At 40.2% G+C, this 57,671-nt stretch carries 47 protein-coding genes and 1 pseudogene (1 of these 48 running past the window's edge); 30 read left to right on the top strand and 18 right to left on the bottom strand.

Annotated features, from left to right (window positions below):
- The 4 genes from ACFFIP_RS09000 to rfbB form a co-directional block, all read left to right on the top strand.
- Positions 1–111 carry the end of an aldose epimerase family protein gene (locus ACFFIP_RS09000; RefSeq protein WP_382387271.1) on the top strand. It extends 939 nt beyond the left edge of the window, so only the last 111 of its 1,050 coding nucleotides appear in the window; its start codon lies off the left edge, out of view; the stop codon is at positions 109–111.
- 265 nt (positions 112–376) lie between these two features.
- Positions 377–1,537 carry a glycosyltransferase family 4 protein gene (locus ACFFIP_RS08995; protein WP_382387270.1) on the top strand — a complete coding sequence of 387 codons (1,161 nt, stop codon included), beginning with the start codon at positions 377–379 and terminating at the stop codon, positions 1,535–1,537.
- 56 nt (positions 1,538–1,593) lie between these two features.
- Positions 1,594–2,646: an NAD-dependent epimerase gene (locus ACFFIP_RS08990; RefSeq protein ID WP_382387269.1), complete on the top strand. Its 1,053-nt coding sequence runs from the start codon at positions 1,594–1,596 to the stop codon at positions 2,644–2,646.
- 44 nt (positions 2,647–2,690) lie between these two features.
- Positions 2,691–3,743 carry a dTDP-glucose 4,6-dehydratase gene (gene rfbB, locus ACFFIP_RS08985; RefSeq protein ID WP_382387268.1) on the top strand — a complete coding sequence of 351 codons (1,053 nt, stop codon included), beginning with the start codon at positions 2,691–2,693 and terminating at the stop codon, positions 3,741–3,743.
- Positions 3,744–3,796: 53 nt separating this feature from the next.
- Here rfbB and pyrE read toward each other — a convergent pair whose 3' ends face one another.
- Positions 3,797–4,447, bottom strand: a complete 651-nt coding sequence (gene pyrE, locus ACFFIP_RS08980) for an orotate phosphoribosyltransferase (protein WP_382387267.1) — start codon at positions 4,445–4,447, stop codon at positions 3,797–3,799.
- A 104-nt stretch (positions 4,448–4,551) separates the two neighbouring features.
- Between pyrE and ACFFIP_RS08975 the strand changes: the two are divergent.
- A pseudogene (locus tag ACFFIP_RS08975) lies at positions 4,552–5,237 on the top strand (NUDIX hydrolase).
- On the opposite strand, the gene coaD reads toward ACFFIP_RS08975, so the two are convergent.
- From coaD to ACFFIP_RS08955, 4 genes are read right to left on the bottom strand one after another with little or no spacing between them, the layout of a single operon-like run.
- Complete coding sequence (gene coaD, locus ACFFIP_RS08970) at positions 5,225–5,680, bottom strand: pantetheine-phosphate adenylyltransferase (RefSeq protein ID WP_382387266.1); 456 nt, start codon at positions 5,678–5,680, stop codon at positions 5,225–5,227. The pseudogene ACFFIP_RS08975 and the gene coaD sit on opposite strands and share 13 nt — an antisense overlap.
- A gap of 9 nt (positions 5,681–5,689) precedes the next feature.
- The gene (locus ACFFIP_RS08965; RefSeq protein WP_382387265.1) at positions 5,690–6,499 is read right to left on the bottom strand and encodes a DUF3822 family protein; all 810 of its coding nucleotides are present in this window, start codon (positions 6,497–6,499) and stop codon (positions 5,690–5,692) included.
- Between the two features lie 26 nt (positions 6,500–6,525).
- Complete coding sequence (locus ACFFIP_RS08960) at positions 6,526–7,107, bottom strand: hypothetical protein (protein ID WP_382387264.1); 582 nt, start codon at positions 7,105–7,107, stop codon at positions 6,526–6,528.
- A 51-nt stretch (positions 7,108–7,158) separates the two neighbouring features.
- Entirely contained in the window at positions 7,159–7,662 is a 504-nt protein-coding gene (locus ACFFIP_RS08955) for an NUDIX domain-containing protein (RefSeq protein ID WP_382387263.1), read from the bottom strand.
- A gap of 23 nt (positions 7,663–7,685) precedes the next feature.
- Here ACFFIP_RS08955 and ACFFIP_RS08950 point away from each other — a divergent pair, with 23 nt between their 5' ends.
- Both ACFFIP_RS08950 and ACFFIP_RS08945 read left to right on the top strand, forming a co-directional pair.
- The gene (locus ACFFIP_RS08950) at positions 7,686–9,125 is read left to right on the top strand and encodes an ATP-dependent DNA helicase (RefSeq protein WP_382387262.1); all 1,440 of its coding nucleotides are present in this window, start codon (positions 7,686–7,688) and stop codon (positions 9,123–9,125) included.
- A 29-nt stretch (positions 9,126–9,154) separates the two neighbouring features.
- The gene (locus tag ACFFIP_RS08945; protein WP_382387261.1) at positions 9,155–9,550 is read left to right on the top strand and encodes a DUF1573 domain-containing protein; all 396 of its coding nucleotides are present in this window, start codon (positions 9,155–9,157) and stop codon (positions 9,548–9,550) included.
- A gap of 336 nt (positions 9,551–9,886) precedes the next feature.
- On the opposite strand, the gene ACFFIP_RS08940 is transcribed toward ACFFIP_RS08945, so the two are convergent.
- Together ACFFIP_RS08940 and ACFFIP_RS08935 are read right to left on the bottom strand one after the other, a co-directional pair.
- Positions 9,887–10,510 (bottom strand): SGNH/GDSL hydrolase family protein, encoded by a 624-nt coding sequence (locus tag ACFFIP_RS08940; protein ID WP_382387260.1) that lies wholly within the window; start codon positions 10,508–10,510, stop codon positions 9,887–9,889.
- Between the two features lie 91 nt (positions 10,511–10,601).
- Positions 10,602–11,642, bottom strand: coding sequence for a S66 peptidase family protein (locus tag ACFFIP_RS08935; protein ID WP_382387259.1), 1,041 nt, complete (start codon positions 11,640–11,642; stop codon positions 10,602–10,604).
- Between the two features lie 261 nt (positions 11,643–11,903).
- On the opposite strand from ACFFIP_RS08935, the gene priA reads away from it, so the two are divergent.
- From priA to ACFFIP_RS08895, 8 genes are all read left to right on the top strand, one after another.
- Positions 11,904–14,423, top strand: a complete 2,520-nt coding sequence (gene priA / locus ACFFIP_RS08930; protein ID WP_382387258.1) for a replication restart helicase PriA — start codon at positions 11,904–11,906, stop codon at positions 14,421–14,423.
- A 431-nt stretch (positions 14,424–14,854) separates the two neighbouring features.
- The gene (hisG, locus tag ACFFIP_RS08925; RefSeq protein ID WP_382387257.1) at positions 14,855–15,715 is read left to right on the top strand and encodes an ATP phosphoribosyltransferase; all 861 of its coding nucleotides are present in this window, start codon (positions 14,855–14,857) and stop codon (positions 15,713–15,715) included.
- Positions 15,716–15,886: 171 nt separating this feature from the next.
- The gene (gene hisD / locus ACFFIP_RS08920) at positions 15,887–17,179 is read left to right on the top strand and encodes a histidinol dehydrogenase (protein WP_382387256.1); all 1,293 of its coding nucleotides are present in this window, start codon (positions 15,887–15,889) and stop codon (positions 17,177–17,179) included.
- Positions 17,179–18,246 (top strand): histidinol-phosphate transaminase, encoded by a 1,068-nt coding sequence (gene hisC, locus ACFFIP_RS08915; RefSeq protein WP_382387255.1) that lies wholly within the window; start codon positions 17,179–17,181, stop codon positions 18,244–18,246. Before hisD ends, hisC begins: the two co-directional genes overlap by 1 nt.
- Before the next feature lie 3 nt (positions 18,247–18,249).
- Complete coding sequence (hisB, locus tag ACFFIP_RS08910) at positions 18,250–19,344, top strand: bifunctional histidinol-phosphatase/imidazoleglycerol-phosphate dehydratase HisB (protein ID WP_382387254.1); 1,095 nt, start codon at positions 18,250–18,252, stop codon at positions 19,342–19,344.
- A 241-nt stretch (positions 19,345–19,585) separates the two neighbouring features.
- Positions 19,586–20,371 (top strand): tetratricopeptide repeat protein, encoded by a 786-nt coding sequence (locus tag ACFFIP_RS08905; protein WP_382387253.1) that lies wholly within the window; start codon positions 19,586–19,588, stop codon positions 20,369–20,371.
- A 141-nt stretch (positions 20,372–20,512) separates the two neighbouring features.
- A complete protein-coding gene (locus tag ACFFIP_RS08900; RefSeq protein ID WP_382387252.1) occupies positions 20,513–21,043 on the top strand; it encodes a GNAT family N-acetyltransferase in 531 nt (176 codons plus the stop codon).
- 155 nt (positions 21,044–21,198) lie between these two features.
- Positions 21,199–22,149 carry an alpha/beta hydrolase gene (locus ACFFIP_RS08895; RefSeq protein WP_382387251.1) on the top strand — a complete coding sequence of 317 codons (951 nt, stop codon included), beginning with the start codon at positions 21,199–21,201 and terminating at the stop codon, positions 22,147–22,149.
- A gap of 198 nt (positions 22,150–22,347) precedes the next feature.
- Here ACFFIP_RS08895 and ACFFIP_RS08890 read toward each other — a convergent pair whose 3' ends face one another.
- The gene (locus ACFFIP_RS08890; protein WP_382387250.1) at positions 22,348–23,235 is read right to left on the bottom strand and encodes an ATP-grasp domain-containing protein; all 888 of its coding nucleotides are present in this window, start codon (positions 23,233–23,235) and stop codon (positions 22,348–22,350) included.
- A gap of 102 nt (positions 23,236–23,337) precedes the next feature.
- Between ACFFIP_RS08890 and ACFFIP_RS08885 the strand changes: the two genes are divergently transcribed.
- Positions 23,338–24,084: a polyprenol monophosphomannose synthase gene (locus ACFFIP_RS08885; RefSeq protein ID WP_382387249.1), complete on the top strand. Its 747-nt coding sequence runs from the start codon at positions 23,338–23,340 to the stop codon at positions 24,082–24,084.
- On the opposite strand, the gene ACFFIP_RS08880 is transcribed toward ACFFIP_RS08885, so the two are convergent.
- A complete protein-coding gene (locus tag ACFFIP_RS08880) occupies positions 24,068–25,285 on the bottom strand; it encodes an ABC transporter permease (RefSeq protein ID WP_382387277.1) in 1,218 nt (405 codons plus the stop codon). The two genes, ACFFIP_RS08885 and ACFFIP_RS08880, sit on opposite strands and share 17 nt — an antisense overlap.
- A gap of 40 nt (positions 25,286–25,325) precedes the next feature.
- Here ACFFIP_RS08880 and ACFFIP_RS08875 point away from each other — a divergent pair, with 40 nt between their 5' ends.
- A complete protein-coding gene (locus ACFFIP_RS08875) occupies positions 25,326–26,525 on the top strand; it encodes an exo-beta-N-acetylmuramidase NamZ family protein (protein ID WP_382387248.1) in 1,200 nt (399 codons plus the stop codon).
- A gap of 92 nt (positions 26,526–26,617) precedes the next feature.
- Here the strand turns inward: ACFFIP_RS08875 and ACFFIP_RS08870 are convergent, their stop codons facing one another.
- The gene (locus ACFFIP_RS08870) at positions 26,618–27,640 is read right to left on the bottom strand and encodes an alkaline phosphatase D family protein (RefSeq protein WP_382387247.1); all 1,023 of its coding nucleotides are present in this window, start codon (positions 27,638–27,640) and stop codon (positions 26,618–26,620) included.
- Positions 27,641–27,901: 261 nt separating this feature from the next.
- Here ACFFIP_RS08870 and ACFFIP_RS08865 point away from each other — a divergent pair, with 261 nt between their 5' ends.
- Complete coding sequence (locus tag ACFFIP_RS08865; RefSeq protein WP_382387246.1) at positions 27,902–29,650, top strand: SulP family inorganic anion transporter; 1,749 nt, start codon at positions 27,902–27,904, stop codon at positions 29,648–29,650.
- 4 nt (positions 29,651–29,654) lie between these two features.
- A complete protein-coding gene (locus ACFFIP_RS08860) occupies positions 29,655–30,278 on the top strand; it encodes a carbonic anhydrase (RefSeq protein WP_382387245.1) in 624 nt (207 codons plus the stop codon).
- Between the two features lie 170 nt (positions 30,279–30,448).
- Here the strand turns inward: ACFFIP_RS08860 and ACFFIP_RS08855 are convergent, their stop codons facing one another.
- Both ACFFIP_RS08855 and ACFFIP_RS08850 read right to left on the bottom strand, forming a co-directional pair.
- Positions 30,449–31,105: a Crp/Fnr family transcriptional regulator gene (locus ACFFIP_RS08855; protein WP_382387244.1), complete on the bottom strand. Its 657-nt coding sequence runs from the start codon at positions 31,103–31,105 to the stop codon at positions 30,449–30,451.
- Between the two features lie 114 nt (positions 31,106–31,219).
- Positions 31,220–31,984, bottom strand: a complete 765-nt coding sequence (locus tag ACFFIP_RS08850) for an SDR family NAD(P)-dependent oxidoreductase (RefSeq protein WP_382387243.1) — start codon at positions 31,982–31,984, stop codon at positions 31,220–31,222.
- 153 nt (positions 31,985–32,137) lie between these two features.
- On the opposite strand from ACFFIP_RS08850, the gene ACFFIP_RS08845 reads away from it, so the two are divergent.
- The gene (locus tag ACFFIP_RS08845; protein ID WP_382387242.1) at positions 32,138–32,965 is read left to right on the top strand and encodes a universal stress protein; all 828 of its coding nucleotides are present in this window, start codon (positions 32,138–32,140) and stop codon (positions 32,963–32,965) included.
- 65 nt (positions 32,966–33,030) lie between these two features.
- On the opposite strand, the gene ACFFIP_RS08840 is transcribed toward ACFFIP_RS08845, so the two are convergent.
- The 3 genes from ACFFIP_RS08840 to ACFFIP_RS08830 form a co-directional block, all read right to left on the bottom strand.
- Complete coding sequence (locus ACFFIP_RS08840; protein ID WP_382387241.1) at positions 33,031–34,680, bottom strand: Na/Pi cotransporter family protein; 1,650 nt, start codon at positions 34,678–34,680, stop codon at positions 33,031–33,033.
- Positions 34,681–34,740: 60 nt separating this feature from the next.
- Positions 34,741–35,304: a PepSY-associated TM helix domain-containing protein gene (locus ACFFIP_RS08835; RefSeq protein ID WP_382387240.1), complete on the bottom strand. Its 564-nt coding sequence runs from the start codon at positions 35,302–35,304 to the stop codon at positions 34,741–34,743.
- An 81-nt stretch (positions 35,305–35,385) separates the two neighbouring features.
- Positions 35,386–36,234 carry a hydroxymethylglutaryl-CoA lyase gene (locus tag ACFFIP_RS08830; protein ID WP_382387239.1) on the bottom strand — a complete coding sequence of 283 codons (849 nt, stop codon included), beginning with the start codon at positions 36,232–36,234 and terminating at the stop codon, positions 35,386–35,388.
- Between the two features lie 259 nt (positions 36,235–36,493).
- On the opposite strand from ACFFIP_RS08830, the gene ACFFIP_RS08825 reads away from it, so the two are divergent.
- The 3 genes from ACFFIP_RS08825 (at position 36,494) to ACFFIP_RS08815 (ending at position 40,066) form a co-directional block, all read left to right on the top strand.
- Positions 36,494–37,837: a hypothetical protein gene (locus tag ACFFIP_RS08825; RefSeq protein ID WP_382387238.1), complete on the top strand. Its 1,344-nt coding sequence runs from the start codon at positions 36,494–36,496 to the stop codon at positions 37,835–37,837.
- Complete coding sequence (locus tag ACFFIP_RS08820) at positions 37,827–38,465, top strand: CPBP family intramembrane glutamic endopeptidase (RefSeq protein ID WP_382387237.1); 639 nt, start codon at positions 37,827–37,829, stop codon at positions 38,463–38,465. Before ACFFIP_RS08825 ends, ACFFIP_RS08820 begins: the two co-directional genes overlap by 11 nt.
- Positions 38,466–38,533: 68 nt before the next feature.
- Positions 38,534–40,066 (top strand): Ppx/GppA phosphatase family protein, encoded by a 1,533-nt coding sequence (locus tag ACFFIP_RS08815; RefSeq protein WP_382387236.1) that lies wholly within the window; start codon positions 38,534–38,536, stop codon positions 40,064–40,066.
- Between the two features lie 15 nt (positions 40,067–40,081).
- Here ACFFIP_RS08815 and ACFFIP_RS08810 read toward each other — a convergent pair whose 3' ends face one another.
- On the bottom strand, positions 40,082–42,367 hold the full coding sequence (locus tag ACFFIP_RS08810) for an acyl-CoA dehydrogenase family protein (RefSeq protein WP_382387235.1): 2,286 nt from the start codon (positions 42,365–42,367) through the stop codon (positions 40,082–40,084).
- Between the two features lie 184 nt (positions 42,368–42,551).
- Between ACFFIP_RS08810 and ACFFIP_RS08805 the strand changes: the two genes are divergently transcribed.
- On the top strand, positions 42,552–43,544 hold the full coding sequence (locus ACFFIP_RS08805) for a Gfo/Idh/MocA family protein (protein WP_382387234.1): 993 nt from the start codon (positions 42,552–42,554) through the stop codon (positions 43,542–43,544).
- Between the two features lie 9 nt (positions 43,545–43,553).
- On the opposite strand, the gene ACFFIP_RS08800 is transcribed toward ACFFIP_RS08805, so the two are convergent.
- Entirely contained in the window at positions 43,554–44,816 is a 1,263-nt protein-coding gene (locus ACFFIP_RS08800) for a DUF819 family protein (RefSeq protein ID WP_382387233.1), read from the bottom strand.
- Between the two features lie 255 nt (positions 44,817–45,071).
- Between ACFFIP_RS08800 and ACFFIP_RS08795 the strand changes: the two genes are divergently transcribed.
- The 6 genes from ACFFIP_RS08795 to ACFFIP_RS08770 all read left to right on the top strand — a co-directional run bounded on the left by ACFFIP_RS08795 (position 45,072) and on the right by ACFFIP_RS08770 (position 56,375).
- Positions 45,072–47,291, top strand: coding sequence for a sodium-translocating pyrophosphatase (locus ACFFIP_RS08795; protein WP_382387232.1), 2,220 nt, complete (start codon positions 45,072–45,074; stop codon positions 47,289–47,291).
- A gap of 384 nt (positions 47,292–47,675) precedes the next feature.
- Positions 47,676–50,879, top strand: coding sequence for a SusC/RagA family TonB-linked outer membrane protein (locus tag ACFFIP_RS08790; RefSeq protein WP_382387231.1), 3,204 nt, complete (start codon positions 47,676–47,678; stop codon positions 50,877–50,879).
- 17 nt (positions 50,880–50,896) lie between these two features.
- Positions 50,897–52,342 carry a SusD/RagB family nutrient-binding outer membrane lipoprotein gene (locus tag ACFFIP_RS08785; RefSeq protein ID WP_382387230.1) on the top strand — a complete coding sequence of 482 codons (1,446 nt, stop codon included), beginning with the start codon at positions 50,897–50,899 and terminating at the stop codon, positions 52,340–52,342.
- A 30-nt stretch (positions 52,343–52,372) separates the two neighbouring features.
- Positions 52,373–52,789: a hypothetical protein gene (locus ACFFIP_RS08780; RefSeq protein WP_382387229.1), complete on the top strand. Its 417-nt coding sequence runs from the start codon at positions 52,373–52,375 to the stop codon at positions 52,787–52,789.
- A 212-nt stretch (positions 52,790–53,001) separates the two neighbouring features.
- Positions 53,002–55,092 (top strand): S9 family peptidase, encoded by a 2,091-nt coding sequence (locus ACFFIP_RS08775; protein WP_382387228.1) that lies wholly within the window; start codon positions 53,002–53,004, stop codon positions 55,090–55,092.
- Complete coding sequence (locus ACFFIP_RS08770) at positions 55,092–56,375, top strand: D-alanyl-D-alanine carboxypeptidase (RefSeq protein WP_382387227.1); 1,284 nt, start codon at positions 55,092–55,094, stop codon at positions 56,373–56,375. The genes ACFFIP_RS08775 and ACFFIP_RS08770 overlap by 1 nt, the downstream gene beginning before the upstream one ends.
- Here the strand turns inward: ACFFIP_RS08770 and ACFFIP_RS08765 are convergent.
- Positions 56,369–57,481 carry a DUF6920 family protein gene (locus tag ACFFIP_RS08765; protein ID WP_382387226.1) on the bottom strand — a complete coding sequence of 371 codons (1,113 nt, stop codon included), beginning with the start codon at positions 57,479–57,481 and terminating at the stop codon, positions 56,369–56,371. The two genes, ACFFIP_RS08770 and ACFFIP_RS08765, sit on opposite strands and share 7 nt — an antisense overlap.
- Between the last annotated feature and the right edge of the window lie 190 nt (positions 57,482–57,671).

Below are 57,671 nucleotides of genomic sequence, written 5' to 3'. Positions count from 1 at the left end.
CCTCAGTATTTCCCTGATTCTCCCAATAATCCCCAATTCCCTTCAGCAAGATTAGATCCTGGACAGACATATGAACACAGAATCGTATATGAGTTTGAGGTGGTGAAATGAGTCATTTTATAACCAGATAATTATAATGTGATTTTGCGAAAATTGATTGAATTCACTAATATTTTGTGAATGAATTGCTTTTCTTTTTGGGTTTAAATCCTTAATTGGGGCATCATAAAGGGGAAATGATGTGTTTGGAATAAAAGGTTTCCGATCTATGATTTCTAATAAGTTTTGAGTTATACCTCCTTTCATTTTTTCAATTTTCTTCCACTCAGAAAGCAATAAAACAGTATCTTTGTCATTTTAAAATGTAAAAAGCTGTATGCCAAAACTAATACGTATTACCACTGTTCCACTTTCCCTAAAACTTTTATTGGCAGGACAGATGAAGTTTATGAAAGAGGCTGGATGGGAGGTTTTGATGGTCAGTGCGGACGGTAGAGAAGTGAATGAAGTGACTAAAAGAGAAGGTGTTCTGCATGAAATCATTCCCTTTACCAGAAAAATCACACCTTTCAAAGATTTATATTGTCTTTGGTTGCTTTATAGGCTTTTTAAGAGAGAGAAACCCGATATCGTCCATTCCCATACCCCAAAAGCAGGACTCTTGTCCATGTTGGCCGCAAAGTTAGCAGGAGTGAAAATCAGGATTCATACCGTTGCAGGGATGCCCTATATGGTAGCTGAAAAGAACAAGAAAAAATTGCTTATAGCCATGGAAAAGCTGACCTACAGGTTTGCGACAGAGGTATGGCCAAATTCTCATTCTCTGAAAGAATTTATGCTTAAAGAAGGCTTGCTGGAACCTACCAAAGTTAAGATAATCGGTGAAGGGTCTTCCAATGGTGTTGATCTAGAGAAATTTAACCGAGGCGCATTGGCAGAAAACCACCTGATTGCCGCGACAATGCGGATAACCCCATCGGAAAATGATTTTTTGATTTTGGCAGTTGGAAGACTGGTAAAGGATAAGGGGATCGAGGAGTTGGTAGAGGCATTCTTGGCTTCCAAGGTTGTCAAATATGGCAAACTGGTTCTTTTAGGTTCTTTTGAGCAAGAGCTTAATCCTATCAAGGATGAAATTGTCAGGAAAATTCAGGATCATCCAAGAATAGTTCAGATAGAGTGGACGGATCATGTTCCCCATTATTTGGCTTTGGCGGATATCTTGGTCCATCCTTCCCATAGGGAAGGCTTTCCCAATGTTTTGTTAGAAGCCGGTGCAATGCAGGTTCCTGTCATTTGTTCTGACATTATCGGTAATGTTGATGTCATCACCAATAAAAAAACGGGTCTGGTTTTTCCTGTGAAAAAAACAGAAATTTTAAAAGAGGCCTTGGAATTTGCCTTTGTCAAGAGGGACTATATGCAATCCTTGGCAGACAATCTATATGCAGATATCCTTCAAAAATATCAAAGGGTAAATATCCATCAATTGATTTTGGAAAATTACCAAAGACTTTTGGCCGAGGAAAAAGGATGATTTCTTGAAATTTTAAACATATTTACACGGTTTTAAAAAGTTAAGCTGAATAATAAATGAAATATTTAATTACCGGAACTGCAGGCTTTATTGGATTCCATTTGGCCAAGAAACTTTTGGATAGGGGAGATGAAGTAATCGGGATTGATAACATCAATGATTACTATGATATCAATCTTAAATATGCCAGGCTAGAAAATACAGGTATTGATAAATATAAGATTAAGGCCAACCATCCAATTCAATCCACTATATATCCATCCTACAAGTTTATTAAGATGGATCTGAGTGAGAAAGAGGCATTGATGGAAATTTTTAAGCAGGAGGGTATTGATGTAGTAGTCAATTTGGCAGCTCAAGCAGGTGTGCGATATTCCTTGATCAACCCGGATGCTTATATCGAAGCCAATATCACCGGATTTTTGAATATTCTGGAAGCTTGCAGGGCCTATCCTGTCAAGCATTTGGTATATGCTTCTTCCAGTTCAGTCTATGGAGCCAATACCCAGATGCCATTTTCCACTTCTGACAATGTGGACCATCCTTTGAGTTTGTATGCAGCATCCAAAAAATCCAATGAATTGATGGCTCATACTTACAGCCATTTGTTTAAGATACCAACCACAGGATTGAGGTTCTTTACAGTCTATGGACCTTGGGGAAGACCGGATATGGCCTTATTCCTTTTTATTGAGGCCATATCCAAAGGTGAACCCATTCAGGTATTCAATCACGGGAAAATGAAAAGGGATTTTACCTATGTGGGAGATATTGTCGAAGGAATTGTGCGTGTTTCCGACAGACCTCCGGTTGGTAATAAGGAGTGGGATGGAAATAACCCAGATCCCGGCAGTTCATATGCTCCATATAAAGTGTACAATATCGGTAATTCCAGTCCTGTTGAACTGATGGATTATATTGGTGCTCTGGAAAAAGCATTAGGGAAAACAGCCGTAAAAGAAATGTTGCCACTCCAGCCTGGAGATGTGCCTGCGACCTATGCGGATGTCACTGATCTTATGCGCGATACTGGCTACAAGCCGAGTACCCCAGTAGAACAAGGTGTTGCCAATTTTGTGAGCTGGTACAATGAGTATTACGGGAAATGATACCAATACATGTTTGATGTTTAAATCGGGAATGAAGTAATAAGATGAAAAAGAATATATTGATCACAGGTGGAGCCGGGTTTATTGGCTCTCATGTTGTAAAACTTTTTGTTAAGAAATACCCAGAATACCATATTGTCAATTTGGATTGCCTGACTTATGCGGGAAACCTGGAAAATTTGAAAGAAATAGAAAATGCCCCAAATTACTCCTTTGAAAAAGTCAATATTTTAGATGAGGCTGGCTTAGTCAAGGTGTTCGAAAACCACCGGATTACCGATGTGATCCATTTAGCAGCGGAATCCCATGTGGATAGGTCGATCACTGATCCGTTGGCTTTTGTGAAGACCAATGTGATAGGGACTGTGAATCTATTGAACACAGCCAAATCTTATTGGAAAGACTATTCAAATCATCTTTTTTACCATGTATCAACAGATGAGGTGTATGGGTCTTTAGATGACGGTGGCTTTTTTCTAGAAACAACTCCATACGATCCACAGTCTCCCTATTCCGCATCAAAGGCTTCATCAGACCATTTTGTCAGGGCTTATGCCAACACTTATAAATTGAGAACGGTCATTACCAATTGTTCCAATAATTATGGTCCGAATCAGTTTCCGGAAAAACTCATCCCACTTTGTATCCATAATATCCGCAATAACAAACCATTGCCGGTATATGGAAAAGGAGAGAACATCAGGGATTGGCTGTATGTCGAAGACCATGCAAGAGGAATAGATGTAGTTTTCCATCAGGGCAAAAGTGGGGAAACCTATAACATTGGTGGTTTCAATGAGTGGAAAAACATAGATATTGTCCGCTTATTGTGTCAAAAGATGGATGAGAAACTCGGAAGACTGTCAGGAACTTCTGAAAAGCTTATCACTTTTGTCAAAGACAGGGCAGGGCATGACCTGAGGTATGCCATTGATGCTACCAAGATTCAAAGAGAATTAGGTTGGGAGCCAAGTCTGCAATTTGAGGAAGGGATATCTAAAACCATAGACTGGTATCTCGACCATCAGGATTGGCTTGATAATGTGACCTCCGGTAACTACCAGAAGTATTACGAAGATCATTACGGATCTAGGTAAAAAAGAAGTCAAAAGGCAGCAAATTCAAGAGATTAGCTGCCTTTTTTTTGTTATTATTCCACACCTCTCCAAGCAGCTGGATTTTCTCTCCATTCTACTAATGAGGTTAAGGCAAAATCATCGATGTAATTTTTTTCCAATGCCTGGGGTAACATAGCTGCATAGTCACTCAAGCAAATCAATTTAACGCCGGCTTCTTCAAAGTTTTGAGCAGCAATATCAAAGCCATAGGTGAAGATGGCCACCATACCCAATACCTCAAAACCTGCGTGCTTAAGGTCCTGGACAGCCTTGAGAGAACTGCCACCTGTGGATACCAGATCTTCTACCACTACAACCTTTTGACCTGGAGTGACTTTTCCTTCAATCATATTTTCCATACCATGTCCTTTTGGTTTTGATCTGACATATAGAAAGGGCAATTCCATTTCGTCAGCGATTAAGGCGCCTTGTGGAATGCCTGCCGTCGCTACTCCAGCGATGGCTTCTACTTTAGGGAAGTTGGCTTTGATGGCTTCTGTCAGACTTTCCTTGATGAAATTTCTGACTTTTGGGTATGAAAGGGAAAGTCTATTGTCACAATAAATTGGTGACTTCCATCCTGATGCCCAGGTAAACGGCTTTTCGGGTTGAAGTCTGATTGCTTCAATTTTCAGCAATTGGGAAGCAACCTGAGAGGCAATTTGTTTGTCGTAAAGTTCCATGTTTCAAAATTAAAGGATAAAAAATAAGGGGCTATTGTGAGGCATAAAAATTTTTATGCATTTTTGGTCCTTATTGATTTAAATCTGGCCAAACCAGCCCAGCTATGAAAATTTTTATCAACGACAAACCATTGGACATTGCTTCAGCAGATGAATTGCCTAAGGATAAGACTTTCGAATGTGTCTATGACCATCCTGTTGATATTCCTGCGACCTGTAATTTCCAGGAAGATGTTTTGATTATTGAGCCTACCAAGGATGTGATCATCAAGCTTTTATATTTGCTCAGAACTAGGAAGTTGAAGAATCTGGACAGTGTAACCATTTTGACCAAAAATAAAAAAGAGATTAAGGCTTTTATCAAAAGCAGATTTACAGTCATAAAGGCTGCAGGTGGTGTAGTGACAAAAAGTAAGCATGTGCTTTTTATTTATAGATTGGGAAAATGGGACCTTCCTAAAGGAAAGTTTGATAAAGGAGAAACCCCCGAAGAGTGTGCTGTCAGGGAGGTAGAAGAAGAATGTGGGATTAAAGTTAAGTTAGGTCCTGAAATTTGTAAAACCTGGCATACTTACACCCATAATAGGAAAAGCATACTGAAAAAACATACTGGTATGCGATGGAGAATATGGATGACTTAGGAATGAAGCCACAGAAAGAAGAAGGAATAGAAGACATCAGGTGGTTAACCCACCATGAGGCTAAAGTGGCCCTGGTAAATTCCTATCCTTCCATGCGCCATCTCTATAAGCAATTTTTGAAGTTGGTTCCTAAGGTTCAGACCTCATAAGGAAGGAATTCGCTGATGTCGCCGCCATAGCGGTGAACTTCCCTGATAATGGTAGAACTTACTGCGGCAAATTGTGGGGAAGTGATTAAAAACACTGTTTCCAAGTCAGGATTTAATTTTTTGTTCATTTGACTTATACCGTTTTCATATTCGAAATCAGTAGTGTTTCTTAGACCTCTTATCAGGAAATTTGCGCCATGTTTTTTTGCCAATGTTGAGGTAAGTTCATTATAGACAATCACACTCACTCTTGGATCACTTTTGTAGATTCCGGAGATTTTTTCGACCATCAGGTCAATATCAAAATACCTGTTTTTTTTGGCGGAATTATAGCCTATACCGATAATTACTTCGTCAAAAATATTGAGACTCCTTAAAACGATGTCATGATGTCCTTGGGTAAATGGGTCAAAAGAACCAGGGAATATGGCAATTTTTTTCATGTGTTGAATCTAAATAAGTTCCCAATGGGATTCGAAATGGCCTGTATTTATAAAGGCTTCAGTCCCTTGTTGGTAATGTTGATTGATCTCAGGTTCTTTCAAAAGGAAGTTTTTAAAATATTCTTTACCCCAATCCTGCGTTATTCCGTAATTCTTGATTTCCCCAAATACAGTAAAACGACAGTGTTTTCTATCTAGTTTCAGTTGTTGGGTTATTCCAGAAACATAGTTTAATAAACTTTCTTTGTTTGAAATTTCAAACCTGTTGAACAAAACCAGTTCTTGCTTATTAAAAGCAGCTATATAAAAAGCTTTGTCAAATAAATAAATGAAGATTTCCTGAGGAAGCAGGTTTTGTTTTTCGTTCAGACAGTAGGCAAGAAAAGAACTTGCGCCATGATGAAACTGAATATCGGTCTTTCCTTCACTTAAAAGTTGATAGAGTCTGCTATCCAACCCACCTATTAATTGGTAATTGTTGGTTTCAAGGCTTGTTGCAAAAGACTGGAAATCTGTTTCTGTCCCCCCCGCAAAGGAAAGATAGGTATTCATAAAATCTTGGTTGTATAGAACCCCAGGAACCAGTGAAAACAATTGATTGTGAACATAAACCTTAGTGGGCACATCCATTTGGTAAAGGGCATCTTTCCATACATTGGATATTGGGTTTTCCGCAGAAGCCAATAAATTCCATGTGTGTACTGCAACCACCTTTTGGTTGACATCCTTTGCTAGAAGGATCCTGATGTGACCATATAAGAAAAGCGATAAATACGAAACCAAGTTGGAATCATATTTATCGCAATAGAGTTTTTTCAAAATATTTTCAGTGGATTTGATCAATATTATTCCCAGTTACCCGAAGTAGAGGAATCAGTTCTAGATCCTACCCTAAGAGCTTTTTCTTTATTGTTTTCTCTTCTTTTAGGATTGATTGGATCCGGGTCTCTGATTTCGAATACACCAATTTCTCTTTGGCTTCTTTCGATTTTGTCAGCGAAGAATTCGAATTGCTTTCCTCCTGAACCTGGTACGATGTGAAGGTTTTCCAAGTTAAAGTTTGGATATCTTCTTTCATTGAACAAAGAGTCCATCACAGTTACAGAACCAAGGGTATCGAAAGTCACAGTGGTTTCTTCTTTACCATACTCCAACAATTTGGTAGTTTCTTTTCTTTCCACGAGCCAGATATCACCTTCTTCAATGAATTTTTTTAGGTCTTGCCAATTGCTTGCATATTCACCGTTAGCAGCGATGTAAGCTATCTGAGCATCTCTTAGCATCTGTAGTTTTTCAATGATTCTGGATTCGATGGCTGCAATTTCTTTTTCTTTTTGCACTACATCGTCTACGCTTTTGTAAAGCATGTAGCCCAATCCAAGAGCGCCCAATAAGAAGACAACGGATAAAATTTTGGATAACGTCATTTTTGAGATGATTTAATCTTTTATAAAGGTTGATGGTATTTTTACAAGGTGCTATTTTATAGAATTATTTTCAAAATTAAAATATCCATTCCATTTTCCCACATCATTTAGTGATTTTATTCCCCAAAAGATGGGGTGTTTCTCAACATTTTTGATCAAGCTTAGTTTTTCGAGGTTTAAATAGTCAATTTCGGTGATTAATTGCTCCCCTAATTCCAACTCTGGATCAAGTCCCATTTTGAGTTGCCCTCCAACTTGCTCTACTGTAAAAAACAATTCGATGGCATGTAGCGGTGGCTCCAGAAATTCATGGGCACAGACAAAATCATTGATTTGTATTTCAAGTCCTGTTTCTTCTTTAAATTCACGTATGAGGTTTTCGGAAACAGATGAGCCGAATTTCATCCCCCCACCGGGTACATTCCAGAAGAACCGGTCTTCAGACATTTTATGTTTGATCATCAGGATATGATTGTCTCGGATCAGAATACCATTGACTCGGGTTCTAAGTCTGCCGCCGAATTTATCTACCAATTCTTTTTCCAAATTTCCCATATAAGGCTTAGCTTCGTCATCAGATGAATGGTAAAGATAAGGAAGGAGGGCTGAAGCCTTCATTTTTATTGGCTAAAAATTTTCCTTTTGAACCAACTCAAGGCCAAAAGGACTTTTTTCAAAAAATGGACAGCTTTCTCCTTCAGGAAAATGCTGAAGGTGGCGCTTTCATTTTGAGAGGATATGCAGGAACAGGTAAAACCTCCCTCATTTCTGCTCTTGTAAAAATCCTTCCGAGGTTAAAGATCAAATCTATGCTCTTGGCTCCAACAGGAAGGGCAGCCAAAGTAATGGGCAATTATAGTCAGAAATCAGCCTTTACCATCCATAAAATCATCTATAGGCCAAAAGACCAGGGTGGTGATCTTGGGGGAGGATTTGAATTGGTGAAGAATTATTATAAAGACACCCTCTTTATTGTAGATGAGGCATCCATGCTGGCAGATGAAGTGCTCAACGGACGAAGCCTTCTGAGGGATTTGATTCATTATGTATATCAGGAATCCTCGAACATGCTCATGTTGGTAGGGGATACGGCACAGTTGCCACCTGTGGGTAGTAACCTAAGCCCTGCTTTGGAAAGAGATTATTTGGTCCGACATTTCAGGTTAAAGGTCGATGCCATTGAGCTGACTGAGGTGATGCGGCAGCAACTGGAATCCGGGATCTTGTATAATGCCACTTTTCTTCGCAATCAGCTTTTTTCCAAAACACCTGAAATAAGTTTTACAGTCTCGGGGTTTAAGGATTTTTACAAAATGACAGGCGAAAGGTTGGAAGATGGATTGAGATATGCTTACAATAAATTTGGCTTGGAGAATACAGTAATCATTACCAGGTCAAACAAGAATGCAGTTCAGTATAATCAATATATTAGACGAACCATACACTTTTATGATGATGAAATCAGTGCCGGGGACCTGCTGATGATCGTCAAAAACAACTATACTTATATGGCAGAATCAGACAAGGTCAATTTTATTGCCAATGGGGATTTTGTGGAAGTAGTGAAAATAAGATCCTTTGAAGAAATGTATGGCCTGAGATTTGCGACGTTGGAATTGAGGTTGCTGGATTATCCGGATGAACCTTATTTCGAAGCCAAAGTGATCATGGATACGCTGTATAGTCCTCATCCATCCCTTAGTCCTGAGCAATACAAAGAATTGTACAGGCAGGTTTCCGAGGATTACCAAGATGTGGCCAATAAAGCAGAAAGAATGGAATTGATCAAAAAGGATCCTTATCTTTCAGCCTTGCAGGTGAAATTTGCGTATGCATTGACGTGCCATAAATCACAGGGTGGACAGTGGGATGCTGTATTTGTGGATCAGGGTTACCTGACAGATGAAATGGTGAACGTTGAATATATCAGATGGCTGTACACGGCTGTGACCAGAGCAAAGAAAGAGTTGTTTATGGTAAACTTTCATCCAAAGTTTTATATTAGCAACCTGGAATAAGTAAAAAACGAAAACTAAATACAATAACCATGAAAAAGCTGTTTTTATTAACGGTGATGGCCTTGGCAATATTTGCTGCACAGGCTCAAACAGAAAGAAAAGGAGCTGTTTTACAGTTTAATGAAAAATCCATTGATTTTGGTGACATCACACAAGGTGATAGGGTAGAACATACTTTCGTTTTCACCAACACAGGGGATACGCCTTTGGTAATTTCTAATGTTGCCGTAACCTGCGGATGTACTGCTCCAAATTGGCCAAAGGAACCTGTAGCGCCGGGTGCTAAAGGTGAATTGAAGGTTGTCTTCAACTCTGCCGGAAAAATGGGGAAACAAAACTCCGTGGTAAGAATTTATTCTAATGCCTCAGAGCCCATTGAAAAAGTATCTTTGATTTCTAATGTACTGCCCAAAGGACAGAAATAATCCATAAAAGTTAACAAAAAAGGGAGGCCGATAAGCTTCCCTTTTTTATTTTATGCCTTTGATCCTGTTTTAGTAGAATGAATATGAGAGTCTTGGTTTAAATTTAAGTTGTTTTCCTGTGCTGTTGACGGTAAACCCCACTTAATATTTCCCACCTTCTATCACATTTGAAAATAATCTCAGGACATCATAGCAAGTAATAAGATCATCATTCCTATAGCAACCAAAGCTTTCATTTTTTTAGCAGTTTTATTTATGTGTAATACAACAATTCTACTGCCATAGTTTGCTGAAAATCAAAAATATTTTAAAAATCAGCAACAAACGGAAAATGGCCTATTTAAAAGCCATTTTTTCTTCAATAATTTTGGCGAGGAGGCTTGCCCATTCCTGATACACTAGAGCACTTGGGTGCAGTTTATCTTCCACCACCATTTCCGGTAGGGCACCTATTTCTCTGTACCGCTCGGTGATGTCTATATGATGGGTTCCCATTTCCTGGGCGATTTCTTTTTTAGCCTGATTATAGATATTGATCTCTCTTGCTACCTTTTCCTGATCTGTATTTCTTTCTGTAGCAAATGGGGTCACTCCCCAATCAGGAATGGAAAGGACAACCACATGGTCTGCTTTTCCTTTTGCAAAATTGATGGCATCCTGAAGCAGCAATCGGAATTCTGATTTATAGTTTTCCACATCTCTTCCTCTATATTGGTTGTTTACCCCAATAAGTAAAGTAACTAAGTCGTAAGTATTGCCTTCAATTCCTGCTGATTCAATTCCCTTTTCCAATTCATCAGTTGTCCAGCCAGTTTTGGCGATGATCTGGCTCAAATTCATGTCGATTCCTTTTCCCTGTAATAAATTTACAGTTTGGTTAGGATATCGGCCTGCTTCTTCCACTCCTTCTCCGATGGTGTAAGAATCTCCCAAGGCAAGGTAAGTGTATGTTTTTTTCATGTTTTTATCTGAGTATCCGGTAGTTTTAATTGCACAGGCTGAAAGGCCCAAAATTAGCATGAGGCTTAGCAGTATTGTTTTCATAGTTAAATTATGCTTTAAATATGGGATGAAGCATGCGGAAAGTACCATTGTCCGCATCCATTTCTACCTCTGCACCGACCGGAACGATAAATTGCTTGGGAACATGTCCGATCATAGCACCCTTGTAGGCTGGTATGCCCAAAGGTAAAATATAATCATCCAAAATATCATCCAGCGTCAAACTTCCATAACCTCCAGAGGGGCTGCAATCAGAACATTGCCCAAAGATAAAACCATTGATTTTGTCCAATGTCCCATTAAGTTTGAGGGTGCTCATCATCCTGTCGATTTTGTAAGGATCTTCCCCGATATCTTCAATGAAAAGGATGGCATTTTTGAAATCAGGTAAATATGTTGTTCCTGAAAGTGCTGTTAGCACGGTAAGGTTTCCGCCTAATATTTTCCCTTTTGCTTTCCCGGAACTGATGGTTTGAATCCTGTTTTGTTTGATAATCAGGTCATCACCTTTTACTGCTTCATTTTCAAATGTGACTAATTGTTGGTTGAAAAACATGTTTTCAAACTGCTTTACATTAAAGCTGTTCCAGCTTCCGGTTCCATTTGGCCCATGGAAGGTGATCAGGCCGGTTTTGGCATGTATGGCATTGTGAAGTGCCGTAATGTCTGAATATCCCATCAAGGGTTTTGGATTCCTTTTGACGGTTTTATAGTCAATCAAGGGTAAAATCCTCGATGCACCCGAACCTCCTCTGATGCAAATAATAGCTTTGATATCCTGGTCTGCAAACATTTCATTCAGGTCATTGGCTCTTTCTTCGTCGGTACCTGCTAAGTGTCCTCGTCTGTTTTTCAGGTTTTTCCCCAGCTGAACTTCAAATCCCAAAGCTTCCAATGTTTCCTGCGCAAATTGAAACTGAATTCTGTCTGCAGTGGCAGCTGATGGGCTGATGATACCTACCTTGTCTCCCTTTTTGAGCGGTAGGGGAAGTAAGGTTGAAGCTTCTGTAGATAGATCAGGTGCAAATGAAAATAAGGGCAGGGAACTGATGCCGAGTCCAAGATTTTTTAGAAAACTTCTTTTATTCATAGAATCTGAATTGAGAATGCTGAAGACAAATATTGAGCTTTGGTAAAAGTAAAGGGAAAATCCAATTTGAAAAAGGGAAATGTATGCATGTATGCATATTGACTCAAAGTGTCTGAAAATTTATCCCATTTTGGACCTATAAGGTGATAGATTCAAATGGAATTGCCTTAATTTACATTTGCTTTGATAAGAGTAGATAAAATCAGAGACTGATGCAGCATTTGCATAAGCCCTATTACCAACTTTAGCCTTAGATTACTTTTGGATACTTTATTTGGAGATCAGTATGATGCAAAGGACGAAAAGTCCAACCTTTTTGCCGATATCATTTTACCGGTACCTATTCCCAAAATGTTTACTTATAAGGTTCCCCGTAACCTATCGGAGGAAATAGGAATAGGATATAGGGTTATCGTACAGTTTGGGAAAAAGAAAGTGCTCACCGGAATCATCGGTAAGGTACATCAAAAGCCGCCCAGTAATTATGAAGCCAAGCCCATTATGGATCTTTTGGACAGTTATGCTACGGTAAATCCGATCCAAATACGTTTTTGGGCTTGGATGGCTGAATATTATTGCTGTCATATAGGTGAAGTGATGAATGCAGCATTGCCTTCTGGTCTCAAACTGAGCAGTGAAAGCAAAATCCAACTCAACCCGACCTTTGATGCGGATACTTGTAGCTATCCTTTAGATGATAGGGAAGAAATCTTGCTTCAGGCACTTGGACAAAAGGAGGAGATGAGTTATGAAGACTGTGAGTCTGTACTGGGTCTTAAGTCCATACATGTTATCATCAAAAGCCTGGTCATCAAAGAAGCTATATTGGTCTTTGAACAGGTCAAAGAAAAATACAGCCCAAAGGTGGAAGCTAGGGTCAGATTGGCTAATGCCTATGCCGCTGACAAAAAGTTGTTGGAAGCCCTTTTCAATGAAATTTCCGTCAAACCTAAACAGGAGGAAATCCTATTAAAATACCTGCAGGAAGTTCCAGTTTATAAAAAACCTGAACTGAACCAAAAAGGTATTGAAAAGAAAGTGCTGACTGATGCAGGGTTGTCGACATCGTCTCTCAAGACTTTAGTGAAAAATGGGATCTTGGAGGAATACAAGCTGATCGTCAGTAGATTTGAAAGAGAGGAAGGTTCTGATGAGGAAATATCCCTTTCATCCGAGCAAAATGAGGCACTGATTCAGATCAAGCAGGAATTTGAGGAAAAGAATACTGTGTTGCTTCACGGTATCACGGGAAGTGGTAAGACAGAGTTGTATATCACGCTGATCAAAGAAGTTTTGGCAGGGGGATCCCAAGTTTTACTCTTGTTGCCGGAAATTGCCCTGACTACCCATATGGTGGGAAGGTTAAGGAAGGTGTTTGGAAGCAAAATGGGGGTTTATCATTCCAAATATTCGGACAATGAAAGGGTGGAAGTATGGAATGGGGTATTGAGCGGAAAACTTTCTTTTGTTGTAGGGGTAAGGTCATCTATATTTCTACCTTTTGATAGCTTAGGAATGATCATCGTGGATGAAGAGCATGAATCTTCCTTCAAACAATTTGACCCTGCGCCTAGATTTCAAGCTCGGGATGCTGCCATTATGCTTTCGTGGCTGCACCAGGCCAAAACCTTATTGGGTTCTGCAACCCCTTCATTTGAGAGTTATTATAATGCCCGAATGAAAAAATATGGTTATGTGGCTCTGGATAAGCGTTTTGGGGAAGCCCAATTGCCGGCCTATTATCTTGCGGATATGCTGGTGGATAAAAAGAAAAACCTATTGAAACTGGATTTTACCCGTATGCTGAGGGAAAAAATTCAGGAAGCCTTAAACAATCAGGAGCAAGTTCTGATCTTTCAAAACCGAAGGGGTTATGCTCCTTACATTTCCTGCGAAGATTGCGGTTGGATTCCCGAATGCGAGCATTGTGATGTCAGTTTAACTTACCATCAATTTGGAGAGGAAATGCGCTGTCATTATTGTGGATTCAAGGAAAAGGTCCCCAATACCTGCCCCGCCTGTGGAAGTAATAAGCTCAGTGCTGTTGGCTTGGGAACGGAGCGCATAGAAGAAAGTCTTGCCTTATTGTTTCCTGAAGCCAGAATTGCCAGAATGGACCTGGATACTACCCGGAGCAAATATGGTTATCAGCGCTTATTGGAAGATTTCGGGTCTGGAAATGTCGATATTTTGGTAGGTACACAGATGATTACCAAAGGTCTTGACTTTGATAAAGTAACTGTAGTAGGAATCATGGATGCTGATCGCATTCTCTATTTCCCTGATTTTAGAGCTGGTGAACGAGCTTTCCAACAAATAACCCAAGTTGCAGGCAGAGCAGGCAGGAGAGATAAAAAGGGTTCGGTAATCATTCAGACACGGAAACCTGATCAGGCTATTTTTGAACAGATTATCTCCGGAGATTATAAGCAATTTTATATTCAGGAGATGGGGGACCGTCAGCGTTTTTATTACCCCCCATTTGTGAAAATCATTAAAATCACCACGAGGCATAAAGACTTCAAAACGGCTGAAAAGGCTGCCAAATATCTCCATAATTTAATGGGTGAAATTCCCGTGAAGAAGATATTATTAGGTCCTGAAAAAGGATTGATCGGCAAAATCAAGAATCAATACATCTTCGAATCCATTGCCAAATTAGACCGATCAAGTAATGCCCAAGCCCAATTTAAACATGAACTCCAGCATATACTAGAAGAACTGCAAGCCCAAAAAGAATTTAGAACAGTGAGGTTTGTGGTGGATGTGGACCCGTATTAAATTATTAATTACCAATTACCAAACTTCAATTAACCAAGCTCAAAAATCCAAATTACAAGATCCAAATTCCAAAAAGATTAAAACTGTCAAAAGGGCTCTAGGATTTAAAATTTAAAGTTTTTTTGAATTTATTATACGGTCACTACAGTTCATGGATAGCCTATTTTTGGTGAAAATTTTATCAGGATAAAACATCTTTGTGGTTTGGAAGTTATGATTTAGAACTTATATTTGTGTCTACAATGAACAGACAGTTTCTACATATCCATCTTTTTTCCGCCAATAACCATGTTGGTGCTGTTCATCATTTCCATCATTCCTCCTAAGGAGGAAATTATTTACATATCGCCCAGGGGTGGCTGTTGGTATATGATACAGCCTTATTATCCAAAATCTTATTTACATTTTGATACTAAACGTATATTGCATACATGAATTCTATAATCCGTATAGCCGTTCAGAAAAGCGGCAGATTAAGTGACGACTCATTAAGCCTTATCAAAGAATGTGGCATCAAATTTTATAATGGCACAGGTAAGTTGAAATCTACTTCTACTAATTTTCCAATTGAATTTCTTTTCTTAAGAGACGATGATATTCCAGGTTACGTAGCTGACGGTGTAGCTGATTTGGGTATAGTTGGGGAGAATGAACTGGTTGAGAAAGACAAGGATGTGACCGTGTTGAAGAAACTAGGTTTTTCTAAGTGCCGTCTTTCTTTGGCTATTCCAAAAGGTCAGGAGTACACCAATATCCATTATTTTCAAGGAAAGAGCATTGCTACTTCCTATCCCAAAATTTTGGGTGACTATCTGGCCAACAATAATATTCAGGCTGATATCCATGAAATTTCGGGCTCAGTGGAGATCGCTCCAAGTATAGGATTGGCAGAAGGAATCTGTGACATCGTAAGTTCTGGTTCTACCTTGATGATGAACGGACTGAAGGAAGTGGAGGAAATCTTCAAATCAGAGGCTGTTTTGATTGCCAACAAATCTCTTACTGAAGACAAATTGGCCATCGTGGATAAGCTGCTTTTCAGAATGAATGCAGTTCAGAAGGGCAAGAGCAATAAATATGTTCTGCTCAACGCACCAAACGAATCTCTGGAAAAAATCATCAGTTTGATACCGGGAATGAGAAGCCCGACCATATTGCCTTTGGCTCAAGAAGGCTGGTCTTCGGTACACTCTGTGTTGAGCGAGGATCAGTTTTGGGAAAACATCGAAGAGCTTCGGGCTGCTGGTGCTGAGGGGATTTTGGTGGTTCCTATTGAGAAGATGGTAATATAGGGGTCAGAAGGGAGAAGCGAGAGACCATAAGCGAGATGCTAGAACCTAGAAATGAGCGTGGATGTGATAGAAATCAGCCTGTCGTATTTCTCTGATATTGAAAGCCATTTCCGAAAACATGATCGTTGAACTGGAAATAAAAATAAAAAAGACTAAATCATTGATTTTCATATGAAAACAATATTCAATCCATCCAAATCCGAATGGAACAAAAAGCTCAAGAGGCCGGTACAAAAAACTAAGGATATTGAAAAAATTGTCAAACCGATTATGCGCAAAGTCAAGCGCTTGGGTGACAAGGCTTTACGTAAATTTGCACTGGAGTATGACCATGTACAGATCCAAAACCTTTTGGTTTCTGTAGAAGAAATCAGAGTTGCCAGGGAATTGGTTGATCCAAAGCTTAAAACTGCAATTCAGGTGGCCAAAGAGAATATTGAAAAATTCCATGAAGCGCAGGCAACGCCTGATCTGACCATGGAGGTGATGGAAGGGGTGACCTGTATGAGAAGATCCGTTCCAATCCAGAAGGTTGGTCTGTATATTCCCGGTGGTACTGCTCCTTTGTTTTCCACTGTTTTGATGTTAGGTATTCCGGCAAATATTGCGGGTTGTGAGGAGATAGTGCTCTGCACGCCTCCTGACAAAGAAGGGAACATACATCCTGCAATTCTCTACGCAGCTGACCTGATCGGTATAGACAAAATAATCAAAGCAGGGGGAGCACAGGCCATTGCAGCATTGACCTATGGTACTGAATCTGTTCCTAAAGTAGATAAGATTTTTGGACCTGGAAATCAGTATGTGACTGCAGCTAAGCAGCTGGCTGTTAAAAAGGGGGTGGCTATTGATATGCCGGCCGGTCCATCAGAAGTACTTGTTTATGCAGATGCGAGTGCAGTTCCCACTTTTGTGGCAGCAGATTTACTTTCCCAAGCTGAACACGGTGTGGATTCCCAAGTGGTTTTGCTGGCAAGTACTGAAAAGGTAGCCCAAAAGGTCATGAAAGAGGTAGAGATACAATTGGGAAAACTTCCCAGAAAGGATATAGCAGAAAGGGCTTTAGAGAATTCAGTTGCTGTAGTTATGGGCAATGAAGAAAAAGCCATTGAACTCATCAACGATTACGCACCCGAACACTTGATTATCTGTGTGGAAAATGAAGATGATGTTGTCAGAAGAATTGTCAACGCAGGCTCTGTTTTCATTGGCAACTTTACCCCTGAATCTGCAGGCGATTATGCTTCCGGTACCAACCATACCCTTCCGACCTATGGATACGCCAGGAATTACAGTGGTGTCTCCTTAGATAGTTTTGTGAAAAAGATCACTTATCAGAGAATCACCGAATCAGGAATGGAAATTCTTGGCCCAACCATTGAAGTGATGGCTGCAAATGAGCTTTTGGATGCCCACAAAAATGCTGTAACTGTTCGATTGAATTATCTCAAAAATAAGAAATAATGGCCTTCCAACTTGAAAAACTCTTAAGGCCCCATATCAGCCAAATCAAACCTTATTCTTCAGCAAGAGACGAATATTCAGGAAAGGTTGGCGTATTTTTGGATGCCAATGAAAACCCCTATGGTTCGCTTACAAATGAGCCATTTAACCGATATCCTGATCCGTATCAATTAGAGATCAAGGAGAAATTGGCCAGCTTAAAGGAGGTAGAAATTGGCCAGATTTTCCTGGGTAATGGAAGTGATGAGGCCATTGATTTATTGATGAGGGCATTCTGCAATCCAGGGAAGGACAACATCATTCTCCTACCTCCAACTTATGGAATGTATGAAGTATCAGCTTCTATCAATGATATCGAGATCAAAAGGGTGAATCTAACGGCTGATTTCCAGCTGAAGGTTGAAGAAATACTTGCTGCAGTGGATGAATTCACCAAAGTGATCTTTATCTGTTCTCCCAATAATCCTAGCGGCAACAAAATGGACAGAAATGCGATCAGGGAAGTCCTACAAAAATTTGAAGGGCTGGTAGTGGTAGATGAGGCTTATATTGACTTTAGTGATGAACCTAGTTTTATACATGAACTGGGGAAATATTCTAACCTGCTTGTTATGCAGACCTTCTCCAAGGCCTGGGGTTTGGCTAACCTGAGAATAGGAATGGCATTTGCATCCACTGAAATCATTAGAATCCTGAATCTAATCAAACCACCTTATAACATTTCAGGTCTCACACAACAGAAAGTGCTTGAATCCTTGGACCAGGCTGACAGAATTGATGATTTGGTCAAAAACGTTTTGTCCGAGAGAATTTTCTTAGAGGATGAACTGGATAAACTGCATTTTGTCCTCCATGTTTTCCCATCACATGCCAATTTCCTATTGGTGAAAATGGACCAAGCGAGAAAGATCTATGAGTACCTGATTCATGATATGATCATCGTTAGAGACCGATCCAAAGTTGTGCTTTGTGAAGATTGTCTGAGGATTTCAGTTGGTACCAGAGAAGAGAATATTCAGCTTATTGAAGCATTGAACAGATACGAACCTATTATACAGAACCTATAAACGATGAAAAAAGCACTTTTTATTGACCGTGATGGGACAATTATTGTTGAACCTCAGACGGACTTTCAGATTGATAGCCTTGAAGATTTGGAATTTATCCCCAAAGCAATTTCCAATTTAAGGAAGATAGCGGAAGAAACTGATTTTGAATTGGTTATGGTGACCAATCAGGATGGTTTGGGGACGTCTTCTCTGCCAGAAGAGGACTTTTGGCCCCCTCATAACAAAATGATGCTGACTTTGGAAAATGAGAATGTGAAATTTGCCGCAGTGCACATTGACAGGTCATTTGAACATGAAAACCTACCTACCCGGAAACCGGGCATTGGCCTTCTGACCGAATATTTGAATGGCGACTATGATTTGGAGAATTCTTATGTGATCGGGGACAGAAAGACAGATGTGTTGTTGGCGCAGAATCTAGGTTGTAAATCAATCTTCATAGGAGAGGAAACAGAAGGGGCTACTTTCTGTACTAAGGATTGGGATGAAATTTACCGGTTTTTGAGGTTGCCTGAAAGAGTGGGTGAGATTTACAGAAAAACCTCTGAAACAGATATCCATGTCAAGGTAAATTTGGATGGAACAGGGAAATGTGAAATTTATACTGGGCTTCCATTCTTTGACCATATGCTGGAGCAATTGGGCAAACATGGAGGTGCTGACTTAACCATCGAGGTGAAAGGCGACCTTCATATAGATGAGCATCATACCATAGAGGACACTGCTTTGGCATTGGGAGAAGCCTATCTGAAGGCTCTTGGAGATAAAAAGGGGATATATCGCTATGGTTTTCTTTTGCCCATGGATGACGTGCTGGCACAAGTTGCCATAGACTTTGGTGGAAGGCCTTGGATGGTATGGGATGCTGAGTTCAAAAGGGAAAAAATTGGAGATATGCCCACTGAAATGTTTTTCCATTTCTTCAAATCATTCAGCGATACAGCGAAGTGTAACCTGAACATCAAAGCAGAAGGCAGCAATGAACACCATAAGATTGAAGCCATCTTTAAGGGTCTTGCCCGTGCGATCAAAATGGCCGTGGCAAGAGACCAAAATGCCCTGAATCAGCTTCCAAGTACAAAAGGAGTGTTGTAGAAGGGGGAGGTGATAAGGCAGATTTCGGAATGAATGGAGAGATTAGAAGCTAGATGTAAGAGTTTAGAATCGTTAAAATAAAAGCTCTTTAGAAAAGGCCTTTGGGGATTTCAAAACCTTAAAGGTCTTTTTTATCCTTTTCAGGCAGCCAATGAAAGTTATTTTTCATCAATTTTAAGTAAGATGTTTGGGAAGTTAACAGTTAATTTCTTAGTTTTGAAGTAGGTTGTTATAGTTTGATATGCGATATCTTTTTCCTTTTTGTTTGGTGGTCTTATTTTCTTCCTGCTTTGGAAGTTTTTCTGAAGGAGAGCGCTTGTTTAGAATGGGGGCATACGAAGAAGCTGTAAATGAATTCAGCGAAGCTCTTTTTCTCAATGTTACTGATATCAAGTCCTTACATTTAAGGGCAAGGTCCTATGAGGAATTGGAGGATTTTGAAAGTGCTCTTGAAGATTATAAATCGATTTTAAGATTAGAACCACAATATGCCCAGGCACATGCAGGAATAGGGAAGCTCTATTGGAAAATGGAAGATTACCGAAATGCTGAGAACCATTTATTGGTGGCAGCCAAATATGCCCCAGAAGACTTTGATATTTTATTTTTATTGGGAAGAACATTGTTACTCAACAGGAGATATGAGAGTGCGGATGAATTTTTCCAATTGGCAAAAGACCTGAAGCCGAAAGATAAAAGCGTATATTTTTACCAAGGTATGGCCAGATCCCAGATCGGGGATCTCTTGGGAGCTGCAGGTTCTTTCAATATGTGCCTCAGATACGATCCTGACAATTTAGTAGCCAAGTACAATAGGGGATTGGTGCTGATGCGTATAGGTTATATTTCATGGGCATTAGAGGATTTTGAAGCAATTTTGAAAGCAAAACCTGAGCATGTGGAGGCTTTGGCACATAGAGGTATGGCCAAATTGATGAGTCAGGACCCCACAGGTTGCCTGGATCTTCAACAAGCAGAAGCTAGAGGGAGCCAATATGCGAAATTGCATATTGATGCTTGTCGGTAGGTCATTAAATTTTTATAATGTGTGCTAGAAATAACCTTCATAGAAACTTTCTATTCAACATTTAGTGTTGCCAAAAGTATTTTCAATTTTGATAGTCAGTGGACTTGATAAAAGGGCCAAATTATCCCTATTTTAGGCCTTATGAATGCTATTGAAATTTCCAAAGTATCAATTCAAGAGGTAGAACAGTTGCAGCAAATAGGTAAGAAGACTTTTTATGAAACCTTTGCGGCACCCAATTCCGAAGAAAATATGCAGAAGTACTTGGATGAAGGTTTTTCCACATCCAAATTGATTGCAGAACTTAATGATCCAAATGCTGAGTTTTATTTTACCTTCATGGGTAATGAGGTTATCGGGTACCTCAAATTAAACTTTAAAGAATCACAGTCCGAGTTGAAAGATGAAAATGCTGTGGAAATAGAACGGATTTATGTTTTAAAGGAATTTCAGGGTAAAAAAGTCGGACGAATGCTAATTGAAAAAGCGGTAGCAATAGCCAAACAGCATCATGCGGATTTTATTTGGTTGGGAGTCTGGGAGGAAAACCATAAAGCAATCCGCTTTTATGAAAAGCAAGGTTTCAGGACCTTCGACAAACACCTCTTTATGCTCGGAACTGATGAACAGACAGATCTGATGATGAAGCTTGAGTTGAAGCGAAGGAAATAAAATAAATTTTTTTAAAGCATGGAGATTAGGGCGGGGAAAGATATAGAATTCAAGTTATGATTTGGAAAATCCTGAAGCTATTATTGCCCAGAATCTTCAAATGATTTTTAAAAAAATATGTTTATTTTCGGTCTTCTACTAATCTATCTCTCACTATGCCTGATACATTCACAAACTTTAAAAAAATAGCATCTTTAGTCTTTTTGCTTGTCTTCACTGCATCGGTAAAGGCGCAGGACGGGACAATCTATCCCCTTGAAAATCCAGTTGAACCGAATGCCATTCTTCTTGGAACTGGCGGAGTCGCTGGACAAAACGCCCCTGAAACTTGGTTTCGTCAATGGGGAGATCCCATGGCAAGGAACATCTCTACTGCTACTTTAACCCCATTTCTACCTGAGCCCGGCAAAGCAAATGGTGCAGCCGTTATCGTAGCGCCTGGAGGAGGTTTCAGATGGCTTTCCATGGGCAATGAAGGATGGGAAGTGGCCCAAGCATTGGCAGACCAGGGAATAGCAGCCTTTGTTCTTAAATACCGTCTTCAACCTACCCCAGAATCACTTGAAGACTTTGGTGAATCTATGAACCGTAGTTTCGCTGCTGCAGCCAATACTTCCAATTCCTCCCAAAATGCTGCTCCGACAAGCCCTCCAAGATGGGATTTGACTAACCAATTGGAGGATGCGGAGGCAGCCTATGCCATGATTGTAGAAAGGGCACAGGAATGGGGTGTTGATCTATCAAGAATAGGAATGATTGGTTTTTCTGCCGGTGCAGGCTTAACGATGCACTGTACATTGAATTCTAAGTCCATGGAATTAGCATTTATCGGTCCGATATATGGAGGTATGGGGCCTGTTGAAGTGCCCGCAAATGCTCCCCCAATGTTCAATGTTATCGCTACAGATGATTTCCTTTTCAGGGGGCAATTCGGTGTGGTAGAATCTTGGTTCAATGCAGGAAGACCTGTTGAGTTTCATCTTTATCAGAACGGGGGCCATGGTTTTGGCCTCGGAAACCCCAACCGTACCAGTAATCGCTGGTTTGACGCCTTCATACACTGGTTAGATGTGAATGGCTTCCTAAATGATAAAAGTGGAGCTTGAATTCAATAGTCCATTTTCCATTTGTAGGATTGATTTTGCATGTTATTTTCATGCAAAATCAATTTTATAGAACTTAATGGCATATCAGTCAGAATATACCTCAAAGCAAAATAATCTAATCTTTATTAACACTTTAACTCAAAGAATTCCTGTTATTTGAAAATCAGGAAGCAAACTCAGCTATTGTAGCAATATGCTCTAAATTGCCGTACTTATCCTATCTGAAAGGGCTTGTCGATAATTGGCCAAGGCTTTTTTATCGGTAAACAGAAACAGATATGGTTCGATTAGTTCGAGCTCCATCAAGTAAAATACCCCCTCGATCCAGACACCGTCCACACGTCCATAAAGGGTATCCTTGGCGAATTCATGGACAAGCTGCTGTAAGTAATCCAATTGAGTGGGAGTAGGAGAGATGACATGGATTTCTCCACCAAAAAAGTGCTGTACCCTGAACTCTCCTTTTTTAGGACTTTTCAATACGGCATGCGAAAATTTACCATTGAAAAAGATATAGGAATATTCTCCTGTTGTGGCTACTTCTTCCACAAAAGGCTGTATCATAAAATCTTCTTCAGAAAGAAGTGTCCTGATCTTATCTTCCTGATTTTTCCAATCATCTTTATGCAACTTCAGGGTATTTTTGGCACCACCACTTACTGTTGGTTTGAGGATCAGCTGCTCTGTAGAGAAATCCTCAAAAGCCTGACCCAAATCGACTCCTTCTCCCTTGTGCAAAAAATGGGTGGGGACAATCGGGAAGCCTTTTTCCTGAATAGTCTTCAGGTACCATTTATCCGAATTCCAAATGATGGTTTCCATGGCATTTAAGGTTCTGATCCCCAAATTCTGTATTTTTTGGCACCAGTTTAAAAACTCGGGATAGTGATCGAAATAATCCCAGGGTGATTTGATCAGCAGTAAATCATACTGTTTCCAATCCACTGACAGGTCAGACCAAACTTCAAAAGTAAAGTCAAGGCCCATTTCCTGGAGTAGGTTTTCCAATAATTCATCTTCATCTACTACATTGGAAGCAGCATAGGAACCCCGGTTTTCATAGGTGATCACGCCGATTTTCATCATGTTCAAATGGAATTTGTAGGCAATTATAAAGCAATTTTATGATTTTTTGCTTTAGAGACTATAATTCCATGTGATAAATCATATTTTTGGCTTTCTGTTTTTATGCAACAAGATAAACTCGTCATCATCCCCACTTATAATGAGCTGGAAAATATCCAGGAGATAATCCTTAAGGTCATGGGACTTGAGGGTGATTTTGATCTGCTGATCATAGATGATAATTCTCCTGATGGTACTGCAGAAGTAGTCAAAAACTTAAAAAAAGACTTTCCTGAGCGACTTCATTTAATTCAAAGAGAAGGAAAGTTGGGTTTGGGGACTGCTTATATAGAGGGTTTTCGATATGGTTTGATGAATGGGTACCAGTATATCTTCGAAATGGATGCTGATTTCTCCCATAATCCTCAGGATCTAATCCGCCTATACAAAGCTTGTGCTGAAGAAGGCTATGATATGGCTATCGGTTCCCGGTACATCACCGGAGTCAATGTGGTCAATTGGCCAATGGGAAGGGTATTGATGTCTTTTTTTGCAAGCAAATATGTACAATTTATCACAGGTATGCCCATCAAAGATGCTACCGCGGGATTCAAGTGTTATACCAGGCGGGTGTTGGAAGCCATTAACCTAAACAGTATCCAGTTCATTGGATATGCCTTTCAGATTGAGATGAAGTTTACTACATGGAAACTTGGTTTTAAGATCAAGGAAGTGCCTATTATTTTTACAGATAGAACCAAAGGAACTTCCAAGATGAGTACGCATATATTCAGAGAGGCAGTATTCGGGGTGATTTATCTCAAAATCAAGAGTTTTTTTGTCCGTTATAGGCCTAATCGAAGCGTATAGCTTTGATAGGTTGGATGTTGCTGATGACCATGGCCGGTAAAAAGAGCACCAAAGTGGTTACCAATAACACCACAAAGTTCATGATAATAAATACGGGCCAGTTCCAAAAAATAGGGACAAAGCTCATGTAATAATTTTCAGGGTCAAGGGGAATCAACTTGAACTTGTCCTGTAGCCAGCCAAAAGTCACGGCGATGCCGTTTCCGATAAGAAGGCCTCTTCCTATAATTCTTATACCATTCCAGACAAACACCCTCCTAATCAGCCTATTTTTGGCACCAAGTGATTTTAAGATTCCGATCATTTGGGTCCTTTCCATGATCAAAATAAAGAGAATGGAAACCATATTGAAGGCTGCGACAAAAAGAATCAATCCCAAGAAAATGTACACGTTATTGTTGAGCAATTGAAGCCAGTCAAAAATCTCCAAGTATTTGTCGGTAACTTTGACCAATTTAAGATCATAGTCCAATATGTCGTTAAGCGGTTCTTCAAATTCCTCCAACTTTGTCGGGTCATTTACAAAAATTTCAAATCCGCCCACCTGATCTTCAGACCAACCATTGAGGTTTCTAATGGTCTGAATATCGCCAATAATGATTTTGTCGTCAAAGTTTTCCAGGAATGTTTCGTACAGACCCACTATTTCCAATCTTCTAAATCTGGGAGGTTCCTGCACATAATACATGGTGACACGGTCTCCCACATCGAGCAGCAATTTGTTAGCGATTTTGGTACTCATCACCACCTCGTTACTGGCAGAGGAGTCCAAGAATTGGATAAATCTACCTTTTTTAATGGAAGGCTTAAAAGCAAGAGAATCGAATTCGGGCCCAACACCTTTCATCAGGACGCCTTCTACTTCATTGTCTCCTTTGAGCAATCCAGGCTTATGCGCAAAAGACTGTACATGCCTGATATTGGATTCCTGCTGGTATGTTCTAAAAAAGTCAGACTTTTTAGAAGTTGGGGATTCTTCAAAGGCATTTCCGGACATGAAGCGCATGACCTGAAAATGTCCGGTGAAAGAAAATACCTTGTTGGAAATTTCATTTTGAAACCCTCCCAATATCATGAAAGAAATCAGGGAAATAGCAATGCCTATGGCCACAGAAGCCACAGCTATCCTATGGATGGTCCCGGTAAAGCCTCCTGTTCTTTTAAAGCTGATTCTTTTGGCAATGAAATAAGAAAGGTTCAAGGAATTTATTAATTTGGTCAAAATCTAGCGCAAAATAAACATGAAGCCATTCAAATTGATGATTCTCTTCAGTTTTTTACTCAGTTCTTTTGCTTTTTGCAAAAATAAGAAGCCAGAAACGCCAAAAGAATCAGTCTTGATCCAAGGGGAGATTTTACCCGCTGCAGATCAACCTGAAATTTACCTGCCTCTATTGGAAGGAAAAAGGGTAGGGTTAGTGGTGAATCAGACATCAATTTTGACTAGCAAAAACAATATCCACCTAGTAGATTACCTGATGATGGAGGGTGTCAATGTAATGAAAGTTTTTGTGCCCGAACATGGTTTCCGGGGTGATGCAGATGCCGGCGAAGAGGTCAAATCAGAAATTGATAAAAGCACCGGTCTCCCCATCGTTTCTTTATATGGCAACAATAAAAAACCTTCTGCTGAAGCGCTATCGGATATTGATATCCTGATTTATGATTTACAGGATGTGGGGGTGAGGTTTTTTACTTATATCAGCACCATGCATTATGTGATGGAAAGCTGTGCTGAACACGGTATGCCTTTATTGATTTTTGACCGACCCAATCCGAATGGTAATTATGTAGATGGGCCCGTGTTGAAAAAAGGATTTGAAAGCTTTGTGGGCATGCACCCCATACCGGTAGTCCATGGTCTAACAGTAGGGGAGTTGGCCCAAATGATCATAGGAGAGGGTTGGTTGGCAGGTAAATCCCAACCGGAAATCCAGGTAGTGAAAGTCAAAAATTGGAACCATTCCAAATCTTATAGTCTTCCTGTAAAACCATCACCAAATTTGCCCAATGATACAGCGATCAGACTTTATCCGTCATTGTGTTATTTTGAGGGAACAGATTTGTCATTGGGTAGGGGAACATATTATCCTTTTCAAGTCTATGGTTATCCAGACCCTAAATTTGGAGATTTTACCTTTACCCCGGTCAGCATTGTAGGGATGTCCAAAAATCCACCACAACAGGATAGATTATGTTATGGAGAGGATTTGCGGAATGAGCCTTTGGACCATCAGTTTACCTTGAAGTATCTGCTTGGGGCTTATGAGATTTCAGGTAAGAAAGAAAAATTCTTCAACACCTTTTTTGATAAGTTGGCAGGAACTGACCAATTGAGGAAAGATATCCTGGCAGGAAAATCAGAGGCGGAAATCAGGGCAAGTTGGCAGAAGGATTTGGATACGTTTAAGGTGATGCGGGAGAAATACAGGCTGTATTGAAATTATAAATAGGCAATCCCTAATGGGATTGCTGCTTAAGGGGTACATTATTTCCCTAAATAGGATGGATGTTATGATTTGATGTTTTATCATCAATGAATAGGAATCACTTGTTCCAAATAGACCTGCCCATTTTCTCCTTTGATGTAAAAAGTCATTTTTTCGTTTTCCCAGTCAAAATTGAGATTTCCATAATGAAGAGAAGCGATGAGGTTTCCAACTCTATAAGGATTATACTCTTCCCGATAATTTGACCAGGTATGGGTCATTCCAGAGGAAGTGATTTCGTAAAGTCCGTATGGAAACCTAAAGTCCTTCAAAAGTGAAATCTCAGCAATATGTCTATCACCACTTAACAAAACAGGGTTTTTTGCCTTTGAACTGGCAATCAGATTCAACAACCTTTCTCTTTCCTGAGGGAAGTTCTCCCATTTTTCGAAGGGATGTTCGGTGGGAATAACCTGGATTCCTGAAGCAATGATGGTGATTCGAGCGTTACTGGTTTTGAGTTCGTTTTCCAGCCATTGCCATTGTGCTTCGCCTAAAACCGTACCTTCCATATTGGGGATGTATTTCCCATTCTCCTTTTTCAAAGTGTCCCGGTGGTATCTTGCGTCCAAAAGTATGATTTTAACGGAATTATCTCCTGTACCAAAAGAATGGGAGGAATAAGCACCTTCTTGGTTTCTTCTTGGACTTTCCTTTGGTTCATCCAAAAAATCAAGTAAAAGCTGTTGGGAAGCTTCTTTCTTTGAGTAATACTTACCACCATCATTGATGCCATAATCATGGTCATCCCAAATGCCGATCACTGTTGAATTTGCTTTCAGCTTTTGATATTCAGGGACTTCATTTTGAAGTTTATATTTTTCTTGTAGTAAATCCATGTCATGGGTGTCACCATAGACAATATCTCCCAACCAAATCCAAACATCCGGCTTGTCCGTATTGATTGGGTTCCAAAGTTGTTGGGAAAGATCATGCTTATTACAGGAGCCAAAAGCGATGGACTGAACAAAGGCTTTCTTGGAGGAATGATTTTGAGCCCAAGTATTTTGAAAGGCAGAAATGGTGAGGAGCAAGAAGAAGCCCGACAGTAATTTATATTTTGACATAGTAAGGGAATCAATCAGGAAAGAAATTTCAGCAAAGGATTTGACATCTCCATTTGCGATTGGAGGAATTGATCAAAAAATAAAGATGGCTTAATATAGCCTTCATATTTTAGCGCTATTTGTGATTTTCTCTTAACCATACACCAACATGTAACAAACATCACCAAATCTCTTGCTTAAAGTATGGACTTTTGTTTATCGAAATGGGAATTATAAGCCTTTAACGATTCAACAACATAAAATAACAATAGATAAAACACTATGAAAAGTATTTCCAATACCATTAAGGGGTTTTTACCCATCTTAGATTGGTTGCCGAATTATAAGAAAAGCGATCTTCAAGGTGATCTATCCGCCGGTCTTACTGTAGGAATCATGTTGATTCCGCAGGGTATGGCATATGCGATGCTTGCAGGACTTGAGCCTATTCATGGCTTGTATGCTGTGACGGTTCCTTTACTGCTTTATGCGATTTTTGGTACATCAAGACAGTTGGCCGTGGGTCCTGTTGCGATGGTTTCTCTTTTGACAGCAGCGGGTATAGCCAGTTTGAACCCTTCTTCTCCAGAGCAATATTTGCTTTATGCACTTTCTCTGGCATTTTTGGTGGGTCTGATCCAATTTGGAATGGGTTTATTGCGATTGGGTTTTGTGGTCAATTTCCTATCTCACCCGGTAATTAACGGCTTTACATCTGCGGCAGCCATCATCATTGGTCTCAGTCAGATCAAGCACTTATTCCGAATCAACCTTCCAAATTCCGAACATATTCAGGAAATGGCAGTCGCAATTGTCCAGAATATCGGTGATATACATTGGATTACTTTCGGAATCGGAGTGATCGGTATCATTATCATCAAATACGGTAAGAAAATCCATAAGAGTTTTCCGGCGCCTTTGGTAGCGGTGATTGTGGGTATCGCATTGGTCTCCGGCTTTGACCTGACTTCACAGGGTGTCAAAATCGTTGGAGATGTGCCAAGTGGACTTCCTACCTTGTCGTCTCCTTCCTTTGATATGGAAGTTTGGGGCACTTTGTTCCCAATTGCTTTGACGATTTCATTGGTTGGTTTTGCGGAGAGTTTTGCAGTAGCCAAAACCATTCAGGCCAAGCATAAAAATTACAGATTGGATGCTAACCAAGAATTGATTGGTTTGGGAATGGCCAACTTCGGTGCAGCCTTCTTTAAGGGTTATCCAGTTACAGGTGGTTTTTCAAGAACTGCCGTCAACAATGATGCAGGTGCTAAAACAGGTTTGGCTTCCATTTTCAGTACGGTATTGATCGTTCTTACCTTATTGTTCTTTACAGGTTTATTCTACAATCTACCAAGTGCGATTTTGGCAGCAGTAGTCTTGGTAGCTGTATCCGGATTGATCGATTACAAAGAGCCTATCCATTTATGGCATAAAGACAAATCAGATTTTGCGATGTTGATTGCCACATTTATCATCACGCTAACATTGGGTATTGAGACCGGGATTATAGCCGGAATGGTGTTATCCTTATTGGTAGTCATTTTCAGGGCTTCCAGACCCCATATGGCACAGTTGGGCAGGGTTCCAGGAACCAATATTTTCAGAAACGTCAGCAGATTCCAGAATTTGGAACAGAGAAATGATTTGTTGATGGTCAGGGTAGACGGTCCGGTTTATTTTGCAAATGTGGAATACATCAAAGACAATTTGGATAAGTGGATCTCAGATAAGAACGATCAGGTAAGGATGATTGTCTTTAATATGGAAAGTGTGACCAATATTGACAGTACCGGTGCGCATGAGCTTAATGAATGGATTCAGTCATGGAGGAAAACAGGAATAGATGTTTGTATGACAGGTATCAAAGGTCCTGTCCGTGATGTCCTGAACAAATGGGGTATCCTGGATCTTGTAGGTACAGACCATGTATTCCTGGATGACAATTCGGCTGTAGCTTCATTTGATAAGAATATCGATGAGGAATTACTTGAAAAATATACTCCTTACGCACTTCAAACGAATAAAAAATAATCACATGTGTCAGATAGATTTAAATAAATATCTCGATTTCAACAAAGATTGGGCGACAGAAATGCGCGCTCTTCAGGGAGACTATTTCGATTCATTGAAAGAAGGTCAAGCACCTAAAGCCCTTTTGGTGGGCTGCTCTGACAGTAGGGTTTCTCCTTCAAAAGTATTGGGTCTTGAATTAGGTGAGCTGTTTATTCATCGGAACATCGCCAATGTGGTATCCCATACGGATCTGAATTTTCTTTCTGTAATGCAATATGCAGTTGAAAACTTAGGGATCAATGATATCATAGTCTACGGCCATTATGGTTGCGGAGGCATCAAAGCAGCCTATGATAATCAGACCAATGGATTGATTGATAACTGGCTGGCCAACATCAAGGATGTCATTAGACATCATAAGCAAGAGTTGGAAATGATTGCTGATGAGACAGAAAAGCTCAACAAGTTGGTGGAGTTGAATGTATTGGAGCAGATTGAGAATATCAAGCAATCTTCCATTTACAAGCAAGCCATCGCCAGAGGTGTTCAATTAAAACTTCACGCTTGGGTTTTTGACTTCTCCACTGGTCTTGTTCATGACCTGAAGAGAAAATACAATATCAAACCTGCCATGATAGGAGGCTAAATAAAAATGAAAAGCCGGCTGTTTGACAGCCGGCTTTTTTTCGCTTATCGGGATTTATAATTCCGTGGAGCAATATCAAGGATTTATAATTCTTTGTTTTTTTAGTGGTTGAGTAGGCGGATTACAAATCCGCTTTATCCTTTCACTAAATTACAAATTTCGGCAAGCTCTTATGCACTGATCAACTCCTCAAAGTCGTCTCTGATATAAATGACGTTTCTTCCCAATTCAATCCATTTTTTCTTTTCCAATTGCTTAAGCAATCTGGAAATCACTTCACGGGAAGTGCCCAATTCATTGGCGATTTCCTGATGGGTAGTTTGAAGCTCATTGGTTTTTTGTTGCTTCATCTTGGTCACTATGTAGCGCATCAGTCGTTCGTCCATCCTTTTGAAGGCGACAGCATCCAATGCTACCAGCATTTCTTGAAATCTAGACTGATAGGTCATGGAGACGAAATCTTTCCATTGTCTAAAGCAATCCAGCCATTCTTCATGTTTAGAGATGGGAATTGCCAGCAATACGGTTTTTTCTTCTGCTATGGCTTTTATTTCGCTTGGTTTGGAGGCAGAACAACAGGTTAAGGATAGGGCACAGGTTTCTCCAGGTTCCAAATAGTATAAAAATAACTCCTTCCCATCTTCGTCTGTACGAATAATCTTCACAGAACCTTCCAATATGATAGGTACCATTTTGATGAACTGCCCTGGTTCAGTAATGGCCTTACCAGGTTGAAATTCCATAATAGTGCCATGTTCTATTAAGGCCTTTAATAAGTTCGGATCAGTTATGTTGGGTAATTTGTGCTTTAATTCTTCTATGTCCATAGTCAAAATTTTTTTAAAAGTAGGTCTAGCCCAATACCAAGTTAGTGATAAAAGTCACAATAGAAAAAGGGTCGGATAAGATATCTGACCCTTTTTTGCCACCAAACCTATTTATCAAGCACTAAAACCACCGTCAACCACATTGATTGAGCCAGTTATGAATTTACTGTTGTCAGATGCTAGAAAGAGGGCCATATTGGCAATATCCTCATTGGTTGCATATCTTCCCAGAGGAATGGCTTTCTCAAATCCCTTTTTAGCTTCGGATGCAGCACCAGGGGCAAAACCTTCTTCCAATGATCTCATCATCCTGTTGTCAACAGGAGAAGGGTGGATGGAGTTGACCCGGATATTGAAAGGTGCACCTTCCAGGGCAGCAACCCTCATGCTGCCGATGACGGCATGCTTACTCGTAGTGTAAGCCATTGTCTGTGGTGTCCCTCTAAGACCGGCCACAGATGAAGTGATGATGATGGACCCGCCACCGGAATTTTGCATGTAGGGAAAGGCACATTTAAGCCCTAACCATACTCCTTTGACATTTACTGCCAAAACCTTATCATACACTTCCTCTGGATAATCAGACAGTGGCTTGACCACTCCTTCATAGCCGGCATTTAAGAATACGATGTCCAGTTTTCCAAAAAGGTCTACGGCCTTGTCTGTATAGGCTTTTACCTGAGCTGGATTGCTGACATCTGCTGCATAAGTATATACCCGATCATCATTCAGTTCCTTCTTAGCTGATTTGAGGTTTTCTTCACTAAGATCCACCAGTAATAGTCCCTCGATACCTTCCTTGAGATACAAAGCAGCGGTGGATTTCCCGATCCCTCCAGCCCCGCCTGTGATGATGGCATGTTTTCCTTTTAACGTCATAGTTGTTGGTTGTTTGTTTTTCTATTAACCAAATTTAACTTCCACATTAAGAGATCTATGTGTTAATAATCAGGGATTTTAATGATTTTAGTCAGGGTTTTTTAGTCGATAATTTTGGAATTTTAAGCATGTCAAAACCAAAACCGCAAAGCCATGAAAAGAATAATTGTTCCCGTCGATTTCTCCTCCTATTCTGAAAATGCATTTTTGACGGCCCTTAAAATTGCTGAGAAGGTGGATAGTAGTATTACTTGCGTCAACGTGGTGAGCACTCCTTTGGATTGGAAAAATCTGAGTGCTGATAGAAGAAAAAACCATCCTGAAATTCTTGATATGGAGGCTGAAGCAAAAGATTGGATAAAGGCTTTTGTGATGGAACATAAACTTGGTGGCGTACCTGTGGAGACAGTAGTGACAGTAGGGGTACCCCATGAAATGATCATTGAGCTTGCCAACAAACAGAAGGCTGATATGATTATTATCGGAGCTTATGGAAAAGAGCATACCAATGAAAAGTTTGTCGGTTCCAATCTTCAAAAAGTCTTAAGAAATGCAGATTGCCCTGTTTTGGCAGTTAAGAAAGTAATGAATGGCAATGATCTTAGAAAAATGGCATTTGCGTCCATGTTCAATGAAGATTCCAGGCCAGCTTTCATGAAAATGAAGCCATTGATCAAGGCTTTCCATACCTCTGTTCATTTCCTGTTTGTCAACACTCCCCATGCTTTTGTTGATTCCGGCGAAGCCATGAAGTTGATGGAGAAATATGCGAAGGGATTGGAAGATATAGTAATCCATAAACATATTTTCAACCACCAAGAAAGTGAAAATGGCATCGTAGAATTTGCGGAAAGCAATAAAATTGGTTTTATTGGTATGGCTTCCAACAACAGAAAAGGAAAATCCACTTACCAAATCGGAACCACCGATACCGTGCTTTATAAATCTGATATACCTGTGTTAAGTGTAAAGGTTGATTGATATTGCTCCCCAGCATATGAGGCTTTTAAGCCTAATTAATACGGGATTCTTAGGGATCCCGTTTTTTATGGAAGAACATCAATCACTTCCTTCTTCTGAAGTTTCCAATGTATGGTTGAGCTACCAAGGTTGTCCAACCCAGAGATTACCTGTTTGATGACGTTAGTAAGTGTGGATACTGGGAATTCTGGTTGCGTTGTTTTAATCCTATTGTATAATTCCGAAATCCAGGATTTATATTGACGACTGTTTTCTCCAATCCAATCTGGTGGGACCGCATCAAATTCTTTTTGCTGGATAAAGGCATTCAGTTTGTTGAAAAAATCAAAAGTATAAGTCTTCATTTTTTCGAAATATTCCAACGCAATCGGATCATCTTCATCTTTCATGTCCTGAATATTGTGCATGACATCCTTGAAATCTTTAGAAGCATAGACCATGGTCCTTAATGCCAGCATATATGAGGTCAATCTTTGGGCTTCTTCTGGACTTAAGTTTTCTTCTTGAAGGGCAAGATGGTATTGGGTCAATTCATCCTCCAGAACTTTTAGCTCCTTATATTGCTGAAGAAGGTTTTTAGGCTGAAGTAGAATTCTTCTCCAAATAGATATATTATTGTCTGAATTTCCACCATCCCATATATTGGCCATAAACGCCAATGTTTTTTCAAACGCCAATTGAATTTCTTTTTCTAAAGCGGCAAGGGCGGCATTAGGTACTTTAGTGCTGACGTTTTTGATAAACTCCGATACTCCTTTTGGTTCATCAGCCATAAATCGCTTTCTGAGCCATTTTTCAAAACCTCCGATAAATGGATAAAAAATCAATATCCCAATCATATTGAGAATGGTATTCAATAAAACCAATTCCATCAAAGGGTCTTTGATAGAAAAAATAAGCATAGTATAAGTCACCAATGGACGTATGAAAATAAATACCAGCAGTCCTGTGATGCAATTGAATAAAAAATGGGCTAATGCCAATCTTTTTTTGTCCGCAGCCCCTCCCAGAGAACCTATTCCGACTGTAATGGTGGTACCTATATTTGCGCCAATAATTAATACTGCACCTTCAAGAAGCTCAATAACCCCTGCACTCATGGCACTAAGAATGATTACCACCATGGCAGAAGAGGATTGGATAAGGGCGGTCACGATGATGCCAATGAGCAAATAAATCCAAAGACCATAATGATGGAATTCGCTTAAATCCACCTGATCAGCTACGGCCTCAATGGATGTTTTCATAAAATCCAATCCCAGAAAAAGTAATCCAAATCCGACACTGAAAACACCAATATTTTTTAGGGTGACTCTTCCGCCTGCAAAAAGATAAAGCAAACTGCCTAAACCCAGAAAAGGCATGGCGAAATCTGCAACACTTAGCTTGAAACCCAAAGCAGCAACTATCCAGGCAGTGACTGTAGTTCCCAGATTTGCTCCCAAAATGACACCAATGGCATTTCTTAAATTCAAGACTCCTGCTCCTAAAAATGCGAGTACCATCAACGTTACCAAGGAACTACTTTGTAAAATTGCCGTAATAAAGGTTCCTATTAGAATTCCTTTCCAGGCGGTATTCGTGGAATTCTGAAGCATGTTCCGGAATGTCTTTCCCCCCAGTTCTTTGATAGCCAATTCTAACTGGTGCATCCCCCAAAGGAAAATACCGATCCCCGCTAAGAATTTCCAAAAATCAAAGACATCCTGTTCCATATTGAGCTAAAGGTAGGTACAAAAACAAAAAGTTGAAAAAAGCTCTGCTTAAGGGAGAGGTTAATTGGAGGATTTTTTCTTGAAATTCTTGATTTTTCGTGGATAATACCACAAATAAAAACCGGATATCCCAAGAATGATCAAAGCCAAGGAAGTGATGGTACTATAAACTAACTTGCTTCCTTCTGCTCCTGTTTGGAATAGAAAATCCAAAATACTGCCATCATGGATTTTTTCAATCATGTCTGAATTCCTGCGACTTACCGATAATATTTCACCTGAATACCCATCCAGTTGAATTTCCGTGAAATGGTATTTAAAAAGAATTTTGACGATACCTTTATCTGGTCTTATGTCTATCCTGTCAATTTCTTCACTTTTGCCGACGCTGTCCCTCATATAAGATTTGCTGATGCTGAGCATGTCGTCCACATTCATCCAGATTTGGGGATTTTCCACTTGGGTGGTTTGGGTTTTGGGAATCAGGCCGAATTCCTTTTTCCAGGCAAGCAGAATTGCTGTAATACCGATCAACAACAGAAAAAACACAAATGGAATACTCAACCATTTATGAATTCTCCGATGAATACGGGTCAGATTGGCAGTTTTTGAAATATTGGTCATAATCTAATACAGCAAGCCAAAGATATCCTTTTCCATTTCCTCGGGAACGACAATCCTATTAGCGGTAGTATCTTAGTTTAATCAGTGAAATACAACCTGAGCAAGTTTCCTTGCTTCGGAAAACTCTGTTTTATCAATACCGGTTTCATAACCGTTTTTTTCCAAGATACTGACCAAGGATTCCGTGGCTACATTGCCGACCAATTCATCTTTGGCCATTGGACAGCCGCCAAATCCAAGGATCGCACCATCAAACCTTCTACAACCTGCCTTCAAAGCGGCTTCGATTTTAGGGGAAAGCACTGCAGGGTTGGAGTGAAGGTGAAGTCCAAACTCTATTTGCGTAAAAGATTGGGCATTCACTTCATATAATGACTTGATCAGATCAGGTGTCGCTGTGCCGATCGTATCGGCAAATGAGATGATTTTGATCCCCATTTCATCCAGGTTTTCTACAAATTCAGCCACCAATTCCGGACTATAGGAATCACCGTAAGGATTCCCAAAGCCCATGCTCAGGTATGTGACCAAGGTTTTTCCATGGGTTTCACATAGATTTTGGATATTCTCTACAGTCTCCAGCGCCTCAGCTATTGATTTATTGGTGTTCCTCTGCTGAAATGTTTCCGAGACGGAAAGTGGAAATCCCAAGTAATCTATTTCTTCAAAGTGTAAGGCATCTTCAGCTCCTCTGACATTGGCTATGATGGCCAAGAGTTTGGATTTTGATTTATACAAATCCAAAAGGGACAAAACTTCTGCCGTGTCCCGCATTTGAGGAATCGCTTTTGGGCTGACAAAGCTCCCAAAATCTATGGTGTCAAAACCTACTTGTAATAATTGGTTGATATAAGCAGCTTTGATTGCAGTATCAATAAACTCCTCCCTTCCCTGCATGGCATCTCTAGGACATTCAATTAATTTAATCATGACCGAATGTAATTTTTGCTGCGATCATTTCCAATTGATATGATTATGAAAGGCAAAACTTGCGACCATTAGAAGATGCTTTTATTGTTGTGAAAAAGTGTGCAGTAATTTATTTATATGGAAGAATATTTTGTATCTTTTCATAGATCAAATCTATCGTTTCGGAAAACCTTATATGTCCCACAAAAGCATTTATATAGCAATCTTGTTGTTTTGTTTTGGATGGTTGACATTACAATGCCAAAAGAAGCCATTCGAAATGGAAGAACAATTTTCTTTTCGGCTGCTGACCTTTTATGGGGCTACTTTCCATCCTTACTCAGTGATGGATTTCCATGAGCAATTTACCAATGAGGATTCAGCAGAATTTCTTACTGCGCCAGTCAGGAATGGAGATTTGGTTTATTTTGAGCTAGATAAAACCAACAAATTTTATACTTTATCAATTGACCCTGACTGGAAAGATACCTTGGTTTTTGATGGGGATGAAAACACTTTGCTGATCAACGGGGAACTTTCAGCCATTACGATTGATTCTGTCGGACCTTCGCTTTTGTTTTTGCATCAGTTGTCCCTGAAGGAGAGCAAAACGCTCAAATCAATTGAGTTTGAAATTGAAATTCCTGATTCGGTTAAGCCTTATTTGCGAAAAATTGCTGAGTTCAATCCGCATATTGACATTTCATTCACAGGATATGAAGATTCAATCCCTGTCAATAATCAGGATTTACTTTGGATTTCCCAGTATTTTTCTCCTAAAATGCTCTCCATTAATAATCCATTGGATTCTCTTACTTTAATGAGTCTTGGAAGATTCAAAATTCTTGAAAGCCTGATGATCTCTATTCCGGATTCAATCGGAGATCTTCCACTTCCCCATTTGGAAAAATTGAAAAAATTAATCCTGATAGAATGGAATGAAACAGATCAATACCCACTCCTGAAGTCATCGTTTTTTAAAGAAAACTTGCAGCTCAAATCCTTTACTTATATCGGGGATCTTGAAGATTTGGAAAGTCTTCCACCTTGGTATGATCTGAAGGAACTTGAGGAATTGAATATTATGTTTTTGGATGATGCATGGATGGATTACCCTTTAGCATATTCCCATCCAAATTTAAAAGCTTTGACTGTGGTAGGACAATTGGAAAATGCCACGGATATTTCAAATTTAAAGCAATTAAAAAGACTTTCTTTAAGGTCACAGGAATCCTACATTAAGAATAATTTACCAATTTTTGCGGACTCGTTAAAAGACCTGGAGTTTTTGGACATTAATGTAGCAGATACCCTGTTTGATTACAGCATTTTATCAAAATTCAACAATTTAAAATATTTAATTATTGGGGAGTCTGATTATAGTTCCCCAATAGATTCAGGAATGTTTCAGTTGAAAGGTTTAAGGTACTTGTCACTTCATGAAGATTTTTTTAGTGACTCTCTTGGGATTGTCAAGCTAAAAAGTGAATTGCCAAATACTATCATTGTACCCAATTCCGGTGCCTGTATCGGATCCGTATGGTTATTGTTAATTATTCCGGTCACAATAGTTTGGTTCCTTTTGTTGAGGGCTTATTATTCAAAGAGGGGGTATGGAACTTGATTCAAAAAAAGGGCTTTACCGTTCGATTTACCTGACTGTTTTTTTGTGCTTGTTTTCATTACTGATCCAAGAGGCCGCTCCCATAAAATGGCTTGGCTTTGCATCTTTATTGATGGCAGGCTTTTGGATAGGCATCATTCAAATATTCCATCCAAAGGCAGTTTTTGATGTCCAGCTTTGGAGGCTTAAAAAATCCAAAATATGGGTATTGCTTATATCTGTCTTCATAGCGTTGGCAGTGGCCATTTATTCCCGATGGGAGGATGGATTCCCTTTCATACCACTCAGTATTGGGTCTTTTGTTATGGTAGCTGTCTCCATTGGATTTATTGAAGAACTTGTTTTTCGAGGATATATTCAAGGAGCTGCGGGCTATTGGAATCCTAAATGGGCTATTCTGATTTCGGCTGTTGCTCATGCGGGCTATAAAGCTTGTTTGTTTGTCCTGCCGGAACAGACCATTTACAATACGCCTTTGGAGTTATTTTTATATACAGGGATTGCTGGGATTCTTTTTGGATTTTCCAGATACCTCAGCGGATCCTTATGGCCTTGCATAGCCGCACATTGTATCTTTGATTTTTGGGTATATATGGAACAACCTTCAGCACCTTGGTGGGTTTGGTAAAAATCCTATAATCGGTACCTAAAGGTTACAATTAATGCTTATCTTTAGTTTTGACCAACCCTTTGTCTATGAATCTCGCAGCAATTGATATTGGCACCAACTCCATTCACATGATAATTGTCAAAGCTACTTCTAAGCATCAATTTGAAGTGCTGGTGCAGGAAAAAGAAATGGTAAAATTGGGTGTCGGCGTATTTGCCCATAAAATGCTGAGCAAGCAATCTTTTAATAAAGGCATAGAGACCATCTCCCGTTACGTCCAATTGGCGGATCAATATGGGGTGGACCACATCATCACAGCAGCTACTTCTGCTACAAGAGAAGCCAAAAACGGGCGTGAGTTTTTGGATAAACTGATCCATGAAGTAGGACTTTCTCCACAGTTGATTTCTGGAAATGAAGAGGCAAGATTGATATTTTTGGCAGTCAAGAGGGCTATTGATCTTCAACATGAGAATACACTGGTTTTAGACATCGGTGGGGGAAGTACCGAGGCAGTTGTGGGAAACAAGGAAGCTGTTTTGTTCAAGAACAGCATGAAACTTGGAGTTTTGAGACTTTTGGACAGGGTTGGTAACCAAGAACCACTACCTCCTGAACAGCAGGAAGCACTCAGGGCCCATGTGAGAGAATTGGCTGCTTCAATTTTGGAAAGTGCCAGAAAAGTTGGTTTCAGTAAGGTGGTGGGGACTTCCGGCACCATTCGGACTCTTGGGGAAGCAACAATTCACTTAAGTGGGAGGGAAGTAGGGAATTCTGTAAATGCAGAAGTCATCAGGGTGAAAGATCTTGAAAAGGTAGTGAAAAGACTTTTGACTCTACCTCCAGAAGAAAGAACCATGGTTAAAGGTGTAAGCGAGAATAGGGTAGACGCTATACATTTGGGAGGCTTATTGCTGGTGGAATTACTTAAGTTGGCAAAAGTCAAAGAGCTTACCTTGTCGGATGCCTCTCTAAGAGAAGGCTTGATCATTGATTACATCGAAAAGCATGGTCAAAGATTGGAAGAAGTTGTGGAGGGAAAGAGCATCAGAGAAAGGAGCAGTTTGCTGATGGCCATGAAATATGAAACGGAAATTGAGGAAAAAAAGCATGTGTCCCGATTGGCTATGCAACTCTTCGACCAATTGAAGGATTTTCATGGAATGGATATGGCTGCTAGAGAACTGCTCTATCAGGCATGTTTGGTTTATGATGTGGGGACTTTTGTCAATTTTCAGGATTACCACAAGCATTCCAGATATTTGATTCTTCAGGGTAGGTTGAGAGGATTTAATAACCAGGAATTGGTCGTTCTGGCCCTGCTTGCCAGGTACCACCGCAAATCAGGTCCCAAAAAAAGGCATAAAGCTTTTAAGAGATTGGATAAAAAAGAAAGAAAATTGGTCAAAGGGCTTGCTGGAATACTTAGGATAGCTGTAGGTTTAGATAAAACCAAGAACCAATGGGTTGAAAACGTCCATTGTTTGATGGATAAGAATAGGCTTACGATCAAAATATTCGGCGAGGCCGGAATGGATTTGGAAATCTGGGAAGCACAGCGGTTTTCTGACACATTATCCCTCTATCTCAAGAAAGAAATCCTGCTAGAAAAAGGATGAAAACTTCCTGATCAATCACCTTACAGCAATAGGTGCAGCCAGACAACTTTCCGGGATTTCAAAGGCATCAGTTAAGGCTAGCGCATTTTTTCTTACTTCCCAACATAATTGGTTGACCTCTTTTCGAATTGCCTTTGTTTTGATTCCTTCCATGTAGCCTTCTTCTAAATACCATCCTTTGTGTTTTTCCAAAGTTTGAAGGGCGAAAAGCTGGCAAAGTTGTGTAAGTGTATTTTGACAATCCTTATCAGTAATGGTACGGATTTTTTGCTGGAACTCCTGCAAAATGACACGTTCGATAAAGGCAGTCCCTACTTCTACTAAGTGGTGTTGGGCAACATTGAATGCATCAAATGAATCCATTCCTGATTCAATAAGTCTTTTTAACCTTCGGGCTGCACTGCTCAGGATACTCCTTTCCCTATAGCGGAAAGCATTGAGGTGAAAATCAAAATCCAACAAGTGTTCAGTGGCAGTGCTTCGGGTAATGACTGGGTTTTTTTCTGTGATATTTGTTTTGGTTTGATTGGCGAGGTAGTTTAAAATGGTGAACAAGTTCATGTCTCCAAACTCCTTTCGGAATTCTGTCAGTCTGTTTTTGGCCACCAACTGCATCAATACCACATTATCGCCTTCAAAGGTGGTATAGACATCAGTGTCATTTTTCAGAGCATCAATCCTGTTTTCTGAAAGGTAGCCTTTACCTCCACTAGCTTCCCTACATTCCTGTAAAGTTGCTGAGGTAAACCAGGTTGTGTATGCCTTTAATCCTGCGGCTAAAGCTTCTATTTCCTGTGCATCGTCTTCTGTCCTACCTAAAAACCTTTTTGTCAAATATTGTAAAGCAAACTGCAGGGCAAAGATTGTGGCCAAAGGTCTCATCAGTCTTCTCTGATGCATCCTATAATTCAGAATCGGAACTTCTTCGCCTCCTTCAGGTCCAAACTGTTTCCGTTTTTCTCCATGAAGGATTGCGATGGTCAATCCGGATTTGCAGGCGGATAGGGCAGAGCGGGGAATACCGATCCTTCCACCAACCAATGTGCCCAACATGGTGAAAAATCTCCTGTTGTCAGATTGTATTGGGCTTTCAAACTCACCTTCAGCGTTGATTGAAGCAAACCTGTCCAACATGTTTTCTTTGGGGATTTTCACTTGGTCAAAGTAGATGATACCATTGTCCACTCCGTTTAATCCCATTTTTCTACCACAATCCTCAATCCGAATTCCAGGAAATAATTTGCCATTATCAGACCTTAGTGGTACCACAAAAGCATTGACGCCATAATCTTCCCCATCAATGATCAGCTTGGCAAAGACCGTAGCCATCTTTCCATGTAGAGCAGCATTTCCTATGTATTCTTTTCTGGCATCAGGATGGGGAGTATGGATCGTGAAGGTTTGGTCAAGATGGTTATAGGTGGCAGTAGTCTCGAGCCCCCTCACATTAGAGCCATGCCCTGTCTCTGTCATGGCGAAGCAGCCCGGTAATTTCAGACTTCCAATGTCCCTGAGGTATTTATGGTGATGTTTCTCCGTCCCCAAAAAATATATGCTCATTCCCCAAAGGCCAAATTGAACACCAAACTTGATTACCATGCTCAAATCATGGAAGCTGAGGGTTTCCATAATGGTAAAATAACCTTCCATATCATCTTTTCCTCCGGCATGGTGAGGATATGCCCAAGAACCAAATCCCTGTTTGGCAAGATCCGTACACCAGTTCAACACCTGCTCTCTTTGTTCGTTAAGGTTTTCAAATTCCTGATAACGAAAAAGTGGATCAGAAATAATTGTTTTGACTTTTTGGATTAGCTTTCTCTGGTCACCATCCAAGATTTCAGACATTTTCTTGTGGTCAAAGGTATCTTCCCTCAAATCCCCTGAACTGATAGTTTCATGTCTTTTTTTGTACAAGTATGTAGCTTCTTTGCCCAAAATACCTATTGCTGATTCTGTTGCCATGAAGTCTTTGGCTACATGTTCCGAAAGCTTTATGTGAGGATTTTCGATTCTGACTAAAGCCAAACCTATTTCAAACAGTCCAACTTCTTGTTCCGGTCTTAGAGCCTTTATTTTTGCCTGCCAGGATTTCAGTTCCTTTATTTTAGGAGGGTGATTCGGGTCTATTTTGGCCAATAGCCACTCTTTTTCATCCTGTTGCAACCAAGTTTGTTTGAGGACCAAGGCTTGCATTTCAGAGATTTCAGTTGGAGACAAAATATGATCTTCCCAGACCCTGTGCAGCAAAGGGAGAAAAATCAGGCAATTGGTTGGGGCTACTTTTTGTGGACTTTGCATATTTTTTGGACTTAGACCTGTTGCTTAAGTTAATGATATCATGGCAAAATCACCAATCCAAGACAATTTGCTTTTTTCAGGTTGGTCTTTAAATCATGGGATATCTCATGAGAATTCTTTCTTCATATGCTTTAATCTAAATGTTCAGACACTTTATATGGAAAGTTTTATTTATTTTTCATGTATGAGAAAAATCCAGGAAGATGTTGTAAAATGGGGTGTGCTAGGGGTTGGTAATGTTTGCGAGAAAAAATCCGCTCCTGCCATGAAATTGATTCCGCATAGCCTATTGGTGGCAGTGATGCGCAGAAACGAAGAGAAGGTGAAGGATTATGCCGATCGGCACCAAGTCCCTAAATGGTATACTGAGGCCGTGGATCTAGTCAACGATCCTGAAATTAACGCTGTTTATATTGCTACACCTCCCCACATGCATTTACCGTTGACCAAATTGGCTGCTGCTGCCGGCAAGCCTGTTTATGTAGAGAAACCAATGGGAAGGACTTATGCCGAGTGCAAGGAAATGATTGCCCATTGTGAAAAGGCGGGAGTTCCTCTTTATGTAGCTTATTATAGAAGGGCCCTGCCGCATTTTGTCAGGATCAAAGAATTATTGGATGAGGGTACTATAGGTGAAATCAGAACGGTACATGTCAATTTGAAACAGGTTCTGACTCCAGATGTAGTGGTACATTTGGAAAACAACTGGAGGATAGACCCACAGATTGCTGGTGGAGGCTACTTTTTTGATTTGGCATCACACCAATTGGATTTATTGGATTTCTTTTTTGGACCTATTGTCCAAGCTAATGGTTTTTCAGGAAATCAGGCAAAAGCGTATCAGGCTGAAGATGTTGTCGTGGGTAGTTTCGTATTTGAAAGTGGGGTCATGGGTTCAGGAAATTGGTGCTTTACCACTGCCAAAGGTGCGGAAATTGATGAGGTCATCATTTATGGAAGCAAAGGGTCTATTCGTTTTGAGACTTTTGGAAAAGGGGAATTCATTCTTGAAAGTGATTCACAGGAAACCAAACATTTCCATGTGGAATTACCTTACCATATTCAGCAGCCATTGATACAGACTGTAGTGGGAGACTTATTGGGAACTCATGTCTGCCCAAGTACAGGGAACACTGCAGCCAGGACAAATTGGGTGATGGACCAATTGGTACGTTAGGAAACTTATTCAAAAAAGCTTCAAAACATTGGCTACCAGAAAACCCAGGTAATTCCCAATGGCATAACCAATAATCCCAATAGTGATACCGGACACCATAATATGTCTATTGCGCAATGCGCCGGCAATGACAGGTACGAATGGAGGGGAACAGATAAAAGCTACGGAAGTGATCATTGTGGTGTCTGCATCAATTTTAAAGATTTTGCTTAAAAGAATATGGATGAACAGGGAACCAAATACTGCTAGTGATATATAGCCCAAAAGTGAAGGGGTCAGGCCAGCAAAGTTTCTGATGTCTGCCATGGAGGCTACTACAAGGCTAAAGATGAGAATCAAATACATGCCCGCATCAAAGGATTTTTCAATACGGTTGATGGCAGGAATCAAAGAAGCCAATATTCCCAGTGTGGTGATGCTCAGGATGATTACCACCATCAGTAGATGATCTGGTACCAAAAGGGATAGGACCGCGCCTATTACCACGATGCCCAAAGCCAGTAAAATTGCCTTGCCTAAAGGCAACATCGTTTGCTTGTTCATAAAAGCCCAAAAATCCTTTTGTTTCTCTTTGTCCTCAAGCGCAAAACTTCCCTTGGGCAATGGGAATTTTGGAAGGAATTTCTGAAATAGTGTTTGACCAATGGATAGTAAAAAGGACAAGTAAAATACACCTATGATAAGATCATAGGTATGGGTCAATATGTAGGTGTTAGGGTCTACATCCAGCATCATTTTTAAAGAAGCAAGATTTGGTGTTCCTCCTGTATAAACGCCAACCAATAAGCTTGAAACTTTCCAAAGGTCTTTGATGCCCGAATTCTGAAAAATAAAAAAGCCAGCCACAATCACCAGTATCACAGAGAATAAGCCTACAAATAATGAGGTCAATGTTTTCCCGGCCATTTGTTTCCACTGCTTGATATTGGAAGAGAAAAGCATCAGTGGGATTGCCAATAGAATACTGATGCTCATCACGATATCTCTCAACTTATAAATCTGAAAAGCGAGCAGGTTTTCTTCAGAGATCAAGTCCTTCTCCAAAAGAGCATTCACCTCATTGATGCCTATTTTTGGATTGGTTACCATAAATTCATTGAGGAAAGAACCTGTAGCGGGAAGGATGCCCACATTGCCTATCAATAGCCCTAAGATATAGGCTATGATGACTGGACCAATTTTATTAATCAATGGGTATTTGAAGCAAAGATAGAGGATCAGAGCAGGCGTCAGGATGTATAATACAGCCAAAAGAAGAGTTGCTGAAGTCATGGGTGCTGGAATTTGAAACTGAAAATAACAAAAAAACATCGTTTGGTTTAAAATATTCAAGTTCTTTTGAATCTGCCTTGATCGACAACAAAGAATAAATTTTGATTTAAAACAATGGTTAAAGCCTGCTTTGTGACGCAGAATTTTATTTGGTTATTAAAAATACATGACTTTTATAGGTTTTGATTGCGAGATATATGAATAGTAATATATTTGTTGGATTGAAATTTCGACAGTAAACGCAAAAATAGTTTTATGGAACAAATGTTTATTTATTTGGTGCCCTTGTTGGGAATTATCGGCCTTATTGTAATGGCTATCAAATCTGCTTGGGTGACCAAGCAGGAAACAGGTGATGAAAACATGATGGAACTGGCCGGATATGTGGCCAAAGGAGCCATGGCTTTTTTAAAAGCAGAATGGAAAGTTCTATTCTATTTTGTTGTCATTGCCGCAATTATTCTAGGATGGTCTGGGACTTTGGTTGAAAATTCAAGCCCTATCATTGCCATCTCATTTGTAATCGGAGCTTTCCTTTCCGCGTTTGCTGGTTACCTGGGGATGAACATTGCGACGAAGGCTAATGTCAGAACTACCCAAGCTGCCAAAACCAGTCTTAAAAAAGCCTTGGATGTATCATTCACAGGGGGTACCGTCATGGGACTTGGTGTAGCTGGTCTCGCTGTCTTAGGGATGGGCTCATTGTTCATTGTTTTCTACAACCTATTTGTGGTATCCACAGGTGGTGATGTAAACGGCGCAGCAATGGAAACAGCCCTTGAAGTTTTAGCCGGGTTCTCTTTGGGTGCTGAATCTATCGCTTTATTTGCCCGTGTAGGTGGAGGTATTTATACCAAAGCAGCAGATGTGGGCGCGGACTTAGTAGGTAAAGTGGAAGCAGGTATTCCTGAGGATGATGTGAGAAATCCAGCAACCATTGCAGATAACGTAGGTGACAATGTAGGTGACGTGGCAGGTATGGGTGCTGATCTTTTTGGTTCTTATGTGGCCACTATTTTGGCTTCAATGGTATTGGGTAGAGAGATTGTTTCTGCTGATAATTTTGGAGGTATTGCTCCAGTACTATTGCCTTTAGTGATTGCCGGTTTAGGTCTGATGTTCTCGATTGTTGGTACCTTGTTTGTTAAAATAGCCAAAGATACAGATAGTGTACAGGTGGCTTTGAATAAAGGAAACTGGATTTCCATCTTGTTGACTGTAGCTGCTTCATATCCTTTAATTATGTATATGTTGCCTGAAGGTGACCTTGTGTTGTCCAGAGGCGGTTCAATCTCCTTCACTAAAATGGGAGTTTTCGGTGCGGTAGTCATCGGTTTGATTGTAGGTGCTTTGATGAGTATGATCACCGAGTATTACACCTCTATGGGCAAGAGACCGGTGAACTCCATTATCAAGCAGTCATCCACTGGACACGCTACCAATATCATTGGAGGTCTTTCAGTAGGGATGGAATCTACAGTTGCACCTATCTTGGTTTTGGCGGCAGGTATTTACGGATCTTTTCTTGCTGCAGGTCTTTATGGTGTGGCCATTGCTGCAGCTGGTATGATGGCAACTACTGCCATGCAGTTGGCAATTGATGCCTTTGGTCCTATTGCTGATAATGCAGGTGGTATTGCAGAAATGTCTGGCTTACCAAAAGAAGTTAGGGAGAGAACAGATATTTTGGATGCTGTGGGAAATACCACTGCGGCTACCGGAAAAGGTTTTGCCATTGCTTCTGCAGCGTTGACAGCTTTGGCTTTGTTTGCAGCTTATGTTGGTATTGCAGGAATTGATTCCATTGATATTTATAAAGCGGATGTACTTGCCGGCCTCTTTGTAGGTGCGATGATTCCGTTTATTTTCTCTTCGTTGGCCATAGCTGCAGTAGGACGGGCTGCCATGGATATGGTTAATGAGGTGAGAAGGCAGTTTAAGGAAATTCCAGGCATTATGGAATATAAGGCGAAGCCTGAATATGAAAAATGCGTTGAAATTTCTACAAAAGCTTCCATCCGTGAGATGGTCGCACCTGGTGCTATTGCTTTGTTGGCTCCGATGATCGTAGGTTTTGCTTTTGGCCCTGAGGTATTGGGTGGTTTATTGGCAGGTATTACCGTATCAGGTGTATTGATGGGTATCTTTCAGAATAATGCCGGTGGTGCTTGGGATAATGCCAAAAAATCCTTTGAAAAAGGTGTAGAAATCAATGGTAAAATGGAATATAAAGGTTCTGATGCCCATAAGGCTTCTGTTACAGGTGATACAGTAGGTGATCCGTTCAAAGACACTTCAGGTCCATCCATGAACATCCTGATTAAATTGACATCAATTGTAGCCTTGGTTATTGCGCCACATATTTCCGAAAACGGGCATGGTCATGCCCAAGCGGATGAAGATGTGGTCAAAAAAGAAATTCAAGTTAAGATTTCCAAAGAGATCGTTTCTGTAGAAGAACTGAAAATTGACTAAGGAAGAGTCACTTTGCTCAGTATAGATCTTAAAAGGTTGCCCATGTAAAGGGCAGCCTTTTTTGTTAAATTGAATTGATTTTTTTAAGGAAAAGAAATGACTGGATTTTTTACGTGTATGAAATAGCCTAATGATGGTGGTGATGTCGGGCTTAGTCTTTTATCCATATTTTTGATCTTTCATCAAAAAAACTTTGTGTTAACTAAAAATATTCTTTAATATCATTATCAAATTTTGAAAAAGCTGTGTGGTGTTTTTTTGATAAAACATTAAAATATTGCTTTTATTTTAAAAAACCTGCAAATACAGCTTGCGTTTTAGGTCTGGGATTTTCTTTCCGGTATTTTATTCTGTTTGTTTCATTTTACAGTTAAAAGGTTTTTTATGAAGAAAAAATTTACGCATTTGTTTTTCTTCTTACTGTTGTTTGGAGTCTCTTCTATGAGTTTTGGACAAGGGATAACAGTAAGTGGAAAAGTCGTAACTCAGGAAGATGGTCAGCCATTGCCTGGAGTAACAGTTCTGGTTCAGAACAGTAATGTCGGTACAGTCACTGATATTGATGGAAACTATACCATCAATGTTCCCAGTGGGTCCAACGTCCTAACCTTCTCTTTCATGGGCTTTAAAAGCCAAACAGTTTCGATCAACAACCGTTCGAGGGTGGATGTATCTATGGTTTCAGATACAGAACAGTTATCTGAATTTGTGGTCACAGCTTTTGGTTTGACCCAGGAGAAGAAGAAGCTTGCTTTTTCACAACAAGAGGTGGGTTCATCAGAAATCATGGCTTCAAGAGAGCAAAATGTGGTTGATGCCCTGAATGCCAAAGTTGCCGGTGTTCAAGTGACCAGACAAGGTGGTGCGGCCGGTGCCGGTTCCAGTATTGTCATCAGGGGAATTCAATCAATCTCAGGTCAAAATCAACCTTTGTTTGTGGTAGATGGTGTGCCTGTAAACAATGCTTTCCGCTCCTCAACGGGAACATCAAGCGGTGTGGACAATGCCAATAGGGCTATCGATATCAATCCCAATGATATTGAAAGTATTTCTATCCTTAAAGGACCTGCGGCTACATCCTTATATGGGATTCAAGGAGCTACCGGGGTTGTCTTGATTACTACTAAGAAAGGATCAAAGACAAAAGGATTTTCAGTAGATGTTTCTACCAATACTTCTACCGATAGAATCATGAATTATTTTCCCCAGCAATTGAGGTATAGTCAGGGAGATAATGGGATTTACAACGGAGGAACTACATTTAACCATTATGGTGCTCCCATGTCTACGCTAAGGTATGATGAAAGTACGCCTTTTGCCAAAGATCCAAGAGGGACAATCGTGGATATGAATCATCCGAATGCAGGTCCGAGAGTACCTGTTTATGATAATCAGCGCCTGTTCTTTCAGAACGGCTTCACCAATGATACACACGTAGCCGTATCCTCTTCCAATGAAAAAACAAGCTTCTATCTTTCAGCTGGTAATATGTACCAAGAGGGAATTATTCCAAACAATACCTTTAATAGAACATCTTTTAAGCTGTCAGCTGATTCAAAGTTAAGTGAGGTAGTTAAAATTGGTGGTTCTGTAAATTATATCAACAGCAAAAGTACCAAGTTTGGTAGGGGAGATAATTTTTCAGATGCTATTCAGGGTTTATACAGGACTCCTCCTTCTTTTGATAATTCTGCGGGCTTTGTGTATCCTAACGGCCAGCAGAGAAATTTTAGAGGAGCTGTAGATGGTTCTAGGCCTTTTAGTCCTGACAATCCACTTTGGACGGTGAATAATAACCCATTTAACGATAATGTAAACAGGTTTATTACCTATTTGCAGACAGACATCACACCAGCTTCATGGTTGACGATCACACACCGTTTGGGTTTTGATTTTGCTGATGAAGATAGAACCCAGATATGGGCACCTTCCTCAGCAGGAGGTGATGCCATTGCAGCAAGTGGTGCACTAGGAGGAAGAATAATAGAGGATAATTTTACGGATAGAATTCTCAACTCGGATTTTATCATCTCTGCCACGAAGGACTTTGGTGAAAACTTTACTTCAACCTTCCTTGTGGGACATAACATGTTTTCGACAAACACTTCCAGGTTGTTTATGAGCGGTACCAATTTTGCTATTCCTGGACTATTCAATATCGCAAACACCCAAGAAAATCCTGTTTTTACCAGAAGTGATACTGAAAGGATTACACAGGCAGTTTTCGGAAGGGCTAGTTTGGGGTATTTGAATTCGATTTTCCTGGAATTGTCTGTAAGAAATGAATGGGCTTCTACTTTACCCGCCAATAACAGATCATTTACTTATGGCAGTGCAGGTATGAGTGTGGTGTTGACTGATCTCTTGAAAATTGACAGCAATATCTTTAGTTATGCCAAATTAAGAGGTTCGTATGCCGGTGCAGGTAATATTCCACCTGCCTATACAACAGACACATTCTACAATATCGCGACTACAGGTACCAGGTATGCAGGTGGTGTTAGATTCCCTATTGATGGAATTGGAGGCGTGCTATTAAGTTCAGCTGCAGGTAACTCTAACCTACGAGCCGAATTTACCAATACCTTCGAGATCGGCACAGATATTAGGTTGTTTGAAAATAAAATCGGTCTGGATGTGACCTACTATAATGCTATCAGTAGAGATCAGATCGTATCCGTGCCCGTTCCTGCTTCTACCGGTTTTACAAGCCAATTGATCAATGCAGGAGAAATCCAAAATAAAGGTATTGAAGCAGTAGTGACAGGAACTGTAGTGGAAAGGGGGGATTTTTCCTGGAATATGGTTTTCAATTTTACCCGAAACAGAAACTATGTCAATTCACTTCCTAACGATGAACCTATCGTAGATAACCTTTATGGTGCCAGGATTCAGCGAAGATTAGTGCCCGGTGAGCAGTTTGGTTTATTCTATGGCAATGGGTTTTTAAGAAATGACAACGGGGACATTCTAATCAATCCTCAAGGTTTCCCAATCATGGATCCACAACAAAAAATGGTAGGTAACCCAAATCCTAATTACCTGATAGGATGGAGAAATAATTTTACCTATAAAAACTTCAATCTCTCTATGCTTTGGGATATCAGAAAAGGTGGAGATGTGGTCAATGTAACTGCATATTGGATGGGTAATGGTTCCGGTGTGGCAGAACATACTTTAGACAGGAACAAAGTAGTGGTGTTCAGAGGAGTAATCCAAAATCCCGGAGGGGACAATGACGGTCAACCGAACAATATCCCTGTGCCGCTCAATCAGGCGGCCTTTCAAGGTTCTGGAGCAGCCATGGCAATGGGAAGGGAACTGACAGAGAGATGGGTTCAAGACGGTTCCTGGATAAGGCTTCGTGACGTTTCCTTGACCTATCAATTACCATCTTCTGTTGCCAATAGAATTGGAATGTCACGTGGATCTTTAGGTGTCTATGGCAGGAATCTTCTTCTTTTCACCAACTATGGTGGGATTGATCCTGAAACTAACTTGTCAGGACCAAACAGTGTAGTGGGTCTGGATGCTTTTACTACTCCAAACATGAGGAGTTATGGTGTTACCTTGAATATGTCCTTCTAACCTAAAACATGAAAGCAATGAAAAATAAGATATTTTCTTTTATACTGATGCTCTTTGTGTTGATCTCCTGTGAGAGTTTTGATGAAATCAATACCAACCCTAATCAGGCGACAGATGCATCGATTCAGGTGATTTTTCCTGCAGTGACAGCATCCTTTGCCTATGGGTTGAACGGAGAGTCGGCACAGTTTACCAGCATTTTGATGCAGTACCTAACAGGTGTACTGGGTGATCAGCAACAGGTCAATAATTATGCCTTTATCGCTGATATGAGTGATGCTACCTGGAACAGGTTTTATGCAAATTGCCTCCTAAATATCAATAATATCAAAGAAAAATCAGCCGACTTGGGAGCTACACATTATGCCGGTGCGGCTAAAATCATGGAAGCCATTATCATTGGTTATTCCGTTGACCTTTGGAATGACATTCCTTATTCGGAGGCCTTGCAACTTGATAATATCAGGCAGCCAAGATTTGATGATGCAGCTCAATTATATCAAAGAGTACAACAGCTTCTGGATGAAGGAATAGCAGACCTGAATGCCCAAAGTTCTACAAGTCCTAGTACCAATGATCTGATTTATAGAGCGGCCTCTGAGGTTCAATGGGTTCAAAATTCCAGACCAAAATGGATTTTATTGGCAAGGGCGATGAAAGCCAGGTTCCATAATCACCTCAGTAAGGTAGATCCTCAAGGATCAGCTACGGCGGCTTTGGCTGCTATTGATGCCGGATCCTTTACTTCCAATGCTGACCATCCGAATGTACTGTTTGGTTCTGAGTTTGCAGGTCCATGGTTCCCGTTTTTCCAGACTACTTTTGGAGAGAACAACGTGGCAATAAGCCAAAGATTTATCGACCTGTTGAAAGATCGCATTGACCCAGGTATTGATGATCCTAGACTGCCTTTCTTTGTTTCACCGACAACGGCAGGTTTATATGTAGGGACCCCAAATGGTTCAACTTCAAGACCTCAGGGTTCTGTAATCCCTGGGCCATATCTCAATAGGAGAGAAGCACCTACACCCATACTCAATTATTCTGAGTTGAAGTTTATAGAGGCAGAGGCAGCTTTGAGACTAGGTCAAAATGATAGGGCTGCTAATGCATTCAACGCAGCTGTGGCAGCATCTCTTCAACGGGTTACTGGATCACTTGATGCTGGCTATATAGCGAAATTCGGCAGCGAAACAGGAGGAACTTTGACATTGGCTAAAATTATGGAAGAGAAACATATCGATATGTTCTTACAGGCTGAGGCTTGGACAGATTGGAGAAGGTCTACTCCACAAGGTTCCCCAAATACGGTTTCTGGTATTCCGACTTTGATACCATCTCCTTCCAATACCACTCAAGGCGCTTTTCCAAGAAGATTTATTTATCCGAATAGAGAAGTGGTCAATAATTCATCCAATGTCCCTAATGTGAATAATTTGGACAGGGTATTTTGGGATAGGTGATTTCTTGAAAACCATATAATGATTTTAACTATGAAAAATATAAAGAATATCGCAAGTTTGCTCCTGATGATGGTATTTATGTCCTCTTGTATTCTCGAGGATGAGGAGCCAGAATATGATGTGGTAGGAGCCGTAGGAACTATTGCTACCTTAACGGCTTCCAATACTAATCCGGAAGTCGGACAGACTGTAACTTTCACCATGACCATATATTCTGAGCATGAAAACGCAACAGAATTGAGAATGAACAGGTTGGTCAGTGGTACGCCTACTCCTATCAGTACACGTACTTTTACCAACTGGAATAAGGAAGATTCCTATGTGGAAAGTTTTCAATATGAGATTCCTGAAGGAACGGCAGGAACAACCTTGACAATGCAATTTGTCCTTGTAACGGAAAGCAATTACACCACATCCAGGAATATCAGCGTCAACGTCCGTCCATAAAGGGTAATGAAGCTGGGTATAACCTCTGTCTGCTAATGTGGACAGAGGTTTTTCTTTTTTAGATAATCCCAATCATCTGAAGGGTTTATTTTTTTCAATATGGAAACTGTCATACACTCATTTGTTGGGGTAATCTATTGGTTTTAGGAAGAACGGTACACTGTTAAATTGAATTTTTTGTTAAATTTTGGCATAGTAAACTGACTGATCCTATGAAAAAACCCCTTTTGACTTTGTTCTTGGTATTGTATGGAGCATTTCTATTTGCCCAATCTTTTACCATGGAGCAGATTACTTCTTATCCTTTTCCTACAGAATTAACCTCTGCAGCATCCAGCAATAGAATTGCCTGGGCCATGAATGAAAAGGGATTGAGGAATATCTATGTGGCAGAAGCCCCTGAATTTATTCCCAGAAAAATCACTTCATTTTCAAAGGATGATGGGCAAGAAATCACTGGTATTCAATTTACTTCAGATGGAAACACCCTGGTATTCGTAAGGGGAGGAGAACATGGCAGTAACTGGGATTACAATGTAGGTATAAACCCCTCTCAGGAAAGGTTGATGCCCAAAGTGGAAATTTGGAAGGTGGCTTTTAGTGGAGGGAAGGCAGAATTGTTAACTGAAGGTGATGAGCCCATTATTTCACAGGACAATCAGACCGTTGCTTTTATCAAAAACAGGCAAGTTTGGACTGTATCCCTTCAGGATAAAAGTTCAGGCCAATTGTTTGAAATCAAAGGTTCGGTAGGAAACCTGAGCTGGTCTCCTGAAGGTACGCAATTATTGTTTTCAGTGAATAGAAGCACTCATAGTCTTATCGGGGTTTATCATATTGGCAACCAAAGTGTGCAATACCTTTCTCCTTCATTTAGCAGAGATTCTAGTCCAAAGTGGTCACCTGATGGAAACTATGTGGTGTTTGTCAGACGACCTGGAGGGAAGCCGGAGCCAATGCCTATTTTGGAACAAAGGCATAGTCCATGGGAAATATGGGTTGCTGATGTAAAAACTGGAGTGGGTAAACGCAGGTGGAAAGCTCCCGAAACCTTAAGAGGCTCCATTTCCACGACACATGGAGGAGCCAATTTGCACTGGGCAGGGGATAATAACCTTGTGTATTTATCATATGAGGATGGATGGCCCCATCTTTATGCCATGCATGCGGAGACTGGACCTTCAAGACAATTGACCAAAGGGGACTTTATGGTTGAACATGTCAGCTTGAGTAAGGATAAAAAGTTTTTGGTATTTTCAGCCAATCATGGTCCCAATAAAGAGGATATAGATAGGAGACATATAGGCAAAGTGGATATTCAAACTGCTGCTATGGAAATTTGGACAAATGTCCAGGATGGGATAGAGGCTATCCCTGTTGTACTTCCAGATCAAAAGTTCATCGCGTATTTTTCCGCTTCACCCCAAAGGCCAATGCTTCCTACAGTCAGGAACACGGCCACTAATGAAGTAAGTGTAATTGCCCAAAATCTATTACCAGTAGATTTTCCAATACAACTTGTCACTCCCAAACAAGTAATTTTCAAATCCCCAGATGGTCTGAATATCCATGCGCAGGTATTTGAAAAGGAAGGAGGACCTGATAAGAAACCAGCGGTTTTGTTTGTTCATGGAGGCCCCCAAAGGCAAATGCTTTTGGGATGGCATTATGGGGACTATTATTCCAATACCTATGCCATCAACCAATACCTTGCAGAACAGGGTTTTGTAGTGCTATCGGTGAACTTTAGGCTGGGAATTGGTTACGGATATGAGTTTCACAAGCCTGCCCGAACCTATTGGCAGGGAGCAGAAGAATATTTAGATGTTAAGGCAGCCGGTGAATACTTGGCCGCTTTACCTCAGGTGGATCCTAAGAGAATTGGGATTTATGGAGGTTCCTATGGAGGATACCTGACAGCTTTGGCTTTGGCAAGAGATTCAGAATTATTTGCTGTAGGGGTAGATATTCATGGGGTTCATGAATTGTCCAGCCGTTTGGAAATGCCGGATGGCTATGAGAAAGCTCCTGATTTTGAAAAAGCACAAAGGACAGCCTATTTATCCTCTCCACTTGCATATCTGGATACCTGGAAATCTCCAGTCTTGTTTATTCATGGTGATGATGACCGGAATGTTCAGGTAAGTCAGACCACAGATCTGATCAGGAGGTTTGAGGAGAAGAAAATGCCTTTTGAGTATTTGATGATCCCAGATGATTCGCACCATTGGATGAAATATGCCAATTTGGTCAAGGTCAATCAGGCAACAGTTGATTTTCTAAAAAAACACCTTCAGCCATAATGAAGCAGGTTTTCATTTTCTCATTACTTTTGGCTGGGAGTATAATTTCCAGTGCTACCGCCCAAAGATTAACCGAAAGAAAAGTGAGGAAAATGTTTGGGCAATCACAGATCATGCAGGAGCATTTTGTCGGATTTATATTGCAGGAAGAAGGTGGAAAGATAGTATATGCCCAACATGAAGACCGGTATTTTGTGCCGGCTTCTAATACCAAACTGCTTACCTTATATACCGCATTGAATGTTCTTGGCGATTCAATTCCTGCTTTCAGATACGAAATTAAAGAGGATTCCCTGATTATTTGGGGTACAGGTGATCCGTCTTTTTTACACCCAAAATTGGACAATGGAAAGGTTTATGATTTTTTATCCAACAGTCCTTACCGCATATTTTTAGCAGAGGACAGCCCCTTGGATTTTGAACCGAGCTATTGGCGCGCTGATCTGGCTCATTTTCCAATTTATGGGAATATGGCTTCATTGAGTGTCTCCAATAGTGGTGAGTTGAATGTATTTCCTTTAGGGCTCAGGGATTTTCTGGCTGTAGATTCAACTTTTCAAAGTGATCGTTTTCAAATCCGAAGGTCAAAAATAGGAGACGGCTTAACCTATCCCGCACTCAAGGTCCCTGTTGATTTTAAGGAGAATGTTCCATTTCCAGCAAATCTCCAAGCTATAAGGATTTTACTTCAGGATACCCTAAAAAAAGAAGTGCAATTGGTCAAGCGTAAGAAGCATGATTGGCTACAGACCTTTTACAGTATTCCTTCGGATAGTCTATATAAGCATATGATGTTGCCAAGCGACAATTTTTTGGCAGAACAGATTTTGCTTTTGTGTGCTAGTGAATTGTCAGATACTTTGGAGATCAAAAAAAGCATTGAATATAGTTTGGAGAATTTGCTTCAAGACCTGAAAAGTACCCCTATTTGGGAAGATGGGTCAGGATTATCCCGGTACAATATGTTTACTCCAAGATCAGTTTTACAGGTTCTCAACAAGCTGGAAAATGAGATAGGAAATACGGAAAGATTAAAGATGCTTTTGCCCGCCGGGGGTGTATCAGGTACTTTACGCACAGCATACCAGTTGGACGAGGGGCAACCTTTTGTCTGGGCAAAAACAGGATCATTGAGGAACATGCATTTGCAAAGTGGCTGGTTGGAAACCAAGAAAGGGAAAACCTACCGTTTTGTCTTTATGAACAATAATTTTGTAAGGCCAACTGCTGAAATCAGGAGTGAAATGGTCAGGATCATGACAGAAATCCATGATCTTTATTGATTTGGATTGAATTTTACTTCCTTGATTTCAAATTGTGCCCAAGTCCAGTCACCTGTATCCAATTTCCAGGTAGCACTTCCTTTTGAAGGTAAGTTGATACCATCAAAGTTTCTGTGTTCTTCGATATTGACGGTCCATTCCAACTTTGAGGCATTCGGTCCGCTTCCCATGTATCGGTCTGCGATGAATTTGTCTAGCTTGCCGTCTTCCAGGAAGTGAAATACACCTGTTCCTGAAGTCTGTTTGAACGTCATGGTGGCTTTTGCAGTATTGTTGTCTATTTCTTCCCAATGAATATTGGGGAGGAGGGCTGCAGAAGGATACCAGACCATTTCGCCCAAAAACCGTTGAAGAGCACTTTCGTTGAACTGTGGATTGTAGCCATCTTTTGCTACAGGAAATAAGGAAAGTAGCTTGAATAACATTTCCCCTTGCCCATCAATGAATTTATCCCTTCCAAATGCATATACAAATGGCATCATTTTCATATCAGCAGTCCAGACAAAGGCAGGTGGTGATATAGTTGAGTATTGTTCGGCTTTTGTGGGGAACCATTCTTTTTGTTCAGGTTTGAGTTTGATGAGGTAATTTTGGGCTATGTATACGGAACCGATACTTTCCTTTTTCAAAATTCCTGAAAATATGAGCCATTTTTGGACGGGAAGAGGAAGTTTCTCAAGTATTTCCCTGGAGTTAGGCGGGAGAGTTACCTTTTCTGCATTTTCTAAAATTCCGTCTATTTCCTTTTCTGCTTTTTGCTCAAATCTGAATTGAAAGAAAGCAATTAAAGCCACAATCAAAATTATCAAATTGGGGAAACTGGCATATTTCGCATCAGCCCAATGAGGAATAATGAGCATTTGGGAAATGAATGCTCCCGTTATTCCAAATAGCCACCAATGGGGATGTTCGAAAAAGTAAAATATCCCTGCTGTCATTAAAACCAATATGGCCCCTAGCCAGATCAAGCCATCAGATTTACTGATAGAAACTGTGAATTCAGGAATATTGATCAGCTGAAAACCCTTCAAGAAGCCTATCAGGTGGATAAGTGCATGTAAGGTAAGTATGATGATAAAAATCGTCCTCATCTTTTTGTTGTTCATTGGTTAAAAATTAGACAGTACGAACCTAAAAATACTGATAAATATCATGAAAGACTTTGATTTGTAATTTAATGCCGTTAAGTTAAGGAATGTGATTAAATAGATTTGTAATTCATTGAGTATTTCAGTTTAGCTCTGAATTTCCGCTTGAATACCTGGTTTCTTCTTGAATATTCTATTTTGGAAGCGA

Origin of the sequence: Fontibacter flavus, from assembly GCF_042432905.1 — a bacterium.
GTDB classification, from domain to species: domain Bacteria; phylum Bacteroidota; class Bacteroidia; order Cytophagales; family Cyclobacteriaceae; genus Fontibacter; species Fontibacter flavus.
Note: the sequence above shows the minus strand (reverse complement) of the source record. Positions and strands in the feature narration are given on the sequence as shown.

Excerpts from the sequence above, each read along its gene's own strand:
- ACFFIP_RS08995 (WP_382387270.1), top strand. The coding sequence starts at position 377 with ATGCCAAAACTAATACGTATTACCACTGTTCCACTTTCCCTAAAACTT.
- ACFFIP_RS08990 (WP_382387269.1), top strand. The coding sequence starts at position 1,594 with ATGAAATATTTAATTACCGGAACTGCAGGCTTTATTGGATTCCATTTG.
- rfbB (WP_382387268.1), top strand. The coding sequence starts at position 2,691 with ATGAAAAAGAATATATTGATCACAGGTGGAGCCGGGTTTATTGGCTCT.
- pyrE (WP_382387267.1), bottom strand. The coding sequence starts at position 4,447 with ATGGAACTTTACGACAAACAAATTGCCTCTCAGGTTGCTTCCCAATTG.
- coaD (WP_382387266.1), bottom strand. The coding sequence starts at position 5,680 with ATGAAAAAAATTGCCATATTCCCTGGTTCTTTTGACCCATTTACCCAA.
- ACFFIP_RS08960 (WP_382387264.1), bottom strand. The coding sequence starts at position 7,107 with ATGACGTTATCCAAAATTTTATCCGTTGTCTTCTTATTGGGCGCTCTT.
- ACFFIP_RS08955 (WP_382387263.1), bottom strand. The coding sequence starts at position 7,662 with ATGGGAAATTTGGAAAAAGAATTGGTAGATAAATTCGGCGGCAGACTT.
- ACFFIP_RS08950 (WP_382387262.1), top strand. The coding sequence starts at position 7,686 with ATGAATGGTAAAGATAAGGAAGGAGGGCTGAAGCCTTCATTTTTATTG.
- ACFFIP_RS08945 (WP_382387261.1), top strand. The coding sequence starts at position 9,155 with ATGAAAAAGCTGTTTTTATTAACGGTGATGGCCTTGGCAATATTTGCT.
- ACFFIP_RS08940 (WP_382387260.1), bottom strand. The coding sequence starts at position 10,510 with ATGAAAAAAACATACACTTACCTTGCCTTGGGAGATTCTTACACCATC.
- ACFFIP_RS08935 (WP_382387259.1), bottom strand. The coding sequence starts at position 11,642 with ATGAATAAAAGAAGTTTTCTAAAAAATCTTGGACTCGGCATCAGTTCC.
- hisG (WP_382387257.1), top strand. The coding sequence starts at position 14,855 with ATGAATTCTATAATCCGTATAGCCGTTCAGAAAAGCGGCAGATTAAGT.
- hisD (WP_382387256.1), top strand. The coding sequence starts at position 15,887 with ATGAAAACAATATTCAATCCATCCAAATCCGAATGGAACAAAAAGCTC.
- hisC (WP_382387255.1), top strand. The coding sequence starts at position 17,179 with ATGGCCTTCCAACTTGAAAAACTCTTAAGGCCCCATATCAGCCAAATC.
- hisB (WP_382387254.1), top strand. The coding sequence starts at position 18,250 with ATGAAAAAAGCACTTTTTATTGACCGTGATGGGACAATTATTGTTGAA.
- ACFFIP_RS08905 (WP_382387253.1), top strand. The coding sequence starts at position 19,586 with ATGCGATATCTTTTTCCTTTTTGTTTGGTGGTCTTATTTTCTTCCTGC.
- ACFFIP_RS08900 (WP_382387252.1), top strand. The coding sequence starts at position 20,513 with ATGAATGCTATTGAAATTTCCAAAGTATCAATTCAAGAGGTAGAACAG.
- ACFFIP_RS08895 (WP_382387251.1), top strand. The coding sequence starts at position 21,199 with ATGCCTGATACATTCACAAACTTTAAAAAAATAGCATCTTTAGTCTTT.
- ACFFIP_RS08890 (WP_382387250.1), bottom strand. The coding sequence starts at position 23,235 with ATGATGAAAATCGGCGTGATCACCTATGAAAACCGGGGTTCCTATGCT.
- ACFFIP_RS08885 (WP_382387249.1), top strand. The coding sequence starts at position 23,338 with ATGCAACAAGATAAACTCGTCATCATCCCCACTTATAATGAGCTGGAA.
- ACFFIP_RS08875 (WP_382387248.1), top strand. The coding sequence starts at position 25,326 with ATGAAGCCATTCAAATTGATGATTCTCTTCAGTTTTTTACTCAGTTCT.
- ACFFIP_RS08870 (WP_382387247.1), bottom strand. The coding sequence starts at position 27,640 with ATGTCAAAATATAAATTACTGTCGGGCTTCTTCTTGCTCCTCACCATT.
- ACFFIP_RS08865 (WP_382387246.1), top strand. The coding sequence starts at position 27,902 with ATGAAAAGTATTTCCAATACCATTAAGGGGTTTTTACCCATCTTAGAT.
- ACFFIP_RS08860 (WP_382387245.1), top strand. The coding sequence starts at position 29,655 with ATGTGTCAGATAGATTTAAATAAATATCTCGATTTCAACAAAGATTGG.
- ACFFIP_RS08855 (WP_382387244.1), bottom strand. The coding sequence starts at position 31,105 with ATGGACATAGAAGAATTAAAGCACAAATTACCCAACATAACTGATCCG.
- ACFFIP_RS08850 (WP_382387243.1), bottom strand. The coding sequence starts at position 31,984 with ATGACGTTAAAAGGAAAACATGCCATCATCACAGGCGGGGCTGGAGGG.
- ACFFIP_RS08845 (WP_382387242.1), top strand. The coding sequence starts at position 32,138 with ATGAAAAGAATAATTGTTCCCGTCGATTTCTCCTCCTATTCTGAAAAT.
- ACFFIP_RS08840 (WP_382387241.1), bottom strand. The coding sequence starts at position 34,680 with ATGGAACAGGATGTCTTTGATTTTTGGAAATTCTTAGCGGGGATCGGT.
- ACFFIP_RS08835 (WP_382387240.1), bottom strand. The coding sequence starts at position 35,304 with ATGACCAATATTTCAAAAACTGCCAATCTGACCCGTATTCATCGGAGA.
- ACFFIP_RS08830 (WP_382387239.1), bottom strand. The coding sequence starts at position 36,234 with ATGATTAAATTAATTGAATGTCCTAGAGATGCCATGCAGGGAAGGGAG.
- ACFFIP_RS08825 (WP_382387238.1), top strand. The coding sequence starts at position 36,494 with ATGGAAGAACAATTTTCTTTTCGGCTGCTGACCTTTTATGGGGCTACT.
- ACFFIP_RS08820 (WP_382387237.1), top strand. The coding sequence starts at position 37,827 with ATGGAACTTGATTCAAAAAAAGGGCTTTACCGTTCGATTTACCTGACT.
- ACFFIP_RS08815 (WP_382387236.1), top strand. The coding sequence starts at position 38,534 with ATGAATCTCGCAGCAATTGATATTGGCACCAACTCCATTCACATGATA.
- ACFFIP_RS08810 (WP_382387235.1), bottom strand. The coding sequence starts at position 42,367 with ATGCAAAGTCCACAAAAAGTAGCCCCAACCAATTGCCTGATTTTTCTC.
- ACFFIP_RS08805 (WP_382387234.1), top strand. The coding sequence starts at position 42,552 with ATGAGAAAAATCCAGGAAGATGTTGTAAAATGGGGTGTGCTAGGGGTT.
- ACFFIP_RS08800 (WP_382387233.1), bottom strand. The coding sequence starts at position 44,816 with ATGACTTCAGCAACTCTTCTTTTGGCTGTATTATACATCCTGACGCCT.
- ACFFIP_RS08795 (WP_382387232.1), top strand. The coding sequence starts at position 45,072 with ATGGAACAAATGTTTATTTATTTGGTGCCCTTGTTGGGAATTATCGGC.
- ACFFIP_RS08790 (WP_382387231.1), top strand. The coding sequence starts at position 47,676 with ATGAAGAAAAAATTTACGCATTTGTTTTTCTTCTTACTGTTGTTTGGA.
- ACFFIP_RS08785 (WP_382387230.1), top strand. The coding sequence starts at position 50,897 with ATGAAAAATAAGATATTTTCTTTTATACTGATGCTCTTTGTGTTGATC.
- ACFFIP_RS08780 (WP_382387229.1), top strand. The coding sequence starts at position 52,373 with ATGAAAAATATAAAGAATATCGCAAGTTTGCTCCTGATGATGGTATTT.
- ACFFIP_RS08775 (WP_382387228.1), top strand. The coding sequence starts at position 53,002 with ATGAAAAAACCCCTTTTGACTTTGTTCTTGGTATTGTATGGAGCATTT.
- ACFFIP_RS08770 (WP_382387227.1), top strand. The coding sequence starts at position 55,092 with ATGAAGCAGGTTTTCATTTTCTCATTACTTTTGGCTGGGAGTATAATT.
- ACFFIP_RS08765 (WP_382387226.1), bottom strand. The coding sequence starts at position 57,481 with ATGAACAACAAAAAGATGAGGACGATTTTTATCATCATACTTACCTTA.